Origin of the sequence: Dankookia sp. GCM10030260 (assembly GCF_042666655.1) — a bacterium.
Classification (GTDB): Bacteria; Pseudomonadota; Alphaproteobacteria; order Acetobacterales; family Acetobacteraceae; genus Paracraurococcus.
Map to the genome: position 1 here is coordinate 451,097 of NZ_JBHTDE010000003.1, position 53,402 is coordinate 504,498.

The 53,402-nt window shown below is 72.2% G+C and carries 58 protein-coding genes (2 of these 58 running past the window's edge); 45 read left to right on the forward strand and 13 right to left on the reverse strand.

Translation table 11 applies throughout. The features are described from left to right. The 3 genes in view from ACFQS7_RS13630 to ACFQS7_RS13640 are tightly spaced (at most 10 nt apart) and all read left to right on the forward strand, a layout consistent with a single transcriptional unit that may run on beyond the window. Positions 1 to 668, forward strand: partial view of an LON peptidase substrate-binding domain-containing protein gene (locus ACFQS7_RS13630; RefSeq protein ID WP_380067626.1) — the 3' portion only. Its footprint begins 10 nt before the window's first position; only the last 668 of its 678 coding nucleotides appear in the window; the start codon falls outside the window, past its left edge; it ends in the stop codon at positions 666 to 668. Between the two features lie 10 nt (positions 669 to 678). Continuing rightward, the gene (locus tag ACFQS7_RS13635; RefSeq protein WP_380067627.1) at positions 679 to 888 is read left to right on the forward strand and encodes a Trm112 family protein; all 210 of its coding nucleotides are present in this window, start codon (positions 679 to 681) and stop codon (positions 886 to 888) included. Beyond that, the gene (locus ACFQS7_RS13640) at positions 888 to 1,256 is read left to right on the forward strand and encodes a gamma-butyrobetaine hydroxylase-like domain-containing protein (RefSeq protein ID WP_380067628.1); all 369 of its coding nucleotides are present in this window, start codon (positions 888 to 890) and stop codon (positions 1,254 to 1,256) included. Before ACFQS7_RS13635 ends, ACFQS7_RS13640 begins: the two co-directional genes overlap by 1 nt. Before the next feature lie 506 nt (positions 1,257 to 1,762). On the opposite strand, the gene ACFQS7_RS13645 is transcribed toward ACFQS7_RS13640, so the two are convergent. Continuing rightward, entirely contained in the window at positions 1,763 to 3,034 is a 1,272-nt protein-coding gene (locus tag ACFQS7_RS13645) for an FAD-dependent monooxygenase (protein ID WP_380067629.1), read from the reverse strand. Between the two features lie 307 nt (positions 3,035 to 3,341). On the opposite strand from ACFQS7_RS13645, the gene ACFQS7_RS13650 reads away from it, so the two are divergent. The 5 genes from ACFQS7_RS13650 to ACFQS7_RS13670 all read left to right on the forward strand — a co-directional run bounded on the left by ACFQS7_RS13650 (position 3,342) and on the right by ACFQS7_RS13670 (position 9,193). Then, positions 3,342 to 3,680 (forward strand): P-II family nitrogen regulator, encoded by a 339-nt coding sequence (locus ACFQS7_RS13650; RefSeq protein WP_380067630.1) that lies wholly within the window; start codon positions 3,342 to 3,344, stop codon positions 3,678 to 3,680. Positions 3,681 to 3,719: 39 nt separating this feature from the next. Beyond that, positions 3,720 to 5,051, forward strand: coding sequence for an ammonium transporter (locus tag ACFQS7_RS13655; protein WP_380067631.1), 1,332 nt, complete (start codon positions 3,720 to 3,722; stop codon positions 5,049 to 5,051). Between the two features lie 110 nt (positions 5,052 to 5,161). Continuing rightward, complete coding sequence (locus ACFQS7_RS13660; protein WP_380067632.1) at positions 5,162 to 5,971, forward strand: TorF family putative porin; 810 nt, start codon at positions 5,162 to 5,164, stop codon at positions 5,969 to 5,971. A gap of 148 nt (positions 5,972 to 6,119) precedes the next feature. Beyond that, positions 6,120 to 8,588, forward strand: a complete 2,469-nt coding sequence (locus ACFQS7_RS13665; RefSeq protein ID WP_380067633.1) for a DNA translocase FtsK 4TM domain-containing protein — start codon at positions 6,120 to 6,122, stop codon at positions 8,586 to 8,588. Continuing rightward, a complete protein-coding gene (locus ACFQS7_RS13670; protein ID WP_380067634.1) occupies positions 8,588 to 9,193 on the forward strand; it encodes a hypothetical protein in 606 nt (201 codons plus the stop codon). The genes ACFQS7_RS13665 and ACFQS7_RS13670 overlap by 1 nt, the downstream gene beginning before the upstream one ends. 56 nt (positions 9,194 to 9,249) lie before the next feature. Here the strand turns inward: ACFQS7_RS13670 and ACFQS7_RS13675 are convergent, their stop codons facing one another. Together ACFQS7_RS13675 and ACFQS7_RS13680 are read right to left on the reverse strand one after the other, a co-directional pair. Continuing rightward, positions 9,250 to 12,180: a PAS domain-containing protein gene (locus ACFQS7_RS13675; protein ID WP_380067636.1), complete on the reverse strand. Its 2,931-nt coding sequence runs from the start codon at positions 12,178 to 12,180 to the stop codon at positions 9,250 to 9,252. A 171-nt stretch (positions 12,181 to 12,351) separates the two neighbouring features. After that, positions 12,352 to 13,443: a hypothetical protein gene (locus ACFQS7_RS13680; protein WP_380067637.1), complete on the reverse strand. Its 1,092-nt coding sequence runs from the start codon at positions 13,441 to 13,443 to the stop codon at positions 12,352 to 12,354. A 166-nt stretch (positions 13,444 to 13,609) separates the two neighbouring features. On the opposite strand from ACFQS7_RS13680, the gene ACFQS7_RS13685 reads away from it, so the two are divergent. From ACFQS7_RS13685 to ACFQS7_RS13710, 6 genes are all read left to right on the forward strand, one after another. After that, a complete protein-coding gene (locus tag ACFQS7_RS13685; protein ID WP_380067638.1) occupies positions 13,610 to 14,239 on the forward strand; it encodes an outer membrane lipoprotein carrier protein LolA in 630 nt (209 codons plus the stop codon). A gap of 109 nt (positions 14,240 to 14,348) precedes the next feature. Then, entirely contained in the window at positions 14,349 to 15,140 is a 792-nt protein-coding gene (locus ACFQS7_RS13690) for a gamma-glutamyl-gamma-aminobutyrate hydrolase family protein (protein WP_380067639.1), read from the forward strand. Positions 15,141 to 15,530: 390 nt separating this feature from the next. Further along, positions 15,531 to 16,217 (forward strand): fumarylacetoacetate hydrolase family protein, encoded by a 687-nt coding sequence (locus ACFQS7_RS13695; protein WP_380067640.1) that lies wholly within the window; start codon positions 15,531 to 15,533, stop codon positions 16,215 to 16,217. A gap of 157 nt (positions 16,218 to 16,374) precedes the next feature. Then, the gene (locus ACFQS7_RS13700) at positions 16,375 to 17,184 is read left to right on the forward strand and encodes an exodeoxyribonuclease III (protein WP_380067641.1); all 810 of its coding nucleotides are present in this window, start codon (positions 16,375 to 16,377) and stop codon (positions 17,182 to 17,184) included. 96 nt (positions 17,185 to 17,280) lie between these two features. Further along, positions 17,281 to 17,934, forward strand: coding sequence for a tRNA (adenosine(37)-N6)-threonylcarbamoyltransferase complex dimerization subunit type 1 TsaB (tsaB, locus tag ACFQS7_RS13705; RefSeq protein ID WP_380067642.1), 654 nt, complete (start codon positions 17,281 to 17,283; stop codon positions 17,932 to 17,934). Beyond that, positions 17,931 to 18,377 (forward strand): GNAT family N-acetyltransferase, encoded by a 447-nt coding sequence (locus tag ACFQS7_RS13710; protein ID WP_380067643.1) that lies wholly within the window; start codon positions 17,931 to 17,933, stop codon positions 18,375 to 18,377. The genes tsaB and ACFQS7_RS13710 overlap by 4 nt, the downstream gene beginning before the upstream one ends. A gap of 76 nt (positions 18,378 to 18,453) precedes the next feature. On the opposite strand, the gene ACFQS7_RS13715 is transcribed toward ACFQS7_RS13710, so the two are convergent. Further along, positions 18,454 to 18,693: a sulfurtransferase TusA family protein gene (locus tag ACFQS7_RS13715; RefSeq protein ID WP_380067644.1), complete on the reverse strand. Its 240-nt coding sequence runs from the start codon at positions 18,691 to 18,693 to the stop codon at positions 18,454 to 18,456. Between the two features lie 106 nt (positions 18,694 to 18,799). Between ACFQS7_RS13715 and ACFQS7_RS13720 the strand changes: the two genes are divergently transcribed. The 3 genes from ACFQS7_RS13720 (at position 18,800) to ACFQS7_RS13730 (ending at position 20,765) form a co-directional block, all read left to right on the forward strand. Beyond that, a complete protein-coding gene (locus ACFQS7_RS13720) occupies positions 18,800 to 19,276 on the forward strand; it encodes a MucR family transcriptional regulator (protein ID WP_380067645.1) in 477 nt (158 codons plus the stop codon). 167 nt (positions 19,277 to 19,443) lie between these two features. Continuing rightward, a complete protein-coding gene (locus ACFQS7_RS13725) occupies positions 19,444 to 19,950 on the forward strand; it encodes a Fur family transcriptional regulator (RefSeq protein ID WP_380067646.1) in 507 nt (168 codons plus the stop codon). After that, positions 19,947 to 20,765 carry a GNAT family N-acetyltransferase gene (locus tag ACFQS7_RS13730; RefSeq protein ID WP_380067647.1) on the forward strand — a complete coding sequence of 273 codons (819 nt, stop codon included), beginning with the start codon at positions 19,947 to 19,949 and terminating at the stop codon, positions 20,763 to 20,765. Before ACFQS7_RS13725 ends, ACFQS7_RS13730 begins: the two co-directional genes overlap by 4 nt. Positions 20,766 to 20,865: 100 nt before the next feature. Here ACFQS7_RS13730 and ACFQS7_RS13735 read toward each other — a convergent pair whose 3' ends face one another. After that, entirely contained in the window at positions 20,866 to 21,444 is a 579-nt protein-coding gene (locus ACFQS7_RS13735; RefSeq protein WP_380067648.1) for a carboxymuconolactone decarboxylase family protein, read from the reverse strand. Between the two features lie 158 nt (positions 21,445 to 21,602). Here ACFQS7_RS13735 and ACFQS7_RS13740 point away from each other — a divergent pair, with 158 nt between their 5' ends. From ACFQS7_RS13740 to ACFQS7_RS13775, 8 genes are all read left to right on the forward strand, one after another. Continuing rightward, positions 21,603 to 22,481, forward strand: coding sequence for a DoxX-like family protein (locus ACFQS7_RS13740; RefSeq protein WP_380067649.1), 879 nt, complete (start codon positions 21,603 to 21,605; stop codon positions 22,479 to 22,481). A 142-nt stretch (positions 22,482 to 22,623) separates the two neighbouring features. Further along, positions 22,624 to 22,929: a nitrile hydratase gene (locus ACFQS7_RS13745; RefSeq protein ID WP_380067650.1), complete on the forward strand. Its 306-nt coding sequence runs from the start codon at positions 22,624 to 22,626 to the stop codon at positions 22,927 to 22,929. Next, on the forward strand, positions 22,926 to 23,237 hold the full coding sequence (locus tag ACFQS7_RS13750; RefSeq protein WP_380067651.1) for an SH3-like domain-containing protein: 312 nt from the start codon (positions 22,926 to 22,928) through the stop codon (positions 23,235 to 23,237). Before ACFQS7_RS13745 ends, ACFQS7_RS13750 begins: the two co-directional genes overlap by 4 nt. Beyond that, positions 23,234 to 23,836, forward strand: coding sequence for a nitrile hydratase subunit alpha (locus tag ACFQS7_RS13755; RefSeq protein ID WP_380067652.1), 603 nt, complete (start codon positions 23,234 to 23,236; stop codon positions 23,834 to 23,836). Before ACFQS7_RS13750 ends, ACFQS7_RS13755 begins: the two co-directional genes overlap by 4 nt. 63 nt (positions 23,837 to 23,899) lie before the next feature. Then, positions 23,900 to 24,334 carry a nuclear transport factor 2 family protein gene (locus ACFQS7_RS13760; RefSeq protein WP_380067653.1) on the forward strand — a complete coding sequence of 145 codons (435 nt, stop codon included), beginning with the start codon at positions 23,900 to 23,902 and terminating at the stop codon, positions 24,332 to 24,334. A gap of 20 nt (positions 24,335 to 24,354) precedes the next feature. Then, positions 24,355 to 25,698 carry an MFS transporter gene (locus ACFQS7_RS13765; RefSeq protein WP_380067654.1) on the forward strand — a complete coding sequence of 448 codons (1,344 nt, stop codon included), beginning with the start codon at positions 24,355 to 24,357 and terminating at the stop codon, positions 25,696 to 25,698. Between the two features lie 440 nt (positions 25,699 to 26,138). Continuing rightward, complete coding sequence (locus ACFQS7_RS13770) at positions 26,139 to 26,936, forward strand: DUF2272 domain-containing protein (protein WP_380067655.1); 798 nt, start codon at positions 26,139 to 26,141, stop codon at positions 26,934 to 26,936. Beyond that, positions 26,915 to 28,051 (forward strand): NADH:flavin oxidoreductase/NADH oxidase, encoded by a 1,137-nt coding sequence (locus ACFQS7_RS13775; RefSeq protein WP_380067656.1) that lies wholly within the window; start codon positions 26,915 to 26,917, stop codon positions 28,049 to 28,051. The genes ACFQS7_RS13770 and ACFQS7_RS13775 overlap by 22 nt, the downstream gene beginning before the upstream one ends. Positions 28,052 to 28,074: 23 nt before the next feature. Here the strand turns inward: ACFQS7_RS13775 and ACFQS7_RS13780 are convergent, their stop codons facing one another. After that, positions 28,075 to 28,353: a hypothetical protein gene (locus ACFQS7_RS13780; RefSeq protein WP_380067657.1), complete on the reverse strand. Its 279-nt coding sequence runs from the start codon at positions 28,351 to 28,353 to the stop codon at positions 28,075 to 28,077. An 86-nt stretch (positions 28,354 to 28,439) separates the two neighbouring features. Here ACFQS7_RS13780 and ACFQS7_RS13785 point away from each other — a divergent pair, with 86 nt between their 5' ends. Together ACFQS7_RS13785 and ACFQS7_RS13790 are read left to right on the forward strand one after the other, a co-directional pair. Then, positions 28,440 to 28,736: a DUF1330 domain-containing protein gene (locus ACFQS7_RS13785; RefSeq protein WP_380067658.1), complete on the forward strand. Its 297-nt coding sequence runs from the start codon at positions 28,440 to 28,442 to the stop codon at positions 28,734 to 28,736. Positions 28,737 to 29,156: 420 nt separating this feature from the next. Further along, positions 29,157 to 30,113 carry a hypothetical protein gene (locus tag ACFQS7_RS13790; RefSeq protein ID WP_380067659.1) on the forward strand — a complete coding sequence of 319 codons (957 nt, stop codon included), beginning with the start codon at positions 29,157 to 29,159 and terminating at the stop codon, positions 30,111 to 30,113. A gap of 80 nt (positions 30,114 to 30,193) precedes the next feature. Here the strand turns inward: ACFQS7_RS13790 and ACFQS7_RS13795 are convergent, their stop codons facing one another. Together ACFQS7_RS13795 and ACFQS7_RS13800 are read right to left on the reverse strand one after the other, a co-directional pair. Continuing rightward, positions 30,194 to 30,937: an SDR family NAD(P)-dependent oxidoreductase gene (locus ACFQS7_RS13795; RefSeq protein ID WP_380067660.1), complete on the reverse strand. Its 744-nt coding sequence runs from the start codon at positions 30,935 to 30,937 to the stop codon at positions 30,194 to 30,196. A gap of 14 nt (positions 30,938 to 30,951) precedes the next feature. Further along, a complete protein-coding gene (locus ACFQS7_RS13800; protein WP_380067661.1) occupies positions 30,952 to 31,581 on the reverse strand; it encodes an isochorismatase family protein in 630 nt (209 codons plus the stop codon). Positions 31,582 to 31,685: 104 nt separating this feature from the next. On the opposite strand from ACFQS7_RS13800, the gene ACFQS7_RS13805 reads away from it, so the two are divergent. After that, positions 31,686 to 32,492, forward strand: a complete 807-nt coding sequence (locus ACFQS7_RS13805; protein ID WP_380067662.1) for a S49 family peptidase — start codon at positions 31,686 to 31,688, stop codon at positions 32,490 to 32,492. 155 nt (positions 32,493 to 32,647) lie between these two features. Here ACFQS7_RS13805 and ACFQS7_RS13810 read toward each other — a convergent pair whose 3' ends face one another. Then, a complete protein-coding gene (locus ACFQS7_RS13810; RefSeq protein WP_380067663.1) occupies positions 32,648 to 32,971 on the reverse strand; it encodes a hypothetical protein in 324 nt (107 codons plus the stop codon). Positions 32,972 to 33,139: 168 nt separating this feature from the next. On the opposite strand from ACFQS7_RS13810, the gene ACFQS7_RS13815 reads away from it, so the two are divergent. Further along, positions 33,140 to 33,595: a MarR family winged helix-turn-helix transcriptional regulator gene (locus tag ACFQS7_RS13815; RefSeq protein WP_380067664.1), complete on the forward strand. Its 456-nt coding sequence runs from the start codon at positions 33,140 to 33,142 to the stop codon at positions 33,593 to 33,595. On the opposite strand, the gene ACFQS7_RS13820 is transcribed toward ACFQS7_RS13815, so the two are convergent. After that, positions 33,592 to 33,996 (reverse strand): ketosteroid isomerase-related protein, encoded by a 405-nt coding sequence (locus ACFQS7_RS13820; protein WP_380067665.1) that lies wholly within the window; start codon positions 33,994 to 33,996, stop codon positions 33,592 to 33,594. The genes ACFQS7_RS13815 and ACFQS7_RS13820 overlap by 4 nt on opposite strands. A 68-nt stretch (positions 33,997 to 34,064) precedes the next feature. Between ACFQS7_RS13820 and ACFQS7_RS13825 the strand changes: the two genes are divergently transcribed. The 6 genes from ACFQS7_RS13825 (at position 34,065) to ACFQS7_RS13850 (ending at position 41,905) form a co-directional block, all read left to right on the forward strand. After that, complete coding sequence (locus tag ACFQS7_RS13825; protein WP_380067666.1) at positions 34,065 to 34,946, forward strand: glycine--tRNA ligase subunit alpha; 882 nt, start codon at positions 34,065 to 34,067, stop codon at positions 34,944 to 34,946. 38 nt (positions 34,947 to 34,984) lie between these two features. Then, positions 34,985 to 35,245: a type II toxin-antitoxin system VapB family antitoxin gene (locus tag ACFQS7_RS13830; RefSeq protein WP_380067667.1), complete on the forward strand. Its 261-nt coding sequence runs from the start codon at positions 34,985 to 34,987 to the stop codon at positions 35,243 to 35,245. Further along, on the forward strand, positions 35,242 to 35,643 hold the full coding sequence (locus tag ACFQS7_RS13835; RefSeq protein WP_380067668.1) for a type II toxin-antitoxin system VapC family toxin: 402 nt from the start codon (positions 35,242 to 35,244) through the stop codon (positions 35,641 to 35,643). The genes ACFQS7_RS13830 and ACFQS7_RS13835 overlap by 4 nt, the downstream gene beginning before the upstream one ends. Next, a complete protein-coding gene (gene glyS, locus ACFQS7_RS13840; RefSeq protein ID WP_380067669.1) occupies positions 35,636 to 37,789 on the forward strand; it encodes a glycine--tRNA ligase subunit beta in 2,154 nt (717 codons plus the stop codon). Before ACFQS7_RS13835 ends, glyS begins: the two co-directional genes overlap by 8 nt. Positions 37,790 to 37,885: 96 nt before the next feature. Then, a complete protein-coding gene (gene ppdK / locus ACFQS7_RS13845) occupies positions 37,886 to 40,558 on the forward strand; it encodes a pyruvate, phosphate dikinase (protein ID WP_380067670.1) in 2,673 nt (890 codons plus the stop codon). 474 nt (positions 40,559 to 41,032) lie between these two features. Next, entirely contained in the window at positions 41,033 to 41,905 is an 873-nt protein-coding gene (locus tag ACFQS7_RS13850) for an SDR family oxidoreductase (RefSeq protein WP_380067671.1), read from the forward strand. A 105-nt stretch (positions 41,906 to 42,010) separates the two neighbouring features. Here the strand turns inward: ACFQS7_RS13850 and ACFQS7_RS13855 are convergent, their stop codons facing one another. Together ACFQS7_RS13855 and ACFQS7_RS13860 are read right to left on the reverse strand one after the other, a co-directional pair. Then, the gene (locus ACFQS7_RS13855; protein ID WP_380067672.1) at positions 42,011 to 42,469 is read right to left on the reverse strand and encodes a methyltransferase family protein; all 459 of its coding nucleotides are present in this window, start codon (positions 42,467 to 42,469) and stop codon (positions 42,011 to 42,013) included. Then, positions 42,469 to 43,332, reverse strand: coding sequence for a YgfZ/GcvT domain-containing protein (locus ACFQS7_RS13860; protein ID WP_380067673.1), 864 nt, complete (start codon positions 43,330 to 43,332; stop codon positions 42,469 to 42,471). The genes ACFQS7_RS13855 and ACFQS7_RS13860 overlap by 1 nt, the downstream gene beginning before the upstream one ends. A 29-nt stretch (positions 43,333 to 43,361) precedes the next feature. Here ACFQS7_RS13860 and ACFQS7_RS13865 point away from each other — a divergent pair, with 29 nt between their 5' ends. From ACFQS7_RS13865 to ACFQS7_RS13910, 10 genes are all read left to right on the forward strand, one after another. Beyond that, positions 43,362 to 44,330: a glycosyltransferase family 9 protein gene (locus ACFQS7_RS13865; protein WP_380067674.1), complete on the forward strand. Its 969-nt coding sequence runs from the start codon at positions 43,362 to 43,364 to the stop codon at positions 44,328 to 44,330. Continuing rightward, positions 44,327 to 45,151: a glycosyltransferase family 2 protein gene (locus ACFQS7_RS13870; protein WP_380067675.1), complete on the forward strand. Its 825-nt coding sequence runs from the start codon at positions 44,327 to 44,329 to the stop codon at positions 45,149 to 45,151. The genes ACFQS7_RS13865 and ACFQS7_RS13870 overlap by 4 nt, the downstream gene beginning before the upstream one ends. Further along, positions 45,148 to 46,164, forward strand: coding sequence for a glycosyltransferase (locus ACFQS7_RS13875; RefSeq protein WP_380067676.1), 1,017 nt, complete (start codon positions 45,148 to 45,150; stop codon positions 46,162 to 46,164). The genes ACFQS7_RS13870 and ACFQS7_RS13875 overlap by 4 nt, the downstream gene beginning before the upstream one ends. A 20-nt stretch (positions 46,165 to 46,184) precedes the next feature. Further along, complete coding sequence (locus tag ACFQS7_RS13880) at positions 46,185 to 47,201, forward strand: glycosyltransferase (protein WP_380068019.1); 1,017 nt, start codon at positions 46,185 to 46,187, stop codon at positions 47,199 to 47,201. Next, on the forward strand, positions 47,201 to 48,961 hold the full coding sequence (asnB, locus tag ACFQS7_RS13885) for an asparagine synthase (glutamine-hydrolyzing) (RefSeq protein ID WP_380067677.1): 1,761 nt from the start codon (positions 47,201 to 47,203) through the stop codon (positions 48,959 to 48,961). The genes ACFQS7_RS13880 and asnB overlap by 1 nt, the downstream gene beginning before the upstream one ends. A 377-nt stretch (positions 48,962 to 49,338) precedes the next feature. Next, positions 49,339 to 49,776, forward strand: coding sequence for a Rap1a/Tai family immunity protein (locus ACFQS7_RS13890; RefSeq protein ID WP_380067678.1), 438 nt, complete (start codon positions 49,339 to 49,341; stop codon positions 49,774 to 49,776). A gap of 20 nt (positions 49,777 to 49,796) precedes the next feature. After that, positions 49,797 to 50,060, forward strand: a complete 264-nt coding sequence (locus ACFQS7_RS13895) for a glycine zipper domain-containing protein (protein ID WP_380067679.1) — start codon at positions 49,797 to 49,799, stop codon at positions 50,058 to 50,060. 121 nt (positions 50,061 to 50,181) lie between these two features. Beyond that, positions 50,182 to 50,325, forward strand: coding sequence for a hypothetical protein (locus tag ACFQS7_RS13900; RefSeq protein ID WP_380067680.1), 144 nt, complete (start codon positions 50,182 to 50,184; stop codon positions 50,323 to 50,325). Positions 50,326 to 50,435: 110 nt separating this feature from the next. Beyond that, a complete protein-coding gene (locus ACFQS7_RS13905) occupies positions 50,436 to 51,764 on the forward strand; it encodes a dihydroorotase (protein WP_380067681.1) in 1,329 nt (442 codons plus the stop codon). A 185-nt stretch (positions 51,765 to 51,949) separates the two neighbouring features. Beyond that, positions 51,950 to 52,378, forward strand: coding sequence for a GFA family protein (locus ACFQS7_RS13910; protein WP_380067682.1), 429 nt, complete (start codon positions 51,950 to 51,952; stop codon positions 52,376 to 52,378). Here ACFQS7_RS13910 and ACFQS7_RS13915 read toward each other — a convergent pair whose 3' ends face one another. Then, positions 52,379 to 53,402: the 3' portion of a 4Fe-4S dicluster domain-containing protein gene (locus ACFQS7_RS13915; RefSeq protein WP_380067683.1), read on the reverse strand. Its footprint extends 1,037 nt past the window's final position; 1,024 of the gene's 2,061 nt are visible here — the last part of the coding sequence; its start codon lies off the right edge, out of view — the gene reads right to left on this strand; it ends in the stop codon at positions 52,379 to 52,381. It lies immediately after the preceding gene.

The following is a 53,402-nucleotide window of genomic DNA, read 5'->3' on the forward strand; positions in this document are numbered from 1 at the left end:
TCCATCCCAGCCTCGACCAACTGCCGGCGGAGATCGCGGTATTCCCGCTGTCCGGTGCGTTGCTGCTGCCTGGCGGCCGCCTGCCGCTGAACATCTTCGAGCCGCGCTACCTGGCGATGACCCAGGACAGCCTGGGCGCGGGGCGCATGTTCGGCATGATCCAGCCGGAGCCGGGAGCGCCGCGGGGCGAGTACGGCCCGGGCCTCTACCGCATCGGCTGCCTCGGCCGGCTGACCTCCTTCGCCGAGACCGAGGATGGCCGGCTGCTGATCACCCTCACCGGGGTGATCCGCTTCCGGGTCGGGGAGGAGCTGGCGATGCGGCGCGGCTACCGCCGGGTGCGGGCCGAGTATGCCGGCTTCGAGGCCGACCTCGACCTGGCCGACAAGCCGGCCGGGGTCGATCGCCCGGCGCTGCTCGACGCGCTGCGGCCCTTCTTCAAGTCGCGCGGGATCGAGGCGAATTGGGAAGCGATCGAGCAGACCTCGGACGAGATGCTGGTGCTGACGCTCGCCATGGTCTGCCCCTTCGAGGTGCGCGAGAAGCAGGCCCTGCTGGTCGCGGCGACACCGGAGGAGCGGGCGGAGATGCTGGTCGCCCTGCTGCGGATCGGCGCGCATGGCGAGCCGGACGGCGGGGATATGTCGCCGGACCGCCGGCCGAGTTAAGGTGCGCCGCATGAGCGAATCCCAAGCCACCCCCCCGCCCGCCGGCGGCGAGGTCGACCCCGCCCTGCTGGAGATCCTGGTCTGCCCGGTGACCAAGGGCCCGCTGCGCTACGACCGCGCCCGCGGCGAGCTGGTCAGCGAGCAGGCCCGCCTGGCCTATCCGATCCGCGACGGCATCCCGATCATGCTGCCGGACGAGGCGAGGTCGCTCGACGGCTGATGCCGACACCGACCGAGATCCGGCTGAAGCGGGCGGAGCGGCTGCTGGAGGTCGCTTTTGACGACGGCGCGCGCTTCGCCCTGCCGGCCGAATACCTGCGGGTGGAAAGCCCCTCGGCCGAGGTGCAGGGGCATGGGCCGGGGCAGAAGGTGCTGGTCGCCGGACGGCGCGAGGTCGGCATCCTGCGGGTCGAGCCGGTCGGGCACTATGCCATCCGCATCGCCTTCGACGACCTGCATGACAGCGGGATCTATTCCTGGGCCTACCTGCACCAGCTTGGCCGCGAACAGGCCGGGCGCTGGGCGGAATACGAACAGGCGCTGGCGGCGAAGGGCCTGACGCGCGACCCGCCGAGGCGGAAGACGTAAGCGGGGAGGCAGGGGTGTGCGTCACCCCTAGCCCCCGCTGCCTCTGTGAGAACCGTCTCTCTCGCCTGCCTGCCAAGGGCTGCATCGCGCCGATGTTCTCCGGGGCTCGCGCCAGGACCTCGTCAGAGCGGGCGCGCGCGCGTTCCCGGCCGAGCGCGTCCGATCCGACCCCTGGCCGGTCGCCGCATCCAGGCCGCGTGGACAAGCGTGACCCAGCGGCGGATGCCGCCGGCCCGCGCGGTGGGGCGCCGGTGCCTTCCTCGATGCGTTGCGCTGCCCGAGGACGCTGCTGCGCTTCACCGCCGAGGAAGGCGCGGACGGCCCTTGCGAGATGAAGAACCGCTCGCTCCTCAACCGGCGCGCCTTGGACTGGCTCGACGCACAGTTTCAGGCAGGCCGCTGACCGGCGCGCCGCCGCGCGGCAAGGCGCCGCCGGAGCACCCCTGTTTTAAGGAAGGCGGCCTGGCCCGGCAGGATGCGGCGCGGCACCCATCCGTCCACGAGGGCTAGCCCGCCCGCAGCAATTTCTGTCCCGCCAGCAGCCCCGTGACCCCCGGCCCCAGCCCCATCGCCTGGCGGGCGAAGGCCCGCTTCAGCGCGGGGATGCGGTCCACCGCTGCGATGCCCAGCCGCCGCGCCCAGCGCACCGGGGGGACGTCGTTGCCGAACAGCCGTTCCAGCGCATGCATTCCCGACAGCATCAGCATGGTGTCCGGCCGCCGCCGCGCCTGGTAGCGCGCCAGCACCGTCGCACCCCCGGGATCGGCCCCGGCATGGACGGCCGCGATCACCTCCTCGGCCAGCGCCGCGACGTCGCGGAAGCCGAGGTTGAGCCCCTGCCCGGCGATCGGGTGCACGCCATGCGCGGCATCGCCCACCAGGGCCAGGCGGGTATCGGTCCAGCGCTCCACCTGCAGGGCGCTGAGCGGGTAGGACCAGCGCCGGCCGATCGGCCGGATGGCGCCGAGATGGTCGCCCAGCCGCCGTGCCAGTTCCCGGCCGAAGCCCGCGTCGTCCAGCGCCAGCATCCGCCGGGCGATCGCCGTGCGGTCGGCCCAGACGAAGGCCGAGGCGTGGGGATAGGCGGCGGTGCCGAAATTCCCCGGCCCGGCCAGCGGCAGCTGCGCGAAGGGCCCGTTCGGCAGGAACTGCTCGAGCGCGATGTTGCGGTGCGGCTTCTCATGCGCGAAGGCGCCGACCATGCCGATCTGGTGGTAGTCCAGCACCGCGGTGCGGATGCCGGCCTGGCGCCGCAACGGGCTGTTGCGGCCCTCGGCGGCGACCACCAGCTGCGCCTCCAGCACCTCCCCGGTCGAGAGCCGCACCGTGGCGCCGTCCGCCCGGCGTTCCACCGTGGCGGTGGCCGGGGCGAAGACCTGCAGGTTCGCCATCCCCGGCAGCCGGGCGTTCAGCGCGACGCGGAGGCTGCGCGCCTCCACCATGAAGCCGAAGGGCTCGTCCGACACCGCGGCCGCGTCGAATTGCAGCGCGAGCGGGGAGGCCGGCTCGCCCGGGCGGCCGTCGGCGACGCGGATGCCCTGGATCGGGCAGGGGGCGGCCGGCAGCCTTTCCCAGATGCCCGCCGCCTCCAGCAGCCGCTTCGAGGTGAGCGCGATGGCGTAGGCGCGGCCGTCGAAATCCTGCAGCTCCATCGGCGGGAGCGGCTGGGCATCGACCACCGCGGTGGCCAGGCCGGCGGCGGCGAGGGTGGCGGCGAGCGTCGCGCCGACCGGGCCGGCGCCAAGGATGCAGACGGAGACCGCGGCGGGATTGGTCATGTCGGTGTCCTCACATCCATGTCCCGGGTGGTCAAGGGAGCACCGCCCGACTCCTGTCCTCTCGCTGCCCAAAATCTGGGCATCTGGTTGCCCGCCGGAGACCCTTCGTCACAAAGGTGACGCTGGCGGTTGCCAGGCGGGACCCGCCGGGTGCCGCCGCAGGCATCCGCCGGGCGTCATCACGCGTCGGTGAAGCCCGATCCGTGTCCCGGGCGCCACGCCCTTACCCGTCGTTGCGGGCCGGTCCGGAGGTGGCACGGGAATTGGAAGGTCTGCCCCGCCGGATTTTCAGGAGGACTACGGGCAGATGAAGCTGATCATGGCGTTCATCAAGCCCTTCAAGCTGGACGAAGTGCGCGACGCGCTCACTCCGCTCGGCGTGCAGGGGCTGACGGTGACCGAGGTTAAGGGCTTCGGTCGCCAGAAGGGGCAGACGGAGATCTACCGGGGCGCGGAGTACCAGGTGAGCTTCCTGCCCAAGATCAAGATCGAGGTCGTGGTGCCCGACGAGCTGGCCGATGGGGTCTGCGAGGCGATCGCCAAGGCGGCCCGTACCGACAAGATCGGCGACGGCAAGATCTTCGTGCTGGACGTGGAGCGCGCGCTGCGCATCCGGACCGGCGAGACCGACGTGTCGGCGCTGTAAGTGCCCGTCGCAGTTGCAGAACGAACAGAGGATTACACGATGAGGATGCCCGCACGCGTGCTGGCCGGGGCCGCCGTGGCGTTGCTCGCCGCCGCGCCCGCCATGGCCCAGGACGGCCCGAAGATCGATACCGGCGATACCGCCTGGATGCTCACCGCCACCGCGCTGGTGCTGATGATGACCATCCCCGGCCTGGCGCTGTTCTATGCGGGCATGGTCCGCAAGAAGAACGTGCTCGCCACCATGATGCAGAGCTTCGCCATCACCGCGATCGTCACGGTGGTCTGGACCGTCATCGGCTACAGCCTGGCCTTCGGCGAGGGCAACGCCTATGTCGGCGACCTCTCGAAGCTCTTCCTGTCGAACCTGGCGGAAAGCTGGGACAAGCCCTTCACGCTCGGCAGCGGCGACGCGGCGGTGGCGACCACCATCCCCGAGACCGTCTTCCTGATGTTCCAGATGACCTTCGCGGTCATCACCCCGGCCCTCATCACCGGCGCCTTCGCCGACCGGATGAAGTTCAGCGCCCTGGTGATCTTCACCATTCTCTGGACCATCCTGATCTACAGCCCGGTGGCGCACTGGGTGTGGCATCCGAACGGCTGGATCTTCGCCCTCGGCGCGCTCGACTTCGCCGGCGGCACGGTGGTCCACGTCAATGCCGGCGTCGCCGGACTGGTCTGCGCCCTCGTGCTGGGCAAGCGGGTCGGCTACGGCAACGACAACATGTCGCCCTACAACCTGGCGCTGGCCGTGATCGGCGCGGGCCTGCTCTGGGTCGGCTGGTTCGGCTTCAATGCGGGGTCCGCGGTGGGTGCGGGCGCCCGCGCCGGCATGGCCATGCTGGTCACGCAGGTCGCCGCCGGCGCCGCGGCGCTGGCATGGATGTTCGCCGAGTGGGCGACCAAGGGTAAGCCGAGCGTGCTGGGGGCCATCTCCGGCGCGGTCGCCGGCCTCGTCGCCATCACGCCGGCCAGCGGCTTCGTCCTGCCGGTGCCGGGCCTGATCATCGGCGTCGTCGCCGGCCTCGCCGGCTTCTGGGGCGCCACCGCGCTCAAGCACCTCTGCGGCTACGACGACAGCCTGGACGCCTTCGGCGTGCACGGCGTCTGCGGCATCGTCGGCTCCCTGCTGACGGGTGTCTTCGCCTATGGCGCGCTGTCGGCCACCACGGCGACGCCGGACGGCTACGCCGGGTCCTTCGACCAGTTCATCATCCAGGTGGAAGCCACCGCCGCGGTGCTTGCCTACACCGCGATCGGCACCTTCATCCTCCTGAAGATCACCGACGTGATCGTCGGTCTCCGGGTGCCGGAGGACGAGGAGCGCGAGGGTCTCGACGTCACCCAGCACGGCGAGCGCCTGGCCTGAGCCACGTGAAGGGGGAGGGGGCCACCAGCCTCCTCCCTTTTTTTGCCCAGATACAATCCGACCGCGTAATAGCGGCCACCATCCACCCACTCACAGGGGACTATTCGCTGATGACCGATTTCTCCGGGCTGCTGGCGCGGCCCGCCGCCCTCCTCCGGGGCGCCGTCTTCGCCGCCGCGGCCTTCGTCCTGCCGGTGCTGCCGGCCGCCGCCCAGCAGACGATCGACTCGCTCGGGCTGACCGTCACCACGACGCCAGCGGTGTCGAACGACTACCTCTTCCGCGGCATCAGCCAGACCCGCAACAACTGGGCCTTCCAGGGCACGCTCGACGTCCAGCACGAGAGCGGCGTCTACATCGGCGGCTTCATCTCGAACGCCAAGTTCGTCGGCGGCCCCTGGAACGACACCCGGCAGGAGACCGACCTGCTGGCCGGCTACCGCTTCGCCCTGGGCGACCTGAATCTCGATGTCGGCTATATCGGCTACTTCTATCCGGGCCAGGACAAGGCCGTCGGCACCCAGCTGAACGAGTATCATGAGGTCGCCATCAAGGCGAACTACACCATCGACATCGTCAAGCTGCTGGCCGCCTACAACTACTCGCCGAACTTCTTCGGCCGCTCGGGCGCCGGCAACTACGTCGAAGGCGGCGTCGACATCACCCTGCCCTTCGAGGTCACCGGCTCCGGCCGCCTCGGCTACCAGTGGATCCAGAACAACCCGCGCTTCGGCACGCCCGACTACCTCTGGTACTCCGTCGGCGTCTCGCGCGAGATCTATGCCGGCTTCACCGGCACGCTGGCCTGGTACGGCACCAACATCGACAAGAAGGAATGCGTCCCCGTCGCCGGCCGCGCCGATGGCGGCCAGCGCATCTGCGAGGGCCGCGTGCTCTTCACCCTCAGCAAGGTCTTCTGATCCCGCCTGACCGGGGGAGGGGACGGGCGCCGGCCGCAGGGCCGGCGCCCTTTTTCATGGCTGCGGCACCGGTGCGAGACTCCTGGCTTTTCCAGCGGCTTGCGGGCTATTCTTGCTGCCTCATTCCAGCCGGATATCCGCCGCGCCCATGCCCGCGACCCGCGCCTCCGTCTCCACTGCCCCGCTCGCCGGGGTCCGCCGCTTCGCTTCCCCCGCGGTCAAGGCGGCGATGCGCCGCCGGCTGTTCGAGGTCCTCGGCCTGGCCTGCGGCCTGGCCGGCCTCGCGCTGCTGGTCGCGCTCGCCAGCTACGACCCGACCGACCCCTCGCTCAACACCGCGACGACGCGGCGCGCCGCCAACCTGGTCGGCCCGGCCGGCGCCGTACTGGCCGACCTGCTGCTGCAAGGCTTCGGCTGGGCCGCCGCGCTGCCGGGCGTCGCCCTGCTGGCATGGGCCTGGCGGCTGGCGACGCACCGCGGGCTGGGCCTGTTCCCGGCCAGGGTGGCAGCGCTGCTCGCCGCCCTGCCGGTCGCCGGCGCGGCGCTGACCGTGGCGCCGCTGCCCGCCGCCCTGCCGACCGCGGCCGGCGCCGGCGGGGCCGGCGGCAGCATCGCCGCCCGCGCCCTGCACGACAGCGCCGAAGCCATGCTCGGCCCCTTTGGCGGCCTCGTCGCCACCATCGCGCTGGTGACGGCCGCGGTGCTGCTCGGCATCGGCGCACTCGGCCTGTCGCCGAGCGAATGGCTGCGCCTCGGCCGCGGCGTGCGGGAGGGGACGGCCGGCGTCGCCCGCGCCGGCGGCGCCGGGGTGCGCGGCACGGCCGGCATCCTCGCCCGGCTCGTCGGCCCGGTCCGCAGCCTGTTCCGCTTCCGCCGCGCCCGCCCGGTGGCGCCGGGCGCCGACCTGTCCGCGGTGCTGCGCGCGGCCGATGCCGCGGCCGAGCAGCGCCGCCGCCCGCGCGCCGCGCCGAGCGCGGCGCCGCCGCCCGAAACTCCGGCCAGCGCGACGCCGGCGCCCAAGCCCCGCATCGGCCAGCCCGTCCCGGCGGCCAAGCCCGGCAAGCCGTCGCGGCAGGAATTGCTGCCGCTGGGCGAGGATCCGTGGCGGCTGCCGCCGCTGGCCCTGCTGCAGGAGCCGCCGGCCAAGCGCGGTACCGGCCCGACCGAGGAAGCGCTGCAGGCCAATGCCCGGCTGCTGGAGCAGGTGCTGGACGACTACGGCGTCAGAGGCCGGATCGCCGCCATCAACCCCGGCCCGGTGGTGACGCTGTACGAACTGGAACCGGCCGCCGGCACCAAGGCGTCCCGCGTCATCGGCCTGGCCGACGACATCGCCCGCAACATGCATGTCACCGCCGTGCGCATCGCCACCGTCCCTGGTCGCAACGTCATCGGCATCGAACTGCCGAACGCCCGGCGCGAGACGGTCTATTTCGGCGAGATGATGGGCTCCGAGGACTGGTCGCGGCATCCCGGGAAGCTGCCGCTCGCCCTCGGCAAGGATATCGGCGGCAACCCGGTGATCGCCGACCTCGCCCGCATGCCGCATTTGCTGATCGCCGGCACCACCGGCTCGGGCAAGTCGGTCGCCATCAACACCATGATCCTCTCGCTGCTCTACCGCTTCGGGCCGGAGGAATGCCGCTTCATCATGATCGACCCGAAGATGCTGGAGCTGTCGGTCTACGACCGCATCCCGCATCTGCTGGCGCCGGTGGTCACCGAGCCGCCGAAGGCGATCGGCGCGCTGAAATGGACGGTGCGCGAGATGGAGAAGCGCTACCGCGCCATGTCGCAGCTCGGCGTCCGCAATATCGGCGGCTACAACGAGAAGGTGCAGGAAGCCCGCCGCCGCGGCGAGGTGCTGACGCGCCGCGTGCAGGTCGGCTTCGACCCGGAGACCAACAAGCCGGTGCACGAGGACCAGCCGCTCGCCCTCGCGCCGCTGCCGATGATCGTCGTCGTGATCGACGAGATGGCCGACCTGATGATCGTCGCCGGCAAGGAGATCGAGGCCGCGGTGCAGCGGCTGGCGCAGATGGCCCGCGCCGCCGGCATCCACGTGATCATGGCGACCCAGCGGCCATCCGTGGATGTCATCACCGGCACCATCAAGGCCAACTTCCCGACCCGCATCTCCTTCCAGGTGACGTCGAAGATCGACAGCCGCACCATCCTCGGCGAGATGGGCGCCGAGCAACTGCTCGGCCAGGGCGACATGCTGCACATGGCCGGCGGCGGCCGCGTCGCCCGCGTGCACGGCCCCTTCGTCTCGGACGAGGAGGTCGAGAAGGTGGTCGCCTTCCTGCGCGAGCAGGGCGAGCCGGCCTATATCGAGGAGGTCACCGAGGTGGAGGAAGACGCGGGCGACGGCGACGGCCTGTCGATGTCCGGCATCGCCGGTGCCTCGGACGGCGAGAAGGGGCTGTTCGACCAGGCGGTGGACTTGGTCAGCCGCGAGGGCAAGGCCAGCACCTCCTTCATCCAGCGCCACCTCAACATCGGCTACAACCGCGCCGCCAAGCTGATCGAGCAGATGGAGAAGGAAGGCGTGGTGGGCGCCGCCAACCATGTCGGCAAGCGCGAGGTGCTGACCCGCCGCACCAACGAGGATTGATGCGCCGCGCGGCACCCGTCCTGCTGCTGCTGCTGGCGGCGCTGCCGGCCGCGGCGCAGGACCGGCCGGTCTTCACCCCGACCCGCGACGTCGCCGTCACCTACCGCGTCACCGCCGGCCAGGGCGCGGGCCATTCGCTGCGCATGGCCTGGCTGGTCGCCGAGCGGAAGCTGCGCGTCGATGCCGAGGGCGCGCCGGGCTGGTCGGTGATCGACCAGCGGGCGCAGCGCATGCTGGTGGTGATGGAACAGCAGCGCGCGGTGCTGGAGGTACCGGCCAATACCGGCCCCGGCGGCCTGTCCCTGCCCACCGAACCGCCGGCCGGCGCCCGCTTCACCAAGGGCGCCGCCGCGACCGTCGCCGGGCTGCGCTGCACCACCTGGCACTACGAGGACGGCGACAAGAAGGGCGAGACCTGCCTGACCGCGGATGGCGTCATGCTGCGCAGCAGCGGCGGGCAGGGGAGCCGGAGCGGCGCGGTGGAAGCCACGACGGTCGCCTACGGCCCGCAGGACCCGGCGCGATTCCGGCCGCCTGCCGGCTTCCGGTCGATGCAGGTGCCGCCGGGGCTGGGCTTCCCGGGAGCGCCACCGGCGCCGCGCTGACTTGGCCGGCAGCGGCGCTGCAACACCGGCGCCGCGGAGCAGACCCGCACGAAGGGTCAGGCCGCCTCGGCATCGATCGTGGCCGGCGTCACCCAGCGCGCGAGGGGGATGGCGATCCTGCACTCCAGTCCTTGGCAGGACCACTCGACCGCCAGCGTGCCGCCGAGCTGGCCGCGGACCGTCGCCTCGATCACCCGGACGCCGAAGCCGCGGCGTTCCGGTGGCGTGCCCTCCGCCGGCGCTGCCGCGGTTTCCTGCCAGTGCAGCCGGAGCATGCCGTCCTCGCCCTCGCGTCGCGTGGCATGCCAGGCGATCCGCAGCCGGCCACCGGGGCGCGACAACGCGCCGTGCTGCCGCGCATTCATCGCCAACTCGTGCAGCACCATGGTCATGGGCTGCACCGCGGTCGGCGCCAACCGCAGCGCCGGGCCCTCCAGCGTGATCGCCGCGGCGGCGGCGGAACCTTGGGCAGTGCCCGGCGCCACCTCGCGCTCGATCAGCACCTGCAGCGAGACGCCGGCCCAGCCTTCCTGCGCCAGCAGCGAATGCGCCCGCGAGAGCGCCGAGACCCGCGCCCCGACCGACGCGGCATAGGCCCGCGGCTCGTCCATCGTGCTCAGCCTCAGCACGGATTGCACCACCGCAAGCGCGTTCTTCGCCCGGTGGTCCACCTCGCGGACCAGCAGCGCCTCCCGCTCCTGCACCACGTGCCGTTCGGTCACGTCGATCGACACGCCGCTCACCCGCTGCGGCAGGCTGGCGGCATCGGTTGCGGTGCGGCCGATCGTATGCACCCACCGCAGGGTGCCATCCGGCCGCAGCACGCGATATTCGATGTCGAATTCGGGAGTCTCGTTGGCCATGACGCGCCGCATCGCTTCGCGGATGCGGGGGCGGTCCTCGGGATGGGCGATCGCGATGATATCGTCATGGCGGCGGATGAAGCCGGTGGGCCGGCCGAACAGGATGGACTCGCGGCCTGGCGAGCCGGTGACCCGGCCGGTCGACAGGTCCCACTCCCAGGCCCCGACGCGGCCGGCGGCCAGCGCCCGCAGCACGCGGCTCTCGCTTTCGCGCAACGCATCCTCGGCCAGCCGCAGCGCGGTGACATCCATCAGCGCCTCCAGCACCGTGCCCGGCGCGCCCTCGGTGCCGGGCCGCAGAACCATGCGGCAGAGGACCGTCACGGCCTTGCCGGTTCGGGTCTGCTGCTGCACCTCGCCGCTCCATTCGCCGTCCCGTGCAAGCGCCGCCTCGAGCTCGGCGCGGCCAAGCGGGAAGGCCGGGGCGAGCAGGTCGTTCAGATTCGCGCCGATCGCCTCCGCCGCGGTCCAGCCAAGAAGAAGCTCGCACCCCGCCGACCAGAAGCGGATGCGCCCATCGCGGTCGCGTTCCAGCACTGCGGCCAGGTCAAGCGTATGAAGCAGCGCCTGCATCGCCTCCTCGGCGCGGCGCCGGGCGTCGATATCCTCGACCACGCCGATCCATTCGACGAGCTGGTCGGCCTCGTCGAAGATCGGCACGCTACGACTGCGCACCCAGCGCATCGTGCCGAGCCGGGTACGCAGGCGGTATTCCACAGCGACAGCCTGGCGCGCCACACCGGCCGTCCGGAAGGCTTCCAGGGTCCGTGCCGCATCGTCCGGGTGCAACGCATCGACCCAGCCTTCGCCGCGTAGCGCCTCGGTGGGCTGGCCGGTCATCAGGCTCCAGCCCTGCGCCTCGGTCACCTGCCCGTCCCGGTCAGCCCTCCAGATCGTCATGTTCCCGGCTTCGGCCAGGCGGCGGTAGCGCCGCTCGCTGGCGGCCAGGGCGGCGCGCGACCGGCGCTCCGCCTCCGCCCGGGCGCTCAACGCCGCCGCCGCATGCAGCAGGCTGCGGCGCAGCCGTTCCAGCTCGGCCACCCGGACCGGGCCTGGGTCCGGCACGGCCGTCGCCGGCCGGGCGGTGCAGGCGCCAAGCGCCTCTGCCTGGCGGGTAAGTGCCTCGATCGGCCCGACCACCCGCCGGTGCAGCCCGGCGACGGCGGCAAGGCCCAGGCAGAAGATCGCCATACCGCCGAGGGCGATGCCGAAGGCCGGGCCGCTGAAAGTCGACCGCAGGGCGGCGACCGGCTCCACCACGGTCACCGCCCAGCCGGCCGCCGTCTCCAGGTGCCGGTGCGCCACCAGCAGCCGCGATCCATCCGCGGCATGGCCAGTCGTCACACCCTCGGTCCCGGTCTCGAGCGCCACGGCCAGCCAGCCCGGTACCGCGCGGCCGAGCCAGTGCGCCTGCTCCGCCGACCGGGCGACGACGACATCGCGGCTGTCGATCAGGGCGATGACGCCGCGGTCGGTCAGCGCCTGCGAGGCCAGGATCCGGGCCAGTCCGGCCGGCTCCAGCCGGGTCGCCAGCAGCATCGTCGGGCCGTCGGCGCGGAGCACCGGGACCAGCACCATGACGGTGGGAGCGCCGGTGACCGCTCCGGTCACCAGCGGGCTGACGATGGGCCGGTGCGAGGTGAAGGCGATCTTGGCCGCCTCGGTCGCGCCGGTGAATGCCGGCGCCGGCCTGCGGCCGAGATCGGTGTCGAGCACCAGCCGCAGGTCCCGGTCGACCACGCTGATCGGCGTGCCGAGCGCGGCGGCGGCGCGGCGGGCATGAACGGCGAAGGCGATGATGTCGCTCGGCCCGCCATCCAGCGACGGCGAGGCGGCGAGCGCTGTGAGCGTCGAGAGTTCGCCGCCGATCTCGCGGTCGATGGCGGTGGCAAGAGCCCGCGCGGTGTCCAGCAGGCCGGTCCTGACGGCATCGTGGTAGCTGCGCAGCACACGGCCAGCGGCGACAGCACCGACCACGAGGGCCGGCAGCAAGGCGAGCAGCAGGAGACCGAGCAGGTAGCTGCGGAGCCCGGGCAGAGCGCCCGAGCGGGCGGCCAGGGGTGGCGGGACCAGCTGCCAAAAATGCTTGAACGGCTCTGCCGCCGTCGCCCATCCCTTGGCCATGCACGTTCCCTCAGGTGCGCCAGGAACATGTTGGGGAGGGATGCCAATCGAACAACATTCTATAGAATGTAAAATGCGCGTATGACGAATGATGAATGGCTGACCACCCGCGTCGCGTGCAGATGCCGGCAGCTGCCTGGCCTGCGCCGGAAAGTCGCTTCCGATCGTGGTTCAGACGGTGCCGACCGCCGCGTGCCTGGGCGTCCACGGATGTGCCGGCAGCCGTGCCAGCGCCAGCAACATCCGCGCCCGCAGCAGTTCCTGTGGCAGCGCCGAATGGGGCAGCCGGCGCGGCGCCGCCAGCACCGGACTGGCCGCCGTCACCGCCGCCCAGGCCTCGCCGAACCGCGGCGCCGAGAGCGCCGCGCCCAGCGCCCCGGCCGGCAGCCCGAGCCGCGCCGCCCAGCGGCGGAACTCCGTCGTCTCCCGCTCGAACACCCCGATCCCGGCCGCCCAGAAGCCGCGCACTGCCCGACGTGCCCGCAGCCGGCACCAGGCCACCATGGCGGGCTCGATCGCCAGCGGCGGCAGCGCCGCCTCCACCCGCATCCCGTCGAGGTGCCGAATCCGGCCGTCCCGCCGGTGCAGCGCCGCCAGCAGCCCGGCCAGGCCGCCCTCCGGCCCGACCGGCAGGCCGCCGAGCGCGCGCAGTGCCGCGCCGCGGATGGCGAAGCTGGCCGCCGCCGCATGGCCATGCGGCGGCGCGGGATCGGCCGGGTCAGGGTCGAGCCGTGCCGCCATCGCCGCCAGCGCCGCGGCATAGCGCCCCGCCGGGTCTGGTCCGGCGGGCGGCACCACCCGACCCAACACGGCGTCCAGCGGGGCGTGTGTCAACGCCGCCACCGCATGCGCGACCCAGCCGGCTTCCGGTACCGCCCCGGCCTCGGTGGTCAGCACCACGCCGGCCGGGCCGGCCCAGTGCAGCGCCGCGTCCAGCCCGGCCCGCAGCGCCCAGTCCCCGGCCGGGACCGGCGCGGTGATCCGCACCGGGAAGGGCACCGATGGCCCGAGGCCGTCGAGCGCCCCCTCGACCGCCGCCGCAGGGCCGTTCGGCACCAGCACCACGCCGAAGGCGCCGGGCGCCAGGAACAGTCCCTCCCGGCTGCGCTGCAGCGCCAGTGCGCAGAGGCCGCGCAGCAGGGCCACCGGCTCCCGCCCCGCGGCGAGGGTGACGACGGCCAGCGGCGGCGCCGGCTGGACGGCGGGGGGCGCCAGGGAGGGCTGGGTGGGGTTGGACAGCCAGGGGGGCATCGGGTCGGCCATGGATATGTCCCTGGCGAAACGCTCGGGCGCCCCATCCGTCCCATGTCGGTGCCGCGACGGGGGGTCACCTCCGTGTCACGCCGGCACACGTTACGAATAACCACGACAGGCCCGATCGCGCGGCCGGGGCTTTCCCGCGGCGCCCGGCCGGTCCACATGGGGTGGGATGCGCCGTCGCCCCCTGCTTGCCCTTCCCGCCCTGCTGCTTGCCGCGCCCGCCGGGGCACAGCCGTCGCGTCCGCTGTCCGACCGCGACCGCGCCGATATCGCCCGCGCCGAGGCTTGGCTGAACCGGCTGGGCAGCCTGAAGGCGCGCTTCGTGCAGATCGCCCAGAACGGCGCCTCGGCCGAAGGCACCGGCTGGATCGTCCGGCCCGGCAAGATGCGCTTCGAATACGACCCGCCCGAGCCGCTGTTGCTGGTCGCCAGCCATGGCCAGTTCTTCTACTTCGACCGCCAGCTGAGGCAGGCGACGACGCTGCCCCTGGGCGCCACGCCGCTGGGCATGCTGCTGCGCGACGACCTCAAGCTGTCAGGCGACATCACCATCGGCCGGGTCGAGCGTGGCGGCGGCCTGCTGCGCCTCACGCTGTTCCGCACCGGCCGCCCCGCCGAGGGCAGCCTGACCCTGGTATTCAGCGACAATCCGATCGAGCTCAAGCAATGGGCGGTGGTGGATGCGCAGGGGCAAGAGACCCGGGTCAGCCTGTTCCAGACCGAATTCGGCGGCCGCTTTCCGGCGATGCTGTTCGACTTCAACGACCCGCGCTTTCGAGAGGAGCTTGGCATTCCCTGATCGAACTGTGCCGAATCAAGGAACCGGTCACGCGATGGCGTGAAAACTGCATCACCTTTCGCCGCGGCACCTTGATCATGCCGCATTCGGGGATGAAGCTGTACCCGTGATGAAACCGCTCATCGGCATATCCTGCTGCGTCAAGGCCTTCGGCATCTTCGCCACGCCGAACCACGCTGCCTCCGACAGCTACGTCCGCGTCGTGCTCGGCCCGGTCGGCGGCATCCCCGTGCTGCTGCCGGCGGCGGGGGAGGCGATGGCGCCGCAGATCCTGCCGCGGCTGGACGGGCTGATCCTCACCGGTAGCCGGTCCAACGTCTGCCCCGATTTCTACGAAGGCCCACCGCACGCGGAAGGCACGCCGGAGGACATCGCCCGCGATTCCACCACCCTGCCGCTGATCCGCGCCGCGATTGCCGCCGGCGTGCCGCTGCTGGCGATCTGCCGCGGCTTCCAGGAACTCAACGTCGCGCTGGGCGGCAGCCTCGACCAGCGGATCCAGGACCTGCCCGGCCGGATCGACCATTCGACTCCGTCCGACCAGAAGTTGCCGCGCATCCGCGTCGCCAAGGCGCATGGCGTGCGGCTGGCGCCCGGCAGCCTGATCGCCGAATTGGCGGGGGGCGCCGGCGACCTGCCGGTGAATTCGCTGCACAACCAGGGCATCGCCCGGCTGGCGCCGCGCCTGGTCGCCGAAGGCTGGGCGCCCGACGGCACGGTGGAAGCGGTGCGGGTCCGCGATGCGCCCGGCTTCGCCCATGGCATCCAGTGGCACCCGGAATACGACTGGGAACGCGACGCGGTCAGCCGTGCCCTGTTTGAGCGCTTCGGCGCCGCCTGCACTGCCTGGGCGGCCCGCCGCCACGCCGCGCCTGCGGCGATGGCGCAAGCGGCGGAATAGCCACACCGGTTTGCGGACCGGTCCGGTTTCGGTTGTGCCGGGTCACAGATGCGCGACCCTGGCGCGATATGGCCGACTCGCATGCCTGCACCGCGCAAAGGCTTTTGCTTCCCGCCGATGGTGCGGCTAATATCCACAGGCCAGCCCGCCTATAATGGGCTGGTGGATGCGCCGGTTTCCCCTGCCGGCTCGCCCGACCTATCCGATCGGAAGCATACAACGACGGCGCCCGGACACCCCCCTGTCCGGGCGCTTTTTTTGTGCTTCACCATCATTTTCCAGCACTTAGCGGCTTTACTTGAAGTCCCTCGAAAGCTTGGGCGGGCTTTCGGGGCAGCGGGGCCGCTGCTAGGACTGCGCGCAACCTCGATTCAAGGAGTTTTCCGCGGCATGTCCGTCTACGTCATCGCCCCGCCGGCCATCGCCGCGCTGCAGATCAAGGGCAGCACCCAGACCTTCCCGGTCCGCCGCATCTTCTGCGTCGGCCGCAACTACGCCGAGCACGCGATCGAGATGGGGTCCGACCCGACCCGCGAGCCGCCCTTCTACTTCGCCAAGCCGGCCGATGCGCTGGTGGTGAACGATGCCGACATGCCCTACCCGCCGGCCTCTAAGTCGCTGCACCACGAGATGGAGCTGGTCGTCGCCATCGGCACCGGCGGCGCCGACATCGCCGTCGCCGACGCGCTGAAGCATGTCTGGGGTTATTGCTGCGGCCTGGATATGACCCGCCGCGACCTGCAGAACGAGGCGAAGAAGACCGGCCGGCCCTGGGACATGGGCAAGGGCTTCGACCATTCGGCGCCGATGGGTGCGCTGGTCCCGGCGGCGGGCATCGATCCCTCGAAGGGGCTGATCGAGCTGCGGGTCAACGGGAAGGTCACCCAGACCTCCGACCTGTCGAAGCTGATCTGGTCGGTGCCGGAGGTGATCTCCAACCTGTCGCACCTGGTGCGGCTGGCGCCGGGGGATCTCATCATGACCGGCACGCCGGAAGGCGTGGCCGCGGTGCAGCGGGGCGATGTGCTGGAAGGTATCGTCGAAGGCGTCGGCAGCGTGCGCACGCGGATCGTCTGAAGGCAACGGGAAAGCCAGGGAGCACGTATCCCCCCCTGGACCCACCGCCGTTTCTGGGAATTCGGCAGTGGCCGCGCGGCGCTCGGGGAGGGAATACCTTTCCCTCCCCAACCGTGCCCGGCTTGATCAACCGGGCGGCAGCGGGTAGCGCGAGCGGATGCCCTCGCTTCGCATCGCCACCTGGAACATCAATTCCGTCCGCCTGCGCCGGCCGCTGCTGGCCGACCTGATCGCGGCGCTCGACCCCGACGTGCTCTGCCTGCAGGAGACCAAGTGCCCGGACGAGCATTTCCCGGCGGACGACATCCGCGCCATGGGCTTCGCGCACATCGCCCATAAGGGCATGAAGGGCTACAACGGCGTCGCCGTGCTGTCGCGCCTGCCCCTGCAGGTGCTGGACGGCGATCCCGACTGGTGCGGCAAGGGCGACTGCCGGCACCTGGCCGTGGCGGTCGATGCGCCGGGCGGGCCCATCGAGCTGCACGACTTCTACGTCCCCGCCGGCGGCGACACGCCCGACCGCGAGGCCAACGTCAAATTCGCCCACAAGCTCGACTTCGTCGCCGAGGCCACCGCCTGGTCCGCGGCACGCGGCGCCAAGTCCCGCAGCGTGCTGGTCGGTGACCTGAACATCGCCCCGCTGGAACACGACGTCTGGTCGCACAGGCAGATGCTCGGCGTCGTCTCCCACACCCCGGTCGAGATCGCGGCGCTCACCGCCTGGCAGCAGGCCGGCGGCTGGCACGACGCGCTGCGCCACTTCGTCCCGGCCGACCAGAAGCTCTACACGTGGTGGTCCTACCGGGCGAAGGACTGGGCGGCGACGGACCGCGGCCGCCGGCTGGACCATGCCTGGGTCAGCCCGGACCTGGCCGGGTCCCTCGCGCGCCATGCCATCCTCAAGCCGGCGCGCGGCTGGACCCAGGCCAGCGACCATGTGCCGGTGATGATCGAGCTCGCGCTGTAGCCGATGCGGATCGCATAATGTCTGCCATGGTATCACAGACCCGTGAGCGCTAGGATGGACCACCCGGCACCAGGTCCGGGACAGGAAGCCCGTCCGGTGTGGATCCTCGCCCTCGACGCCTCGCTTGCCCGCTGTTCGGCCGCCCTGCTGGCGGATGGCGTGGTGCGTGCCCATCGCCTGCAGGACGGCGAGCGCGGCCATGCCGCCGCCCTGCCACCCATGGTCCAGGCGGTGCTGCGGGAGGCCGGCGTCGCCGCCGCCGACCTCGATGCCGTCGCCGCGGTGGTCGGCCCCGGCGGCTTCACCGGCATCCGCGCGGCCCTTGCCCTGGCCCAGGGGATCGCGTTGGCGGCCGGCCTGCCGGCGCTGGGCGTCTCGACCGGGGAGGCGCTGGTCGCCGGCCTCGCCGCGCGGCAGGGCGCGGTCTGGTCGGTGGTCGATACCCGCCGCGGCCGGGTGGTGCTGGAACGTTTTGCGGCCGGTGCCGCGACCGCCTCGGCCCCGCCCGAGGCCTTCGACATCGACGCCCTGCCGCTGCCCGCCGGCCCCGTCACCCTGGTCGGCGACGCCGCCGAGGCGGTGGCTGCGGCGCTGCTGGCACGCGGCGCGGCGGTCGTGGCCGGCGCCAGCCGCCAGCCCGATGCCGCCGCCGCGGCGCGGGTCGCCGCCTTGCGCCTCGCCGGCCGCATCCCGGCGCTGGCGGCCCGGCCGCTCTATGTCGAGCCGCCGGCGGTGCGGCTGCCGGCGTGACCCTGGCTGCGGCGGCGCCGGCGGATGCGGCGGCACTCGCCGCGCTGCACGCCGCCGCCTTCCCGCCGGCCGAGGCCTGGGGGGTGGATGCCATCGCGCTGATGCTCGGCCTGCCCGGCGCCTATGGGATCTGGTCGGCGGGGCAGGGCTTCGTGCTGGCCCGCGCCGCGGGCGGCGAGGCGGAGATCCTGACGCTCGCGGTGTTGCCGGCGGCACGGCGGCAGGGGGTGGGCGCGGCGCTACTGGCGGCGGCGCTGGCCGCGGCGGTGGTGCGCGGCGCGGCGGCGATGTTCCTCGAGGTTGCCGCCGGCAATGCCGCGGCGCTGGGGCTCTATCGCGGGTTCGGCTTTGTCGAGGTGGGGCGGCGCCGGCGCTACTACGCGGATGGATCGGATGCGCTGGTGCTGCGGCACGACCTGGCGCCCGTCGCCGCCGCGGGCTGACCCGCCGGTCATACGGCCAGCGACAGTATTCGTGCGATCAACCTGGCGGCCATCCGCGTAACGGGCGTCACCTCGATTAGCCTTTGCGAAGCAACAGCTCGACGACGCCGTCCGCGCGTTCCTGTTGCGCCAGGACGACATGGCCCTGGTCTGTCGCGGTGCGCGGCAGGTTACGCCTGGGTTCCTCGCCGCATAGGCGAACCAGCAGTGTTTCCCCACTTTTCATGCGATCCAGCATGAGTCGGGTACGTACGAAGGTCATCGGGCAAGTTTCCGTGGTGATGTCGAGCGTCCGATCACCGGTCAGTTCTTGCATGGAAACAGATTTCAATGGATCATGCCCTGCGAATCGCCGAAACGCGTTGCGAAACGGCCACAGGCCGCAGTATAGCTCCGCTACCGACAACGGGAAGATGCGTCACATGGCCGAAGATACACCCTCTGCTGATCTGCTGGGACTGACCGCTGAAATCGTCGCGGCGCATGTTTCCAACAATCCGGTGGCGCTTGCCGACCTGCCGAACCTGATCACCGAGGTTTACCGTACGCTTACCTCCGTCGGCCTGCCCGCATCCAAGCCGCAGCCGGAGCGTCCGCAACCTGCGGTGCCGATCAAGAAGTCCATTACACCCGAATACCTGATCTGTCTCGAAGACGGCAAGAAGCTGAAGATGCTGAAGCGGCATCTGCAGACCTCCTACAACATGACGCCGGAGCAGTACCGGGAACGCTGGGGCCTCGGTTCGGACTATCCTATGGTCGCGCCGAACTACGCCAAGCATCGCTCCTCGCTGGCTAAGAAGATCGGGCTCGGCACCAAGCCGCGCGGTCGCCCGGCGCGTGGCGCGCGGCGCGATGCCGTGGCCGCCACGATCGACACCCCGACCAAGTTCGGCTGACCATGCCGGGCCGCCGCACCCGTTGCGGTGGCCCGCCAGGCGCCCATCCGGGGCTCCCCCGTCAGGCATGGTGGCCGGCGGCGCGGAAGGGTATGGTCCCGCCCTGATCGAACCACGGGGGTCCGGGCGTGCCGGCCGCCGACCATCAAGGGCCGCGACCGAGCCGCATGGACACCCCCGCTTCCTCCGACCGCGAGGGCATCTCCCGCATCGAGAGGCTGTGCATCGAGCGCGGCCTGAAGATGACCGGGCAGCGCCGGCTGATCGCGCGCGTCCTGTCCGAAAGCGCCGACCACCCGGACGTCGAGGAATTGTACCGCCGCGCGCATGAGCGCGACGCGCATATCTCCATCGCCACCGTCTACCGCACGGTCCGGCTGCTGGAGGAGAAGGGCATCCTCGAACGGCACGACTTCGGCGGCGGCCGGGCCCGCTACGAGCCCACCGAGCACGGCCCGCACCACCACCTGATCGACGTGGACACCGGCAAGGTCATCGAGTTTGCCGACGACCGGCACGAGGTCCTGGCGCGCGAGATCGCCGCCCGGCTCGGCTTCGAGCTGGTCGACCACCGGCTTGAGCTCTTCGGCCGGCGCTTCCCCGAACCGCGGCCCGAAGCCGCGCCGGCCGCGCGCCGCGCGCCGCGGCCGCGCCACGGGCGGGACGAGGCATGACCATCCTGGCGGCCGAGAGCGGCTTCGGTGAGCTGCGGGCCGGCAATCTCGGCGTCCGCATCGCCGAGACCGCGGCCGAGATCGACGCCTCGCTCGCCCTGCGCTTCCGCGTCTTCTACGAGGAGATGGGCGCCCACGCGGATGCGGCGACGCGCGCCAGCGGCCGGGACGAAGACGAATTCGACGCCGTCGCCGACCATTTGTTGGTTTTGGACCACGACCTGGGGGAGGGTCCGGATGCGGTGGTCGGCACCTACCGGCTGATCCGCCGCCAGGCCGCCGCCGGCATCGGCCGGTTCTACTCCGCCGCCGAATACGACCTGTCGCCGCTGGTCGCCCTGCCGGGGGAGATCCTCGAGCTCGGGCGGTCCTGCGTCGATGCCAACCACCGCACCCGCGGCAGCATGCAGCTGCTGTGGCGCGGCATCGCGGCCTATGTCTTCCACCACCGCATCGACCTGATGTTCGGCTGCGCCAGCCTGCACGGCACCGACCTGGATGCGCTGGGACCGGTGCTGACCTACCTGCACGCCCACCACCTGGCGCCGCCGGAGATCCGCCCGCGGGCGCTGCCGGAACGCTTTGTGCCGATGGACCGGCTGGACCCCGCCGGGCTCGACCTGCGGGCGGTGGTGAAGGAATTGCCGCCGCTGGTGAAGGGCTACCTGCGGCTCGGCGGCTTCGTCGGCGACGGCGCGGTGCTGGACCACCAGTTCAACACCACCGACGTCTGCATCGTGGTGAAGACCGAACTGGTCACCGACAAGTACGCCCGGCACTATGAACGGGCGAACGGCGTCGGCCTCACCGAATAGGCCCCCACCGAACGGGCCCTGGCCGGACAGCGACGGTCCCGGGCCGCCGCCCATGCCGTGCTGGCCTTTCCCGCCTCGTGCAGGGTGACCGGCGCGGTGCTCAGCCCGGCGGCCGGTCATCCTCGGGGATCGGCACGTCGAAGCCGTTGAGCGTGACGGACACCAGGCAATAGAGCCCGACCAGGTAGACCAGCTCGCCCGCCGCCTCGCGGCCGAAGACCTCGACCCCCTGCTTCCAGGTGATCTCCGGCAGCACGCCGCCGGCGACCAACGCGGCGGCGATGTCGTAGGCCACCGCTTCCTCCCGCGTCAGGTCGGCGGGGCGCTGGCCGGCGACGATGGTGGCGATCTTCGCATCCGGCAGGCCGCGCTGCTCGGCGGCGATGACATGGGCGTAGATCTCGTAGGCCGCGCGGAATTTGGCGCCGGTGACCAGGATCGCCACCTCGCGCACCGGGCGGGGCAGCTTGGTCTCGAAGGACAGCGCCTTGGTCAGCTCCCAGATCGGCTCGCCGATGCGCGGCCAGTGGAGCCAGGGATTCCAGGGGCCTTCCAGGGCGCCGTCTGGGGCGATGGTAGCGAAGCCTTTGAAGTTCTTCTCGATGCCGGCCTTCATGTCGGCATGGAGCGGCTGCTGGGCGGCATCGAGGTGTGCGGGGGGGATCAGGGGCAGGCGCATGCGGGCTCCGTCCTTGTGCTGTCCCTGGGTAACGCCCGCTGGCGCTGAATGCGGCATGCACGGATGCGGAACGCCCGTGCCCCAATCCATGATCGGCATGGCGCCGTGCCCGGGCGTTGCGGCAGGATGCGGCGGCCAAGGGACGCCGCGAGGCCCGCATGCCTGCAACCCTGCCGCCGCAGACCCGTATCGGCCGCATCCTGTCGCCGCGGCGGCCCGGCCCGGCGCCGCGCACCCCGGTGCTCGACCGGCTCTGCATCGCCGTGCTGGCGGTCGACTGGATCGTCTTCGGGTCCATGCATTTCCCGCTGCACGGGGAAACGCGGGCCATGCTGCCGCCCTGGGTGCCCTGGCCGGACGCGGTGGTGACCGCCACCGGCATGGCCGAGGTGACCATCGGCATCCTCATGCTGTACGGCCGGGCGCGGCGGCTCGCGGCGGTCGGGTCGCTGGTGCTGCTGGTGCTCTATATCCCGGCGGTCGCCCACATCCTGTCCCATGCGGCGGCGCTGCCCTTCCCGCCGGAGTCCTGGCCGGCCCGGGCGTGGCGGCTGCTCGGCGTGCCGCACAACGTGCTGCTGGCGATCTGCTCGGTGCACGTCATCGGCAAGCCCTACCCGGATCCCTGGGATCCTGGTGCCGCACCCCCCGCTGCGCGGCATGGCGTGCGTGGCGGCGCGGTGCTGCTGGTGGCCGGCGTGCTGCTGCTGTGCAACGCCGCCGGCTTCCTGGCGGTGCTGCTGGGGGTGCGGGCGAACCTGCCCACCGCGGCGATGTGGATGATGATGTGCCTGGCGGTCGGCGGGCTGCTCGGCTTCCTCTTCGCGGTGCCGCGGGTGAATGCCCGGGCGGAGAGCCGCGCCGCGCTGGTGCCGAACCGCAACATCGAGGCGATCTCCGACTGGCTGACCAAGATCCTGGTCGGGCTCGGCCTGGTGAACTTCAAGGACATCGCGGCCTTCGTGGCCGGCACCGCAGCGACGCTCGGGCCGCAACTCGGCGTGGAGCCGAGCTACGTCCAGGCCTTCCTGCTGTAGTTCACCATCGCCGGCTTCCTCGAGGGCTACCTGCTGACCCGCATGTTCCTGCAATGGCAGTTCGAGGCGACGACCGCGGCGGTGCCGGATGGCGTCACGCGCGCACTGGACGCCGGACGGCCGGCCGACTTAGCCTGATGGGATGAGCGACGCCGCCCCCGCCCCGGACAAGACCCCCGCCATCCACGACCTGGGTGGCCTCAGCCGCTTCCGCTGCAGCGCGGTCGAGCGCGACGAGGCGCCGCCCGACGCCTTCGGCAAGCGGGTGGACGCGCTGCGCCAGGTGCTGGCGGCGAAGAAGCTGATGACGGTGGACGAGATGCGCCGCTGCATCGAATCGATCCCCGAGGACGACTACTTCGCAATGACCTACTACGAGCGCTGGATGACCTCCTTCTGCACGCTGATGGTCGAGAAGGGCGTGATCGCGGCGGAGGAGGTGGCATGAGCGCGCCGGTCTTCGCCGTCGGCGACGCGGTGCGGGTGAAGGACGACTGGCCGGAACGCCGCGGCCCCTGCCATATCCGCACGCCGCACTACCTGCGCGGGCGGGAGGGGCGGATCACCGCCGTGCTCGGCGCCTTCGCCAACCCCGAGGACCTGGCCTTCGCCCGCCCGGCGCCGCTCCGCGTGCTGTACCACGTGGTGTTCGACCAGCCGCCGCTGTTCCAGGAAGGCGAGGCCGGCGACACCGCCCTGGTCGAGATCTTCGAACACTGGCTGGACCCCGCCACGCCCGAGAGGAGGGCCGCATGAGCCACCCCGCCCGCGCTTCCTCCATCGCCCGGCTCGAGAAGCTGGTGGCCGCGCTGAAGGCCAAGGGCATCGTCACCGAGGCGGAACTCGCAGAGATGCAGGCCCGCACCGACCGCGCCAGCCCGGAGACCGGCGCCCGCATGGTCGCCCGCGCCTGGCTCGACCCCGACTGGCGGGCCAGGCTGCTGGCCAACGGCGCCGAATGCGCCGAGGCGATGGGCGTCTCCATGGCCGGCGCCCCGCCGCTCGGCGTGCTCGAGGACAAGCCCGGCCTGCACCACCTGGTGGTCTGCACGCTCTGCAGCTGCTACCCGCGCGCCGTGCTCGGCTACCCGCCGAACTGGTACAAGAGCTTCGAGTACCGCTCGCGCGCCATCCGCGACCCGCGCGGCGTGCTGGCGGAATGGGGCACCACCCTGCCGCCGGGGACCAAGATCCGCGTGGTCGACAGTACCGCCGACTACCGCTGGATGGTGCTGCCGCTGCGCCCCGAGGGCACCGAGGGCTGGTCGGAGGACCGGTTGGCGGCGCTGGTCACGCGCGACGCGCTGGTCGGGGTCGCGTTGCCGGTGCTGCCGGTGGCGATCGCCGCCGAGTAGGCTGCCGCCATGAGGGGCCCCGACCGCGGCCAACGCGGCGGGGCGACGGAAGGGGCGAGGAGCATGGGCGATGATCCGGCGGCGGCACTGACCCGGCGCAGCCGCGCACGGCAGGCCGACCTCTACGCGCAATACGCCGGCGGCAACCGCGCCGCCGTGCTCGATGCGCTGGCCGACGACGTCCTCTGGACCTCGGTGGCCGCGCCGGGAATCCCTTGGGCCGGCACGCATCGCGGCCGGGCCGGGGTGGAGGCCTATTTCGCCGCCATCGACGGCGCCGCCCGCATCACCGGCTATGCCGTCGAACGGGTGATCGCCGACGGCGAATGGGTCACCGTCCTGGCCCGTGCCCGCGCCCTGATCCTGACGACCGGGGCGGAGATCGAGATCGCCAAGGCGGACGTCATCCGGCTTTGCGACGGCCGCATCCAGGAATTCCGCGAACACTACGATACCGCCGCCGTGCAGGACGCGCTGCGGGCCCCCGCCGCCCGCTGAGCAGGCCGCCCATTTCCGCCATGCTGCCCGCCGAGGCCGACGGCCTGCCGATGCCGCGCCGGGCCTGGGCGGTGGTCGCCGTCTCGGTCTCCATCGCCATCACCGTGCTCGACAGTTCGATGCTGAACGTGGCGCTGCCGGGCATCGCGCGGACCTTGGGCATCACCCCGGCGGCGGCCACCTGGCTGCTGAACGCCTACCAGCTGACCGTCGTGACCACCCTGCTGCCGCTCGCCTCGCTCGGCGAGAAGCTCGGCTTCCGCCCGGTCTTCCTCGGCGGCTTCGCGCTGTTCGGCCTGGCCTCGCTGGGCTCGGCCATGGCGCCGGGATTCGAGGCGCTGCTGGCCTGCCGCATCCTGCAGGGGCTGGGCTCGGCCGCGGTGATGAGCCTGACGGCGGGGCTGATCCGCCACATCTACCCGCTGAAGCAGCTCGGCCGCGCCATCGGCATCAACAGCATGGTGGTGGCGATCGCCGGCGCCTCCGCGCCGAGTCTCGCCGCCGCCATCCTGACGGTCGCGCCCTGGCAGGCGCTGTTCGCGGTGCATGTGCCGGTCAGCATCCTCGGCATCGTCATCGCCTGGCGGTCGCTGCCGGACCACCCGGGCACCGGCCGGCGCTTCGACTGGACGAGCGCCGGCCTGAACATCGCCACCTTCGGGCTGTTCTTCCTCGGCCTCGACCTGGTGCTGCATGCCACCATCCCGGCCTTGCTGCTGATCGCCGGCGGGGTGGGGGCCGGGGTGCTGCTGGTGCAGCGCCAGCTCAGCCAGCCGGCACCGCTGCTGCCGCTGGACCTGCTCGGCATCCGGGTGATCGCGTTTTCCGTCGCGGCCTCGGTCTGTGCCTTCTCGGCCTGGTATTCCAGCTACGTGTCGCTGCCCTTCCTGCTGCAGGAGGCCGGGATCAGCCAGGGCGGCACCGGGCTGATCATGACTCCTTGGCCGCTGGGCATGGCCTTCGGCGCGCCGGTTGCCGGGCGGCTCGCGGACCGCATCCCGACCGCGCTGCTCTGCGCCGCGGGGATGGCGGCGCTGGCCACCGGGCTGGCGGTGGTGGCCATGCTGCCGCTGCTGGGCAACGGGCTGCTCATCGGCGGGATGATGGCGCTGTGCGGGGCGGGGTTCGGCACCTTCTCCGCGCCGAACAACCGGACCATGCTGGGCTCGGCACCGAAGGCGCGGGCGGGCAGCGCGGGCGGCATGCAGGCGACGGCGCGGCTGCTGGGGACGACGCTCGGCACCACGGTGGTGGGGCTGTGCTTCCAGGTGGCCGGCGCCGGCGGGGCGCGCGTGGCGCTGCTGGCGGCGATCGGCTTCGCTTTGGCCGCGGGGGCGCTGAGCCTGGTGCGGCGGCGGATGTAGGCAAAAAAAGGGGCCGATGGTTGCCCACCGGCCCCGAGTGGTGAACCACACGCCTGGCCCCAGGCCACGGTGCAAGGTCACTGGGAGGAGACGTCCAAGGCATCGCCTGAACGTGTACAATGTGCCTCACGTACACGTGATATCCAAGCGAATTCGTCAGGCCTTTCGATGAATCCTCGGTTAACCGATTCTAATCCGATATCCAAACAAATGGATCCGGGCAAAAAAAGGGCCGGTGGTTACCCACCGGCCCGAGTGGTGATCGCAGTGCCCAGCCCCAGGCTGCGACAGAAGATCACTGGGAGGAGACGTCCAAGGCATCGCCTGAACGTGATTTGTATACGATTCTCACGATGTCGTGTGGATGGAGAAAACATTAACTCCAGTTCAGATTTGCCCAGGTAGTGCCACCCCGGGGCATCACCGGGCTATCCCGCCGCATGCGTGCTGCAGCCCTTGCCCTGTTCCTCCTCCTCGGTGCTTGCGCCGTGCCGCCGCCCTCGCCGGAGCCGCCGCTGCCCTACCCGCCGGCGGCGCGGGAGCGGATGCTGCGGATCGCCCTGGCCGAATGGACGGAATGGGGCGGCCTGGTGGTCTCGCCCGGGCAGCGCCCCGCCTCCGCCCGGGCGGAGAGCGACCCGGCGAATTTCCCCCGCGTCCTGGCCTATTGGCGTGCCGTGCCGCAGGACGAGGGTGCGGTCGCTGCCAACCGCCGGCTCTATGCCGCGGCCCTGGCCGGCGACCCGCGGGGCGCCGCGCTGTGGCAGGAGCCCTTCTGGTCCGCCGCCTTCGTCAGCTACGTCATGCAGGCGGCCGGGGTGGACCGCCGCGAATTCCCCGGCGATGCGGCGCATTCGGTCTATGTCGACGCGCTGATCGCCGACGCCGCCCGCTTCCCCGCCACCGCCCCCTTCCTGCCGCGCTCCCCGGCCGAGCTCCCGCCGCGCCCGGGCGACCTGCTCTGCGCCGACCGCAGCCGCACGCCGATCCGCGACTGGCGGCAGCGGGCGGCCGATGCCGGCCGGTTCCGGCCGATGCATTGCGACATCGTGGTCGAGGCCGGGCCGGGCTTCGTCGACGCGATCGGCGGCAACCTGCTAGACGCCGTCACCCGCACCCGTTTCCCCGCCGACGCTTCCGGGTATCTTCTCCCCGAGCCGCCGGGCGCCCCAACCTGGTTCGCCGTCTTCGAGAACCGCCTGGGGCGCCTGCCGCCATGGATAGAGACGATCCGATGACCGACCTGTTCGAGCCCTTCAGCCAGCGCGGCGTGACCTTCAGGAACCGCATCGGCGTCTCGCCGATGTGCATGTACTGCTGCGGCGGCGACGGGAAGCCCACCGAGTGGCACCTGCAGCACCTGATGTCGCGCGCCGTCGGCGGCGCCGGGATGGTGATGACCGAGGCCGCGGCGGTGACCGCGGAGGGACGCATCTCCCCCGACGACCTCGGGATCTGGGAGGATGCGCAACTCCCCGCCCATGCCCGCCTGGCCGCCGGGATCGCGGCGATGGGGGCGGTGCCGGCGATCCAGCTGGCGCATGCCGGCCGCAAGGCCAGCCGCCGCGCCCCCTGGGAGGGCGGCCCGGCCCCGGCCGAGCGCGGCTGGGTGCCGGTCGCGCCCTCGGCCGAGGCCTTCGACGACTACGCCACGCCGCGGGCGATGGAGGAGGCCGAGATCCTGGCGACCATCGCCGCCTTCGCCGCCGCGGCGCGGCGCAGCGTCAAGGCCGGCTACCGGGTGATCGAGCTGCATGCGGCGCACGGCTATCTCGGCCACCAATTCCTCTCGCCGCTGTCGAACCGCCGCAACGATGCCTGGGGCGGCGACCTCGACGGCCGCGCCCGCTTCGTCCTCGAGATGAGCCGCGCGACCCGCGCCGCCATCCCGGACGAGATCCCGCTCTGGGTCCGCGTCTCCCATACCGACTGGGTCGAGGGCGGCTGGACCACCGAGGAGACGGTGGAACTGTCCCGCCGGCTGAAGGCGCTGGGCGTCGACCTGATCGACGTGTCCTCGGGCGGGCTGCACCCGGCGCAGAAGATCGCGCTGGGCCCTGGCTACCAGGTGCCGGGGGCGGAAGCGGTGAAGGCGGGCGCCGGGATCGCGGTGGCCGCCGTCGGCATGATCACCGAGCCCGAGCAGGCCCAGGCGATCCTGACCGAGGGCAGGGCCGACCTGATCCTACTGGCCCGCGGCCTGCTGCGCGACCCCTATTGGCCGATCCATGCGGCCTCCGTGCTGGGCCGGACCGAGGTTCTGCGGGTGCCGCCGCAGTACGAGCGCGGCTGGGCGACCCTCGGCAAGATGGGGCGGGATGCGGCGCTCGGCGCGCCGCTCCCCGCGCTGTAGCCGCCTTCGGTCCGCCGCCGCCGTCAGGCGGCGCGGCCCCGTTCGACGAGCCGGCGATGCAGGTCGGTCGTCAGCCCGCCGGCGGTTTCGATGCCGTCGAGCCTGGTTCCGCAGGACTCGATGCCGAACAGGATGGGGGCCAGCTGGGCCGAGCTGGTGCCCATCCCGTCGAAGCGATGCCGATCCTCCAGCGGCTGCGCCGCCAGGCTCGGCCTGACGTGAAGGATGGCGGCGAGGACGCCGCTGCGCACGTCGTCCCGGCCGGGGAGAAGCGGGGCGGCCGCGGGCTGCGGTATGGGCATGGGCGCATGTCCAGGGCGTGTGGCGGGCCGGCCTTCCGACGCCGCGGGAACGGGGGCAAGCTTTCCGGCCCAGGGAGGACCGAAGCATGCCCGCCTACCTCATCGCCAACATCCGGGTGAAGGACCCGGCGAAATTCGCCGCCTACCGCGACCAGGTGGCGCCGATGATCGCCCGCTTCGGCGGCCGCTACCTGATCCGCGGCGGCGCGGTGACGCCGGTCGAGGGGGCGCCGGCCCTGGAACGTGTCGTGGTGCTCGAATTCCCCACGATGGCGGGGCTCAAGGCCTTCTACCACAGCCCCGACTACACCCCGCTGATCGCCCTGCGGCAGGAAGCCTCCGACGGCGACGTGGCGCTGGTCGAAGGCTACGAGCCCGGCTGAACACGGGGCCTCCGGCCGCGGTCGCCGCGGCACCGTGCCGGCGTTGGGGGCCAAGCCCGCATCGCCGGGCGGCGCGCCTGGCTGCACAGCCTCATGACCAACGGTAGAAACGAACGAAGTTCTCAAATCGAAAGATTGAATTTCCCGGATGGAGCGACAACTCGATTCGGAAATGCCTTGATTTCGTCCGCGCGTTGCATCGTTCCTCCTTGCCTGGATCCCGGTCTGCGAGGTTTCATCCCGATCGCCGGGCCGGTGGTAACGGCCCGCACGTGACGGAATGGCAAGGATATTTCAGCGATGCATGGAATGCATTCATTTCAATGGGCGGACAAATGGGCGGGATTTCATTCCGGCTTCCCCGACCTTTGGGCGGCGTCTGGCGGCGCGCCGCAGGTCGACCGGTACCCTGTCCCGACCATGCTGCCGGAGACCGGCCTGGACGCCACGCCAGCCGCGCTGACCTTCAGCTATACCGGCGCCCTGCAGACCTATACGGTCCCCGCGACCGGCACCTACAACATCGTCGCCACCGGCGCCTCGGGCGGAACGGCGAATGCCCGCGAAGGCGGCAGCGATGCGGCGGTCGGCGGCTTCGGCGCGCAGATCGAGGGCATCTTCACCCTCACCGCCGGTGACGTCCTCGCCATCGCCGTCGGCGGCCGCGGCGACGACACGCCCGACAGCATCGGGTCGGGCGGCGGCGGCGGCGGCAGCTTCGTCGTCGATGCGAACGGCTCGCCGCTGTTGATCGCAGGCGGCGGTGGCGGCGGTTCCGTCGGCGGCAACTCGTCCCAGCACCGGGGCATCAGCGCCACCGGCCTCGCTGCCGCCAACGGCCATGAAACCGGGTTCCCGACGGCCGATGGCGGCAAGGCCGGCAGCGACGGGCAAGGCGGCGAGGGCGGCAAGACCGATTCCGAGGATGGCGACGGCTATGCCGGCGGCGGCGGCGGCGGCCTGGCGACCTCGGGTGGCGACGGGGAGGTCGCGGTGAATGCCGGCGGCGGCGGCGGCGCCTATGCCGAGGGCCTGACGGGCGGTGCCGGTGGCGCCGGCAACGGCGGCGCCGGCGGCTATGGCGGCGGCGGCGGCGGCGGCTATCTCGGCGGCGGCGGCGGTGGCGGCGGCTACAGCGGGGGCGGCGGCGGCGGCGCCGCGCATGATGACGCCGGCGGCGGCGGCAACGGCGCGTCCTTCACCAGCCTGGCGGCGTCGAGCTTCGGAACCTCGACCGCCAGCGGCAACGGCCTGGTGGTGATCACCCCGCTGAGCGAGGATGGCCTGTCCGCCGGCCCCATCCCCGGCGAAGGCGAAGCGGCTGCGGGCCAGCATCACGCGGCGGGCCACTGCGGCATGGGCCACTGGTTCCTGTAGCCGGGCTGGCCGGACCGGGCTGCGGGGCGCCCCGCAGAGCCGTCACCGCGCCGCGAGTGGCGCCGGCGACCGGCCGCGGATCAGAGCATCTGCCCGCCATCGACGATGATGGTCTGCCCGGTCACCCAGCGCGCCGCCGGGGAAGCCAGGAACATCGCCACCTCGGCCACTTCCTCCGGCGTGCCGAGCCGGCCGAAGGGGATGCCGGCGAGGATGCCGTCGTAGAGCTTCGGGTCGGAGGTCTTCCGCGCCTCCCACGATCCGCCGGGGAATTCGATGCTGCCGGGGGCGACCGCGTTGGCGCGGATGCCCTTCGGCGCATACATCGCCGCCTGGGACTGGGTGTAGTTGATCAGCAGCGCCTTCACGGCAGCGTACGCAGGAGTGCGGATACTCGGCCGGTAGCCGGAGATCGAGGAGACGTTGACGATGCAGCCCTTCGCCTGCTCCAGGAAGGGCAGCGCCGCATGCGTCGCCCGCACGGTGGCCATGACATCCACCGAAAGCCCCTGCGCCCAATGCTCTTCGGTGTCCTGCGACCCGAAGCCGGAGGCGTTGTTGACGAGGATGTCGATGCCGCCCAGCGCCTCGGCCGCCGCGGCGACATAGGCCGCGACGGCGTCGCGGTCGCCGAGGTCGCAGGGGGCGGCATGCGCGGCGACGCCGAGTGCGGCGATCTCCGCCCGTGTCGCCTCCAGCGGGCCGGCGCCGCGGGCGCAGATGGACACCGATGCGCCCGCTCGCGCGAAGCCCAGCGCGGTCGACCGCCCGATGCCGCGGCTGCCGCCGCAGACCACCACGCGCTTGCCCTTGAAATCGAACATCCTCGTCGTCTCCTTCAATCCCGTTCGCGCCAGGCGGCCATCAGCGCCGCGCCGGTCAGCAGGTCGGCGTATTTCTGCCCCATGTCGAAGAGGTTCGCCTCGTGCGGGGCGATCGCCCGGTCGCCGACGCAATCCATGAGGCAGATGGTGCGGAAATTATGCTGCAGCGAATCCACCACGGTGGCCCGCACGCAGCCGGACGTGGTGCAGCCGGCGACCGCCACCGTATCCACCCGCCGCATCGCGAGCCACCCCGCCAGCTCCGTGCCGAAGAAGGCGGAGGCATTGCGCTTGCGCAGCACCAGCTCGCCCGGCACGGGCGCGAGTTCGGGGACGATCTGCGACAGCGGGCTTGCCTCGGTCAGCTTGCGCAAGGTCGGCACCTTGCGGGTGAAGCCGCCGGCATCCGCGCCGTCATCGGCATAGACCACCCGCGTATGCACCACCGGCCAGCCCCGTTCGCGGGCGAAGGCCAGCAGCGGCACGGTGCGTTCGATCGCCGCGGCGATGTTGCCGCCGCCGAAATGCGCCGGGTCGGTGAAGCCGACCACGAAGTCGACGATGACGAGGGCCGGCGCCACGCCCAGCCCGCTGGACTGCCCCATGCCCTGGGCCGCATAGATGCCGATCTCGGGATGCGTCATGCGGTGCCCTCGTGCTGCGGCGGGAAGGCTAGCCGCCGCGCGCGGCGCCGCCCAGGCCGCACGGCGCCTTGATGCCGGCGCGCGCGGGCGCATCTTGGCGGGGCATGAACATCCCCTTCCTCCCCCGCCACCCGCGCGTGGCCGTGGTCCGGCTCTCCGGCGCCATCGCCGCCCGCCCCGGCTTCGCCGGCGGCATCAGCCTGGCCACCACCGGCCCGGTGCTCGACCGCGCCTTCGCCCTCAAGCGCCTCGCGGCCGTCTTCCTGGTCATCAACTCGCCCGGCGGGTCGCCGGTGCAGTCCAGCCTGGTGGCGGGGCGCATCCGCCGCCTGGCGGAGGAGAAGAAGCTGCCGGTCATCGCCTGCGTCGAGGATGCCGCGGCCTCGGGCGGCTACTGGATCGCCTGCGCGGCGGACGAGATCATCGCCGACCCGTCCAGCATCCTCGGCTCGATCGGGGTCATCGCCGCGGGCTTCGGCTTCACCGGCGCGCTGGAACGGCTCGGGGTGGAGCGGCGGCTGCGCACCGCGGGGACGGAGAAGAGCTTCTGGGACCCCTTCCGGCCGGAGGCGCCGGCGGATGCGGCGCGGCTGGACACCCTGCTGGAGGACCTGCACGGCGAATTCCGCGCCTGGGTCACCGCCCGCCGCGGCGCGACGCTGAAGGCCCCGCCGGAAGAGATCTTCACCGGCCGCTTCTGGCCGGGCCGCCGCGCGGTGGAGCTGGGCCTCGCGGACCGGCTCGGCGATGCGGCGGGGGAGGCGAAGCGGCGCTTCGGCGACAAGGTCCGGCTGGTCCAGGTCGGCGGGCCGCGGCCGCCGCTGCTGCGGCGCCTGCTGCCGGGGCTTTCGGCCGAGGCGGTGCTGGCGGCGGTGGAGGAGCGGGCGGCCTGGGCGCGACTGGGGTTGTGAAGGAAGGCAGGGGAGAGGGTATTCTCCCCAGGCCTTCATTTATTTATTTATTCGGGTCCGTATTCGCCGCGCGGCGGGTGCCAACCCACAGAAAGGAAGGGTGGGGTTTGGGGAGGGAATACTTCCCCCTCCCCAAGCTTTTCGGCGAGGCGGTCTCAGCCACCCTGGCGGGCCAGCTGCCGGCGCGTAGCCGGCGCGGCGCGGTAGACCAGCTGGCGGTTCTCGCCGCCGCCCACCACCTCGGCCACCAGGCCGGACGGCGCCTGGGTGGTGGGATCGGCCGCATAGGCCAAGCGCTGGTTCTCGCCGCCGCCGATGATGCGGGCGAGGCCGCCGCCGACGACGTTCCGGCTGGGCTCGGCATAGGCGACGACGGCATCCGGGCCGCCGCCGATCAGGCGGGGGCCGTTGTCCTGGGCCTGGGCGGCGCCGAGGGTGGCAAGCGCGACGGCGGACGCGAACAGGGTGGTGCGGAACATGGGGGTCTCTCCGATTGGGGCCACCGGGATGCGGCGGCGTTGGAGGGGTAGATACCGGACGATTAGATCGTGCACGATAGACCAGATCGCATGCCTGCCCCGCGATTCAATCATGGTCGCTTTAATCGCGCACGATATATTAGCGTGGCCCGAAACCCAGGAGGCGACATGACCGAATCCCCAGGCGCGACGGCCACGCCGCTCGACCTCGACGAATTCCTCTGCTTCGCCGTGCATTCCACGGCGCAGGCGATCGGCCGCGCCAACAAGCCGATGCTGGATGCGATCGGCCTGACCTATCCGCAGTACCTGGTCATGGTCGTGCTGTGGGCGGAGGACGACCAGACGGTGGGCCGCATCGGCGACAAGCTCTATCTCGAATCCAACACCCTGACGCCGCTGCTGAAGCGGCTGGAGGCGGCCGGCCATGTCACCCGCCTCCGCTGCCCGGAGGACGAGCGCCAGGTCCGCATCCGCCTGACCGACCAGGGCAAGGCCCTGCGCGCCAAGGCCGCCGAGCATCGGCCGGAATGGATCGATCGCGCCTTCGCCGACCACGCCGCGATGTGCGAGCTGCGCACGCGGATCACCGAGCTGCGCGACCGGCTGCTGCCGGGCGGCTAGCCGCCCACCTGCCGGATCCACTCCGGCAGGTTGTAGTAGGTGCTCACCCGGCTGATCCGCCCGTCCGCCACTTCCAGGAAGGCCCCGGCCGGCAGGTCGTAGCGCTGGCCCTTTGCCTCCGGCAGGCCGGGATCGGTCGCCAAGTATTCCCCCGCCACCCGGAATTCCGCCGCCGCCCGCGTGCCGGTGGCATCCACCATCACCACGAGATCGCGGATCGCCTCCCGGTAGGACCGGTCCATATGGCCGAGGAAGGCGCGGAAGGCCGGCTTGCCCACCTCGCGTGGGCCCTGGTTCACGTCGTGGATCACCTCCTCCGCCAGCAGCGCCAGCATGGCCTCCCGGTCGCCGGCGTCGAAGGCGGCGTAGTAGGCGCGGATCAGGCGTTCGGTCTCGGTCATCGGTTTCCCCTTGGGGCTTGGCCGCCCCCCACTATGTTCCGCCGCGCCGGCATGGCAAAAGCCGCCGCATGCCGACCGACCCGCGCGCCGCACCCGCCAAGCCCCCCAGCTTCCAGGAGCTCATCCTCCGGCTGCATGCCTATTGGTCGGCCCAGGGCTGCGTCATCCTGCAGCCCTACGACATGGAGGTCGGCGCCGGCACCTTCCACCCGGCGACCACGCTGCGGGCGCTCGGCCCGAAGCCCTGGAAGGCGGCCTATGTCCAGCCTTCCCGCCGGCCGTCGGATGGCCGGTACGGGGAGAACCCCAACCGGCTGCAGCACTACTACCAGTACCAGGTCATCCTGAAGCCCTCGCCCGCCGACCCGCAATCGGCGCTGATCGGCAGCTACCGCGCCATCGGGCTCGACCCGCTGGTGCACGACATCCGCTTCGTCGAGGACGACTGGGAAAGCCCGACGCTGGGCGCCTGGGGCCTTGGCTGGGAGGTCTGGTGCGACGGGATGGAGGTGACCCAGTTCACCTATTTCCAGCAGGTCGGCGGCATTCCCTGCGAGGTCCCCTCCTGCGAGCTGACCTACGGCCTGGAACGCCTGGCGATGTACATCCAGGGGGTCGAGAACGTCTACGACCTGGACTTCAACGGCCAGGGCGTGAGCTACGGCGAGATCTTCAAACGGGCCGAGGTGGAATACAGCCACCACAACTTCACCCACGCGAATGTGGAGAAGCTGTTCCGCCACTTCCAGGACGCCGAGGAAGAGTGCGCCGACCTGCTGCGCCAGGGCCTGGCGCTGCCGGCCTACGACCAGTGCATCAAGGCCAGCCACCGCTTCAACCTGCTCGATGCCCGCGGCGCCATCAGCGTGACCGAGCGGGCCGCCTATATCGGCCGGGTCCGCACCCTGGCGAAGGGCTGCTGCGAGGCGTGGATCAAGGGCGGGGCCTAGGGTAGAATGACGTTTGGCGTTCTACCATGGGGGCCGGCATGGGCCAGCTGAACATCAAGGACGAGGCATTGATCGCCGAGGCCAAGGCACTGGCGGAATTGCTCGGGACCACGACGACCGATGCGATCCGTCGCGCCGTGAATGAGCGGCTGGCGCGCGAGCGGGTCGGCGATGACGAGGACAAGCGGCGCCGCTTCGATGCCATCATGGCCATCGCCCGGGAGGCCTCGACGCTGTTCCCGCCTGGGACCACCAGCGACCATTCGGAATTCTACGACGAGGACGGACTGCCCCGGTGATCGTCGATACCTCGGCTCTCATGGCGATCCTGCGCGACGAACCGGACGCCGAGGCTTTCGGCGCGGCGCTGACGCAGGCGGCGTCCGTGTCCATCTCGGCCGCGACGCTGGTGGAGGTCTGCGTGGTGGCGGAGGGACGTGCCGGTCCCCCGGTGCGTGACCGGCTGGAACGGCTGCTCGTCGCGGGCCGCGTCCAGGTCGCGCCATTCACCGCCGAGCATGCGGCCATGGCTACCGAGGGCTGGCGCCGCTTCGGCAAGGGGCGGCATCCGGCCGGCCTCAACCTCGGCGACTGCTTCGCCTATGCCCTGGCCAAGTCGCGCAACGAGCCGCTGCTGTTCAAGGGCGACGATTTCTCCAAGACCGACATAAAGGCCGCGTTGCAGCCCCATGCCTGAACTGCTGATCGAGCTCTTCTCCGAGGAAATCCCGGCCCGCATGCAGGCCCGGGCGGCGGAGGAGCTGTGCGCGGCCCTGCTGAAGGCGCTCTCGCCGCTGATGACCGCGGCGCCGCGCCCGCTGCATGGCCCGCGCCGGATCGCCGCGGTGGGCGAGATGGCGGCGCGCGCCGAGACGCCGGGCAAGGAGGAACGCGGGCCGCGCATCGGCGCCCCGGATGCGGCGCTGGACGGCTTCCTGCGCAAGCATGGCGCGACGCGGGAGCAACTGACCCAGGAAGGCCAGTTCTGGGTGCTGCAGAAGCCCGGCGCGGTGATGGAGGCCGCGGCGCTGGTCGCCGAGAAGCTGCCCGGCATCCTGCGCAGCTTCCCCTGGCCGAAATCCATGCGCTGGGGCACCAGCGACTTCGCCTGGGTGCGGCCCCTGCAGCGCATCCTCTGCGTGTTCGACGGCCGGCCGGTGCCCTTTGCGCTGGCGCAAGGCGGCGACGCGGTGCATGGCCTAAGCGCCGCCGGGCTGACGGAGGGGCATCGCGTGCTGGCCGGGACCGAGCCCTTCGCGGTGCGGCACTTCGCCGACTATGCCGAGGGCCTGCGCGCCCGCTTCGTCGTCGCCGACGCCGCCGAGCGCGAGCGGATCATCGAGACCGGCATCAATGAACTGGCCGCGGCCGAGGGGCTGGAGGTGGTGCCCGACCGCGGCCTGCTGGCCGAGGTCGCCGGGCTGGTGGAATGGCCGGTGCCGCTGCTGGGGCGGATCGACGAGGCCTACATGGACCTGCCGCCCGAGGTCATGCGGACCTCGATGCGGGTCAACCAGCGCTATTTCGCCCTGCGCCACCCGGATGGCCGGGCCGCGGCGCGTTTTGCCGTGGTGTCGAACGTGACGCCGCAGGATGGCGGGGCGGCGATCGTCGCGGGCAACGAGCGGGTGTTGCGGGCGCGGCTGTCGGATGCGCGGTTCTTCTGGGACCAGGACCTGAAGCAGCCGCTGGAGACCACCCTCGCCAGGCTGGACGGCGTGGTGTTCCACGCCAGGCTGGGGACGCAAGGCCAGCGGGTGGCGCGGTTGGAACGCCTGGCCGGGCTGATCGCGCCCATGGTCGGCGCCGATCCGGCCCTGGCCGCGCGGGCGGCGAGGCTGGCCAAGGCCGACCTCGCCACCGGCATGGTCGGCGAATTCCCCGAATTGCAGGGGGTGATGGGCCGCTACTATGCGCTGGCCGGCGGCGAGGACCCGCGTGTGGCGGAGGCGATCGGGATGCACTACCGCCCGCTCGGCCCGGGCGATGCGGTGCCGTCCGAACCCGTCGCGGTGGCGCTGGCGCTGGCCGACAAGCTGGACCAGCTGGCCGGATTCTTCGCGGTGGACGAAAGGCCGACCGGGTCGGGCGACCCCTATGCGCTGCGCCGCGCGGCGCTCGGCGTCATCCGGCTGATCCGCGAGAACCGGCTGCGGCTGCCGCTGGCCGAGGTGATTGGGGAGGCCTTCTTCGGCTACCCGCAATCCACCGGCAGCACCGCCAGCCCCGAATTCGGCCTGGGCGTCGCCGCCGAGACCATGAAGGCGGGCTGGCAGGCGCCCGCCGGGTCCCGCCACCCGCCGATGGTCGCCGCTTTTGCCGCCGGCTTGCTCGACTTCCTGGTCGAACGCCTCCGCGTCCAGCTCCGGGCCGAGGGCGCCCGGCATGACATCCTCACCGCCGTCTTCGGCGCCACGCCGGACGACGACCTGACCCGCCTGCTCGCCCGGTCCGATGCGCTCGCCACCATGCTGGCCACCCCGGACGGCGCCAACCTGTTGGCCGCCTACAAGCGCGCCGCCAACATCCTGCGGATCGAGAACCGCAAGGACGGCCCGCATGACGGCCCGGTGGATCCCGCCCTGCTCGCCACCGGCGCGGAACGGGCGCTCGGCCAGGCCGTTGCCAGCAGCACACAGGCGGTCACCGCCGCCCTGGCCGCCGAGGATTTCCTCGCCGCCATGGCCAGCCTCGCCAGCCTGCGCGGACCGGTCGACGCCTTCTTCGACCAGGTGGTGGTGAACGATGCGGACCTGCAACTTCGCCGCAACCGGTTGCGTTTGCTCCATACCCTCTGCGCCGCCATGGATGCGGTCGCGGATGTCTCGAAGATCGAAGGTTGAAACGCGTCCGGGTGCGTTAAGCCGCCATTCATGCAACTCTGCACTGAACGGCCCAGCGAACGGCCAGCCATCCGGTAGCCAAGGGGAACATCGCCGATGAGCAAGTGGGTCTACAGCTTCGGCGCCGGCCATAATGAAGGCAAGGCGGAGATGCGCAACCTGCTGGGGGGCAAGGGCGCCAACCTGGCCGAGATGGCCAGCATCGGCCTGCCCGTGCCCCCCGGCTTCACCATCACCACCGAGGTCTGCACCTACTACTACGACCACCAGAAGCAGTACCCGCCCGAGCTGCGCGATCAGGTCGGCGCCGCGCTGGGGCTGATCGAGGCCGCGGTCGGCAACAAATTCGGCGATACCCAGAAGCCCCTGCTGGTCTCCGTCCGCTCCGGCGCCCGGGTCTCGATGCCCGGGATGATGGATACCGTCCTCAACCTCGGCCTGAACGACCAGACGGTGGAAGGCCTCGCCACCGCCTCCGGCGACCCGCGCTTCGCCTGGGACAGCTACCGCCGCTTCATCCAGATGTATGGCAGCGTGGTCATGGGCGTCGACCACCACCGCTTCGAGGAGATCATCGAGCACGTGAAGCTCGGGCGCGGCATCGTCGAGGACACCGACCTGACCGCGCAGGACTGGCGGAGCGTGGTCGATGGCTACAAGGCGATGGTGGCCGAGGTGCAGGGCGAGCCCTTCCCGCAGGACCCCACTGCGCAGCTCTGGGGTGCGATCGGTGCCGTCTTCGGGTCCTGGATGAACGCCCGGGCCAATACCTACCGCCGGCTGCACGACATCCCGGCCAATTGGGGCACTGCGGTCAACGTCCAGGCCATGGTCTTCGGCAACATGGGCCAGGACTGCGCGACCGGCGTCTGCTTCACCCGCGACCCCAGCACGGGCGAGAACATCTTCTACGGCGAATACCTGATCAACGCGCAGGGCGAGGACGTCGTCGCCGGCATCCGCACGCCGCAGCCGATGGCCCAGCTCAAGGCCAAGCCGCACGAGACCAGCATGGAAGTCGCCATGCCGGCCGCCTACCAGGAGCTCGTCGCGGTCCGTGCGAAGCTCGAGCAACACTACACGGACATGCAGGACATCGAGTTCACCGTGCAGCAGAACAAGCTGTACATGCTGCAGACCCGCAACGGGAAGCGCACGGCGGCGGCCAGCCTCAAGATCGCGGTCGACATGGCGCGCGAGGGCCTGATCACCGAGACCGAGGCCATCAAGCGGGTGAACCCCTCGGCGCTCGACCAGCTGCTGCACCCGACGCTCGACCCCAAGGCACCGCGCAAGCTGCTGAGCAAGGGCCTGCCGGCCTCTCCCGGTGCGGCCTGCGGCATCGTCGTGTTCTCGGCGGATGAGGCCGAGGCGCGTGCCGCCAAGGGCGAATCGGTCATCCTGGTCCGCATCGAGACCAGCCCGGAGGACATCCACGGCATGCACGCCGCCAAGGGCGTGCTGACCACCCGCGGCGGCATGACCAGCCACGCGGCGGTGGTCGCCCGCGGCATGGGCCGGCCCTGCGTCGCCGGCGCCGGCGGCGTCACCATCGACTACGGCGCCCAGGCTCTGGCCGCTGGCGGCCAGATCGTCCGCGGCGGCGAGACCATCACGCTGGATGGCGCGACGGGCGAGATCTTCATCGGCACCGTGGCGATGGTCGAGCCGCAGCTCTCGGGCGACTTCGCCACGCTGATGGAATGGGCCGACAAGGTCCGCCGCCTGAAGGTGCGGGCCAATGCGGAAACCCCGCTGGATGCCGACACCGCCCGCAAGTTCGGCGCCGAGGGCATCGGGCTCTGCCGCACCGAGCACATGTTCTTCGACCCGGCGCGGATCGGCGCGGTGCGGCAGATGATCCTGTCGGAGACCGAGCGCGGCCGGCGCGAGGCCCTCGCCCGCCTGCTGCCCTTCCAGCGCCAGGACTTCTCGGAGCTGTTCCGGATCATGGTGGGCCTGCCGGTGACGATCCGCCTGCTGGATCCGCCGCTGCACGAATTCCTGCCGCATGGCGATGCCGAGATCGCCGAGCTGGCGGAACAGCTCGGCGCCGACGTCGCGGCCATGCAGCGCCGCGCCGCCGACCTGGCCGAGGCCAACCCGATGCTCGGCCATCGCGGCTGCCGGCTCGGCATCTCCTACCCCGAGATCTACGAGATGCAGGCCCGCGCCATCTTCGAGGCGGCGGTCGCCGTGGCGAAGGAGAGCGGCGCCGCCCCGGTGCCGGAGATCATGATCCCGCTGGTCGCCACCCGGCGCGAGCTGGAGATCACCCGCGCCCAGGTCGACAAGATCGCCAAGGAGGTCTTCGCCGAGACCGGCACGACGATCGAATACTATGTCGGCACGATGATCGAGCTGCCGCGCGCCTGCCTGACCGCGGACAAGATCGCCGAGGTCGGCGACTTCTTCAGCTTCGGCACCAACGACCTGACCCAGACCGTCTTCGGCCTGTCGCGCGACGATGCCGGCAAGTTCCTGCCGCTCTATGTCGACAAGGGCATCCTGCCGAAGGACCCCTTCGTCTCCATCGACCCCGAGGGCGTCGGCGCGCTGGTGAAGATCGCCAAGGAGAAGGGCCGCTCGGTGAAGCCCGACCTCAAGCTCGGCATCTGCGGCGAGCATGGCGGCGACCCGGCCTCGATCCAGTTCTGCGAGGAAGCCGGGCTCGACTACGTCTCCTGCTCGCCCTACCGCGTGCCGGTGGCGCGGCTGGCCGCGGCGCAGGCCGCGCTGACCGGCGGCGGCAGCGACCGCACGGCATAGTCGCCCCGAAGTGCCGATGACCCCGGCGCGGCAGTCGCACCGCGCCGGGGGCGGCCTTTCCGGGATTCGACATGCTGCGGCTGCGCCGCCTGGCGCGGCATCGGGGCCGCCGCGCGGCGCCTTCATCGGCGGCGTCCTGGTCTTCGGCGTCCAGCATGGCCTCGCCTTGATCAGCGCGCGCGCCTCGCCCTGCGGCTTGCCCGGGCCGACGGCGCGGCAGTGGAGGTGGCGCCCGGCGGTGCTGGACGGGGTGCTGACCGCGCCGCGGCTGGAGGGCAGGCGGCTGGTGCCGGAGGTGACGCGCCGAAGGCCGGGGAGGGAAAAATGTTTCCCTCCCCAGGCCCCACCGTTCCCCTTTCCGGGTCCGGCACCCGCCGCGCGGCAAGGCCTCCCTGGCCTTGCCCTCGTTCCGCGCCACACGGGCAACTCCCGCGGCCCGCCTCCCGTTGGCTCCGGCACACGGGAGACACCAGCATGCCGGACGACCAGCAGACCCCGCAGCCGCCGCAGCACCAGGACCACCAGCCGGGCTCCGAGGCCGCGATGGACCCGCAGCCGCAAGGCCGCATGGAGAATTGGAAGCCCAGCGGCAAGCTGGCCGGCAAGACCGCCCTCGTCACCGGCGGCGACAGCGGCATCGGCCGCGCGGTCGCCATCGGCTTCGCCAAGGAGGGCGCCGACGTCGCCGTGCTCTACTTCGACGAGCACGAGGACGCCGCCGAGACGAAGCGCCTGGTCGAGGCCGCCGGGCGCCGCTGCCTGACCATCGCCGGCGACATCGGCGATGCCGGCTTCGCGGCCCGGGCGGTGGACGAGGCGGCCTCGGGCCTCGGCGGCCGCATCGACATCCTGGTCAACAACGCCGCCGAGCAGCATGTCTGCGAGGATTTCGCGCAGATCGAGGAAGCCCAAGTGGAGCGCACCTTCCGCACCAACATCCTCGGCATGTTCTGGGTGACCAAGGCGGCGCTGAAGCACATGCCGGCGGGCAGCGCGATCATCAACACCACCTCGATCACCGCCTTCAAGGGCAGCCCGCAACTGATCGACTATGCCAGCACCAAGGGCGCCATCCTGGCCTTCACCCGCAGCCTGTCGCAGGCGCTGTGGGAGCAGAAGCGCATCCGGGTGAACGCGGTGGCGCCGGGGCCGATCTGGACGCCGCTGATCCCGGCCAGCTTCGATGCGGAAAAGACCGCCAGGCACGGCGAGAGCGCCGGGATGGGCCGCGCCGGCCAGCCGGACGAGGTGGCACCCTGCTACATCTTCCTCGCGGCGGAGAGCGACAGTTCCTACATCAACGGGCAGACGCTGCACCCGAATGGCGGGGCGGTGGTGAACGGGTAGCAAAGGCCAGGGAGGAAGCATCCTCCCGTGGGACGCATGCGTCCAACCCGCCTCCGTTCCTGGGAGTCCGGCACCTGCCGCGCGGCACGCGCCGGCCTCACTTCCTCAGATCCACCGCCGCACCCGACCCAGATACTCCAGATATGGCGCCCCGAACCGCGCCCGCAGGTAGGTCTCCTCCCGCGCCACCACATGCCGGTCCAGCACCGCGAAGCAGACCAGCAGCGCCAGCCAGGGCCACAGGTCGCCCCAGTGCAACGCGAAGCCGGCAGCGACCGCGAGGAAGCCCAGGTAGATCGGGTTGCGGCTGAACCGGAACGGCCCGCGTTCCAGCAGCGCCTTGTCGGGCTTGTCCGGCCGCGGGTCGGTGCCGGCGCGGACCATGGTCACCACCGTCCAGACCGACAGCGCCATGCCCAGCGCCATCAGCAGCGCCGCCAGGTTCGGCGCCGGCGTGCTGACCGGCACCGGCGCGGCGCGATGCAGCAGCCAGCCGATCCCGACCGGCAGCCCAACCAGGATCGGCGGCGGCACCCGGACGCCGGGGCCATGATCGGCGGCCATCAGGCGCGCTCGCGTGCCGGCAGCGCCATCCAGCCGGGGATGCGCGGCGTCAGCATCGCCTCGCCACAGGAAAGCCTCCGGCCATCCAGCGCTTCCAGCCGCAGCTGCGCGATGCCCATCCCGTCGCGGCCGGAGCGCATCTCGCCGACCTCCGTCCCATCGGCAAAGACCTTGGTGCCGGGCGCGGGCAGCGGCCCCTCCACCGCGACCGGCACCAGCCGGCGCTTCAGCAGGCCGCGATACTTGGTCCGCGCGGTCAGCTCCTGGCCCATGTAGCAGCCCTTGGTCCATGACACGCCGTGCAGGTCGTCGTAGCCGGCCTCGAGCAGCACGGTCTGCTCGGCCACCAGGTCGCGCGTGCCGTCCGGCAGGCCGAGCGCCAGGCGGTGGCGGTCCCAGTCCTCGGGCGTCGCGTCGGCGGCCACGGGCGCCGGTGCCAGGGCACGCCAGCCGGCCTCCGGCAGCCGCGGATCGGGCGCGGCGATGGTGCCGGCGGGGACCGCGGCGCCGCCCCAGCCGGCATGCACCGCGAATTCGGCCGAGGCGTCGCGCACCGAGACCTTCGAGCGCAGCCGGAAGCGCGCCAGCTTCTGCGCCAGCATCGCCGCCTGCGCCGCCTCGCAGTCCAGCAGCAGCCGGTCGCCATCGGCCAGGATGAAGAATTCCGCCAGCCACTTGCCCTGCGGCGAGAGCAATGCGGCGAAGACCGCCGTGCCAAGCCTCTGGGATCCCTGCGGCTCGGCCGCAGGGGATGGGGGCGTGGCCCCGGCGACGTCGTTGGTGACCAAGCCCTGGAGGAAGCCGGTGCGGTCCTCGCCCGTCACCTCCACCATGCCCCGTCCGGGCAGATACGCTATCGGCATGGCTTCCACTTGGGCGAGAGGGGGCCGCCGTGCAACGGGTCCCCGAACGCGACGCGGCATGCTACACGCGCGGCGCCGTGCGCATCCTCTTCATCACGTCCACCCGGATCGGCGACGCCGTGCTGTCGACCGGGCTGCTGGACCACCTGATCCGGACCCACCCCCACGCCAAGGTGGTGGTGGCCTGCGGCCCCGTGGCCGAGGGCGTCTTCGCCCGCATGCCCAGCCGGGCCTGGACCATCGTGCTGACCAAGCGCCGCTTCCGGGCGCATTGGTGGGAGCTGTGGCGCCAGGTGGCCGGGCAGCGCTGGGACATCGTCGTCGACCTGCGGGGCTCGGCGTTCTCCTGGCTGGTGCGGGCGAAGCGGCGCTACGTGATGCGCGGCGGGCGGCAGCCGGGGCACCGGCTGGCGCATCTGGGCGCGCTGCTGGGGCTCGACCCGCCGCCCTTGCCGGTCGCCTGGTTCGGCCCGGCGGAGCGCGCCCGGGCGGCGGCGCTGCTGCCCGGCGACGGAATCTGGATCGGCCTCGGCCCGACCGCCAATTGGGACCGCAAGGTCTGGCCGGCGGACCGCTTCGTGGCGCTGTACCGCGCGCTGACCGCGCCGGGCGCGCCGCTGGAAGGGGCGCGGGCCGCCATCCTCGGCGGCCCGGGGGCACAGGAACGCGCCATGGCGGCACCCGTGCTGGCCGCACTCGGCGAGGCGGCGGTGGACCTGGTCGGCGGGCTCTCCCTGCCCGAGGTCGCCGCGGTGCTGGCGCGCTGCGCGCTCTTCGTCGGCAACGACAGCGGCCTGATGCACCTCTCGGCGGCGACGGGGACGCCGACGCTCGGCCTCTTCGGTCCCTCGCCGGTCGAGGCCTATGCCCCGGCCGGGCGCCGCACCGCGACGGCGGTGGCCCCTGGCAGCCCCGGCCTCGACAGCATGCCCGGCCTGACGCTGGAGACGGCGCTGGCGGCGGCGGAGCGGCTGCTGGCGGCGAAGGTGCCGGCGTGAGCGCCACGGTCCCGGTGCCGGCCGCCGTGGCGCGGCCGGGCGCTCCCCGCATCTCCGCCCTGGTGGTCGCGCGCAACGAGGCAGCGCGGCTGCCGGCCTGCCTCGCCACCCTGGCCGCGGCGGACGAGGTCGTCGTCGTGCTCGACCGCAGCACCGATGCCAGCGCCGATATCGCCCGCGCCCATGGCGCCCTGCTGCTGGAAGGCGGCTGGGAGCTGGAGGGCGAACGCCGCAACGCCGGCATCGCCGCCTGCACCGGCGACTGGATCCTCGAGGTGGACGCCGACGAGCATGTGCCGTCCGGGCTCTGGGCCGAGATCCGCCGCGTGGTCGCCGCCTCGCCGCACGCCTTCCACCGCATCCGCATCGACAACCATGTCGGCGACCGGCTGATCCTGCACGGCTGGGGCGGCAGCTTCGGCACCACGCTGAAGCCCATCCTGTTCCGCCGCGGCGCCAAGCACTGGCGCGGCCAGCGGGTGCATCCCGGGCTCGACTGGACCGGCACCGAGGGCGAGCGGATCACCGCGCACGGCATCCGGCACGAGCTCGACCGCGACATCTCCGACATGCTGCGACGGCTCGACAAGTATTCCTCGGCCAAGGCGGCGGATATGCTGGCGGCGGGGCAGATCGGCTCGTTGCCCGACAACCTGCGGCGCTGCGTCTCCCGCATCGTCAAATGCTATGTCGGCCGCAAGGGCTACCGGGAAGGCGGCTGGGGCCTGCTGATCGCGCTCTGCGCCGGGCTCTTCCCGCTGCTGTCCCACCTCAAGGCCAGGCTGGAGCCGGAGCGGCACCAGCCGACGCCGCAGGGGTGAGGGTCGTCCTGGCGACGGAAGGTCCGCGCCTCGGCGCCGGCGTGCTGGGCGACCGGCCACTGGGCGGGGTCGAGACCGCCTTCGCCCTGCTCGCCGCGGCCTTCGTCCGGCGCGGGCATGCGGTGGAACTGCGCGCCGGGACCGACCCCGCCGAGGCGCGCGACGGGCTGCTCTGGGCACCGCTGGCGAAAGGCGGGCCGCCCGCCGACCTCGTCATCGCCAACCGCCTGCCGCGGCTGTTCCGCGCCCTGCCGGCCGGGCGGCGCGTGATGTGGCTGCACAACCCGGCCAACTACCTGCGCAAGCCGCGGCACCTGGTCCCGCTGCTGGCCGCCTGGCCGTGCATCGTCACCCTGGGCGCGTCGCATTCCGCCAGCCTGCCGCCCTGGCTGCCGTTCCGGCCCGTCGAGATCCCGCTGGCCCTGGCGCCGCCCTTCGACGGGCCCTTTCCCGTGCGTTCGCCGCCCCCCCCGATCGCCATCTTCGCCTCCAACCCGCTGCGCGGGCTGGATTGGCTGCTCGACCTCTGGGCCACGCGCATCCACCCGGGCCTGCCGCCGGCCGAGTTGCACCTCTACACCGGGGCCGCCACCTATGGCGGGGATGCGCGCCTGGCCGTGCGCGCGGCGCCGGTGCTGGCCCGGGCCGCCGGCATGGAAGACCAGGGCGTGCGCGTCTTCGACCCCCTGCCGCGGCCGCTCCTCGCGGCCCGGCTCAGCGAGGCCCGCCTGATGCTCTACCGCGGCGATCCCGGCGAGACCTTCTGCCTGGCCCTGGCCGAGGCCCAGGCGACCGGCCTGCCCGCGGTGGTGACGCCGCTCGGCGCGGTGGCGGAGCGGGTGGCGGATGGCGCGACAGGCGTGGTCGCCCGCAGCGACGCCGCCGCGGCCGCGGCCGCCATCCGCCTGCTGTCGGACGATGCCGCCTGGCAGGCCATGCACCAGGTCGCCCTGGCCCGCGGCCCCGGCCCGGATTGGGACGCCGTCGCCGCCCGCTTCGAGGCCCTCGCGTGAGGCTCCGCATCGCGCATGTGATGGCCGGCGCGGCGATGGGCGGCGCCGAGGCCTTCTACGAACGCCTCGTCCTGGCCCAGGCTGCGGCGGGCGAGGAGGTGCTTGCGGTGATCCGGCAGGATGCGGGACGGACGCAGCGGTTGCGGGATGGCGGGGTGGAGCCGGTCGAGCTCCCCATGGGCGGGTATTTCGACCTGGTGACGCGACCGCGGCTCGGCCGGGTGCTGGCCGGCTTCGCTCCGCGCGTGGTGGTGGCCTGGGCCAACCGGGCGGGGCGGTATGCCGGCGCGGTGAAGCGGCGCGGCGCGCCCTGGGCGCTGGTCGGACGGCTCGGCGGCTACTACGACCTGAAATACTACCGCCATTGCGACCATCTGGTCGGCAACACGCGCGACCTGCGCGACTGGATCGCCGGCCAGGGCTGGCCGGCGGCACGTGCCCACCACGTCCCGAATTTCGCCCATGACTTCGCCGGCATCCCGGCTGCCGCGCTGCCTGCGCCAGTAGGGGCGCCGAGGCTCCTGGCACTCGGCCGGCTGCATGCCAACAAGGCCTTCGACGTGCTGCTGCGGGCCTTGGCCCTCCTGCCCGGCGCGCATCTGTCGCTGGCCGGCGAGGGGCCGGAACGCGCCGCGCTGGAACGGCTGGCGGCGGAATTGGGCGTGGCGGGGCGCGTCGCCTTCCTCGGCTGGCGGCAGGATACCGGGGCGCTGCTGGCCGCCTGCGACATCTTCGTCTGCCCGTCGCGGCATGAACCCCTGGGCAACGTGGTGCTGGAAGCCTGGTCCGCCGCCCGCCCGGTGGTCGCCGCCGCGGCGCAGGGGCCGGTCGAGCTGATCAGGGAAGGGGAGACCGGATTGCTGGTGCCGAAGGAGAACCCCGCGGCGCTGGCCGCCGCCATCGCCGGGCTGCTGGACGAACCCGCCCGCGCCGCCGGCCTCGCCGCCGCCGGCCGCGCCGAATTCGAACGTGCCCATGCCGAGGCGCCGGTCCTCGCCCGCTGGCGCGAATTCCTGGCCAGCGTGGAGCCGCGCTGATGTGCGGCCTGGCCGGCCTCGCCTTGCGCCAGGGGCTGACCCCCGACAGCGCCACGCTGGAAGCCCTGACCCGGGCGCTGGCGCATCGCGGCCCGGACGGCGCCGGCCACCATGTCGCGGGCAACGTGGCGCTCGCCCATACCCGCCTGGCGATCATCGATCTCGTCACCGGGGACCAGCCGCTGTTCGCCGGCGCGGCGGCGCTGGTCGCCAACGGCGAGGTCTACAACTACCGAGAGCTGCGCGAGGCCAACCAGCTGCGCTGCGCCACCGGCAGCGACTGCGAGCCGCCGCTGCACCTGTGGCGGCGCGACGGCATCGGCTTCGCCGAGGGGCTGCGCGGCATGTACGCCATCGCGCTCACCGACCGCGCGGCGCGGCAGGTGGTCCTCGCCCGCGATCCCTTCGGCATCAAGCCGCTCTATACCGCGGAGGTGCCGGGCGGCATCGCCTTCGCCTCCGAACCCCAGGCATTGATCGCCGCCGGGCTGGTCAAGCCGCGCGTGCGCGCCGCGGCGCTGGCCGAGCTGCTGCAATTGCAGTTCACCACCGGCGCCGAGACCATCTTCGAGGGCATCACCCGCGTCCTGCCCGGCGAGACCATCGTCGTCGCCGACGGCGCCATCGCCGAGCGCCGCCGCCGCGCCGCGCTGCCGGAGGGCGGGCCGGAAAGCATCGGCGCCGAGGCGGCGCTGGCGCGGCTCGACGCGGCGCTGGAGGAGAGCGTCGCGCTGCACCAGCGCAGCGACGTGCCCTACGGCATGTTCCTCTCGGGCGGCATCGACAGCGCCACCGTGCTGGCGATGATGGCGCGGCTGAACGACCGCCCCGTGCTGGCCTTCACCGCCGGCTTCGACGTCCCCGGCGCGGCCGACGAACGCGCCCAGGCCGCGGCGCTCGCGGCATCGGTCGGCGCGAAGCACGTCACCGTCGCCGTCACCGAAGCCATGGTCTGGCGCGAGTTGCCGAGGATCGTGGCCGCCATGGACGACCCGGCGGCCGACTATGCCATCATCCCCACCTGGTTCCTGGCGCAGCGGGCGCGGCAGGAGGTCAAGGTGGTGCTGTCCGGCGAGGGCGGCGACGAGCTGTTCGGCGGCTACGGCCGCTACCGCGCGGCGATGCGGCCCTGGTGGCTGGGCGGCAAGGCGCCGCGCGCGCATGGCAGCTTCGACCGCGTGGATGTCCTGCGCGCGCCGCCGACCGGCTGGCGCGATGGCATCGGCGCGGCGGAAACGGCGGCGGCCTCGGCCGGGCGGACCCGGCTGCAGGCGGCGCAGGCGCTCGACATCGCCGACTGGCTGCCGAACGACCTGCTGATCAAGCTCGACCGCTGCCTGATGGCGCATGGCATCGAGGGCCGCACCCCGCTGCTGGATGCCGGCGTGGCGGCGGCCGCCTTCCGCCTGCCGGATGCGCTGAAGGTGCAGGGCCACACCGGCAAGTGGCTGCTGCGGCAGTGGCTGGCGCGGCACCTGCCGGCGGCCCAGCCTTTCGCCCCGAAGCAGGGCTTCACCGTGCCGGTCGGCGCCTGGATCGAACGGGTCGGCGACAGGCTCGGCCCGCTGGTCGCGGCGCAGGCCGGGGTGGCGGAGATCGCCCGGCCGGACCGGGTGGCGTCGCTGTTCCGCCATGCCGGCGGCGACAAGCATAGGGGCTTCGCCGCCTGGCACCTGCTGTTCTACGCGCTGTGGCACCGCCGGCATGTCGAGGGGCGGCCGGCCGAGGGCGACGTGTTCGCGGCGCTGGCGGCGCGGTAGGGCGGCGGCGCGGGCCGGCCGCCCGGCAACCGCCACGGCGAAGGCGGGCGAGGCACCCCGCGGCGACAGCCTGGCGGCCCTCGTCTCGAAGCGTCACCGGCGTGGGGACGCCATGCCTACCGCCGGCGCGACCCGGATCCGCCCGCCCACCCGATGCCATCCCATGGCGGCCGCGGCAGCGCGGCGCCGCCGCGGTCATCGCCAGCCAGCACAATCCCAACCCGCCCCGCGCAAGAAAATTTCGAACCTGCGCGGATTTATCTGACATAATTCAACTATAAGATGTATACAAAAGCAGGAGATGGCGGCGCAGCAGCAAGTATGCCCGGCGGCCCGACCCTGGGATCGCGGCGCACGTCACATCAAAGGATCACACCATGCGAAGCCTTCTTGCGGCGGCCTTCACCTGCCTGCTCGTGCCCTTGGCATCGGCACAGCCGCGGTCGCACCATGCCGGCCGGCCGGACGTCGTCACCCATGTGCGCACCGTGGCCGACCTGGCGGCGGTCTGCGACCCGGCCTGGTCCGGCATCGAGCGGCTGGAGGCCATCGCCTATTGCCAGGGCTTCCTGACCAGCGCCGGCCAGTACCACACGCTGACCCATCCGGCCGGCGGCCGGGCCGCGCCGCTCTACTGCGTCGCCTCGCCCGGGCCGAGCGTGGCCGAATCCGGCCTCGCCTTCGCCGCCTGGGCGCAGGACCACCCGGCCCACCGGCACGAACCGGCGCTGGACGGCTTCCTGCGCTGGGCCGCATCGACCTTTCCCTGCCCGCCCTACGCCGCGTCGCGCCGCGCCCACCGGGCGGGCCGCTGAGCATGCCAAGGACCATCGCCATGCGCCCGAAATCCGCCATCCTGCTGCTCGCCGGCCTCGGCCTCGCCGGCTGCGGTGACCTGAACCAGACGCAGCAGCGCACCGCGACCGGCGCGCTCGGCGGCGCCGCCGTGGGCGGCGTCCTGGGCTCCTTCACCGGCAATGCGGGGCTCGGCGCGCTGCTCGGCGCCGGCGTCGGCGGCGGCGGCGGCTACCTGTACGACCAGTCGCAGCAGTCGCAGCAGCCCGCCTACGCCAACCAGCGCCGCAGCCGCCGCGGCTGAGGCAGCCGCCGGCCCCCCTGGCCCTGGCGGCGACGCGACCGGCGTCGCCGCGCGCCATGGGGCGAGGGGGCCTGGCCGCCACGGGTCATCCGCCGCACGACCTGCATCAGGACCGAGAGCCATGAAGCAAAATACGATGTTCCTGCTGGTCGGCGCGGCCTGCGTCGTGCTCGGTGCCGCCGGCTACTGGGTCTACCAGGAGCAGAACCGCAGCGGCGTCGAGGTCAGCATCGGCGGGCGGCGCCTCACCATCGAGACCCGCTAGGCGCACCGGGGTCCGGCCGCGGATCGCGCGACCGGGAGGTGGTTCGCCGGCCGACCGGGCTGGGCTATAGGCAGGGCTCGCCGCACCCGGCCCGAGGAGGAACCCGCCCGATGACCCAGTACGACCTCATCCTGCGCGGCGGCGCCTGCGTGCTGCCCTGGGGCGTCGAGACCACCGATGTTGGCGTGCGGGATGGCCGCATCGCCGCACTCGGCGACCTGCGCACCGCGGCGGCGGCGGAGGAGGTCGATTGCCGCGGCCTGCACGTGCTGCCGGGGCTGATCGACGCGCATGTCCACCTGCGCGACCCGGGCGACCCGGCGGTGGAGGACCTGGAGCACGGCACCCGCGGCGCGCTGCTGGGCGGCCTGACCACGGTCTTCGACATGCCGAACACCGCGCCCAGCATCACCGACCGGGAGCGGCTGGATTGGAAGCGCGGCTACCTCGAGGGCCGCGCCTGGGTCGATGTCGGGATCTATGTCGGGGCGTCGATGAAGAACATCGACGAGCTGGCCGGGCTGGAACTGCAGCCCAATGTCTGCGCGGTGAAAGTCTTCGCCGGCAGTTCCACCGGCGACCTGCTGGTGGCGGACGATGCCTCGCTGGAAGCCGTGATGCGCAGCGGCCGGCGCCGCATCGCCTACCATTCCGAGGACGAATACCGCCTGCAGGCGCGCAAGCCCGAATTCACCTCCGGCATGCCGCACCGCAACCACATGGTCTGGCGCGACGTGGAATGCGCCTTCCTCGGCACGCGGCGGCTCATGGCGCTGGCGCGGAAGACGCAACGGCCGGCGCATATCCTGCACGTCTCGACCGCCGAGGAGCTCGGCTACCTGAAGGATTTCCGCGACGTCTGCTCGGTCGAGGTGCTGCTCAACCACCTGACCCAGACCGACGAGGCCTATGACCGGCTCGGCGGCTATGCGGTGATGAACCCGCCGATCCGCGACGCGCGGCACATGGCCGCCGCCTGGGCGGCGGTCGCCGACGGCACGGTGGACGTGGTGGGCTCCGACCACGCACCGCACAGCCGCGCGGCGAAGGAACGCCCCTGGCCGGATTGTGCCGCGGGGCTCACCGGCGTGCAGACCATCGTGCCGCTGATGCTCGACCATGTCAGCGCCGGGCGGCTGTCGCTGTCCCGGCTGGCGGACCTGATGTGCGCCGGCCCGGCGCGGGTCTATGGCGTCACCGGCAAGGGGCGGCTGGCGGCCGGCTACGATGCCGACTTCACCATCGTCGACATGAAGCAGCGGCGGACCATCGAGGAAAGCTGGATCGTCTCGCCCTGCGGCTGGACGCCCTTCGCCGGCCATGCCTGCACCGGCTGGCCGGTGATGGCGATCCTGCGCGGGACGGTTGCGATGCGCGAGGACGAGGTGATCGGCGCGCCGCGCGGGCAGGGCGTGCGCTTCGCCGAGGCGCGGGGCTGACAGGGGGGGCGGGGAGGAAAACAGCGCCTCCCCATCGCCACGCGGCAGGTGCCAACCGAGAAAAATGGAGGTGGGTCCGGGGAGCATACTGCCTCCCTGGCCTTGCCTTCTCGCGCCCCCGTGTTTTCGCCGCCGCCATGCCCTGGGGCAGGCTGCGCCCCAGCCAAGAAGGGGAGGATGATGCGATGAGCGGTTCCTACACGGGCGCCTGCTTCTGCGGTGCGATCGAGATCAGCGTCACCGGCGCGCCGAATGCCATGGGCTATTGCCATTGCCGGTCCTGCCGGTCCTGGTCGGGCGGGCCGGTGAACGCCTTCAGCCTCTGGTCGCCCGACGCGGTCAAGGTGACCAAGGGCGCCGAGCACCTGGCGACCTATGCCAAGACCGAGATGAGCCACCGGCAATTCTGCAGCAAGTGCGGCGGCCACCTGATGGCGCAGCATCCGCCGCTGCAGATGGTGGACGTCTTCGCCGCCACCATCCCCGACCTGGCCTTCGTCCCGGTGGTGCACGTGAACTATTCCGAAAGCGTGCTGCCGATCCGGGACGGGCTGCCCAAGCTGAAGGACTTCCCGGCCGAGTTCGGCGGCTCGGGCGAGACCGTTCCGGAATAGCTATTCCTTCGGGCGGCTGGCTGCCTCGCGCAGCCAGTCCTCGGTGGTCTTCACCGCCGGCCGGGGCGGGCCGGCATAGGGGTCCACCTGGGACCGGGTCGCCTCGATGGCGCGGCAGTCCTCGCACATCTCCAGCACCGCGAGCCGCGCCGGGTCGGCGAACATCCAGTGGCCGCTGGCCGACAGCCTGGCCTTCACCCGGTCGATGCTGCTGCGGGTGCCGAAAGCCTTGGCGCAGATGGTGCAGCGGGCCGGCGGCTCGGCCTTCACCACCACCGGCTGCGCCGCTTCCGCGGCGAAATTCAGTCGCGGCTCCAGGGTGATCACCTTCTCCGGGCAGGTCGCGGCGCAGAGCCCGCATTGCACACAGGCGTCCTCGACGAAGCGCAGCTCGGGCGTCTCCGGATTGGCGGAGAAGGCACCGGTCGGGCAAACCATGGTGCATGCGAGGCAGAGCGTGCAGCCCCCGGCCGCGACGCGGGCCAGGCCGAAGGGGGCCTGCGCCGGCATAGGCACCACCGCGGGGGCGGCCGGGTGGTGCAGCGCGCGCAGCGCCCGCACCGCGACCTCCCGCGGCGCCCCGAGCGGCAGGAATTGCGCCGCCGCCCAGCCGGTGCGCAGCGCCATTGCCGGCGCCAGCGCCTCCCCCAGCGTAAAGGGGTCGTCGGTCTCGACCGCCGCGGCGCGCGGCAGGGCGGCGGCCAGGCCGAGGCCCTCCAGCGCCGCGCCCAGGTAATCCAGGTTGCGGAACAGCCCCTCCGTCCCATGCCCGCGCCGGGCCGGCAGCAGCACCCGCACCCCGGCCGCGCCCCAGGCGAAGGCCGCGGCGAGGATCGCCAGGTCGGCCTGCGCCACCTCGTTCAGCCGCAGCGGCAGGACGCGGGCCGGCAGCCCCTCGCCATGCCGGGCCAGGGCGTCGATCAGGGGTTCCCCATGCGCCGCGTCGTGCAGCAGCACCACGGCGTCACGGCCGCCGGCCTCGGCGAAGCCCAGCAGCAGCGCGCGCAGCCGGGCGAGGGTGGTG

Excerpts from the sequence above, each read along its gene's own strand:
- ACFQS7_RS13635 (WP_380067627.1), top strand. The coding sequence starts at position 679 with ATGAGCGAATCCCAAGCCACCCCCCCGCCCGCCGGCGGCGAGGTCGAC.
- ACFQS7_RS13640 (WP_380067628.1), top strand. The coding sequence starts at position 888 with ATGCCGACACCGACCGAGATCCGGCTGAAGCGGGCGGAGCGGCTGCTG.
- ACFQS7_RS13645 (WP_380067629.1), bottom strand. The coding sequence starts at position 3,034 with ATGACCAATCCCGCCGCGGTCTCCGTCTGCATCCTTGGCGCCGGCCCG.
- ACFQS7_RS13650 (WP_380067630.1), top strand. The coding sequence starts at position 3,342 with ATGAAGCTGATCATGGCGTTCATCAAGCCCTTCAAGCTGGACGAAGTG.
- ACFQS7_RS13655 (WP_380067631.1), top strand. The coding sequence starts at position 3,720 with ATGAGGATGCCCGCACGCGTGCTGGCCGGGGCCGCCGTGGCGTTGCTC.
- ACFQS7_RS13660 (WP_380067632.1), top strand. The coding sequence starts at position 5,162 with ATGACCGATTTCTCCGGGCTGCTGGCGCGGCCCGCCGCCCTCCTCCGG.
- ACFQS7_RS13665 (WP_380067633.1), top strand. The coding sequence starts at position 6,120 with ATGCCCGCGACCCGCGCCTCCGTCTCCACTGCCCCGCTCGCCGGGGTC.
- ACFQS7_RS13670 (WP_380067634.1), top strand. The coding sequence starts at position 8,588 with ATGCGCCGCGCGGCACCCGTCCTGCTGCTGCTGCTGGCGGCGCTGCCG.
- ACFQS7_RS13675 (WP_380067636.1), bottom strand. The coding sequence starts at position 12,180 with ATGGCCAAGGGATGGGCGACGGCGGCAGAGCCGTTCAAGCATTTTTGG.
- ACFQS7_RS13680 (WP_380067637.1), bottom strand. The coding sequence starts at position 13,443 with ATGGCCGACCCGATGCCCCCCTGGCTGTCCAACCCCACCCAGCCCTCC.
- ACFQS7_RS13685 (WP_380067638.1), top strand. The coding sequence starts at position 13,610 with ATGCGCCGTCGCCCCCTGCTTGCCCTTCCCGCCCTGCTGCTTGCCGCG.
- ACFQS7_RS13690 (WP_380067639.1), top strand. The coding sequence starts at position 14,349 with ATGAAACCGCTCATCGGCATATCCTGCTGCGTCAAGGCCTTCGGCATC.
- ACFQS7_RS13695 (WP_380067640.1), top strand. The coding sequence starts at position 15,531 with ATGTCCGTCTACGTCATCGCCCCGCCGGCCATCGCCGCGCTGCAGATC.
- ACFQS7_RS13700 (WP_380067641.1), top strand. The coding sequence starts at position 16,375 with ATGCCCTCGCTTCGCATCGCCACCTGGAACATCAATTCCGTCCGCCTG.
- ACFQS7_RS13715 (WP_380067644.1), bottom strand. The coding sequence starts at position 18,693 with ATGCAAGAACTGACCGGTGATCGGACGCTCGACATCACCACGGAAACT.
- ACFQS7_RS13720 (WP_380067645.1), top strand. The coding sequence starts at position 18,800 with ATGGCCGAAGATACACCCTCTGCTGATCTGCTGGGACTGACCGCTGAA.
- ACFQS7_RS13725 (WP_380067646.1), top strand. The coding sequence starts at position 19,444 with ATGGACACCCCCGCTTCCTCCGACCGCGAGGGCATCTCCCGCATCGAG.
- ACFQS7_RS13730 (WP_380067647.1), top strand. The coding sequence starts at position 19,947 with ATGACCATCCTGGCGGCCGAGAGCGGCTTCGGTGAGCTGCGGGCCGGC.
- ACFQS7_RS13735 (WP_380067648.1), bottom strand. The coding sequence starts at position 21,444 with ATGCGCCTGCCCCTGATCCCCCCCGCACACCTCGATGCCGCCCAGCAG.
- ACFQS7_RS13740 (WP_380067649.1), top strand. The coding sequence starts at position 21,603 with ATGCCTGCAACCCTGCCGCCGCAGACCCGTATCGGCCGCATCCTGTCG.
- ACFQS7_RS13745 (WP_380067650.1), top strand. The coding sequence starts at position 22,624 with ATGAGCGACGCCGCCCCCGCCCCGGACAAGACCCCCGCCATCCACGAC.
- ACFQS7_RS13750 (WP_380067651.1), top strand. The coding sequence starts at position 22,926 with ATGAGCGCGCCGGTCTTCGCCGTCGGCGACGCGGTGCGGGTGAAGGAC.
- ACFQS7_RS13755 (WP_380067652.1), top strand. The coding sequence starts at position 23,234 with ATGAGCCACCCCGCCCGCGCTTCCTCCATCGCCCGGCTCGAGAAGCTG.
- ACFQS7_RS13760 (WP_380067653.1), top strand. The coding sequence starts at position 23,900 with ATGGGCGATGATCCGGCGGCGGCACTGACCCGGCGCAGCCGCGCACGG.
- ACFQS7_RS13765 (WP_380067654.1), top strand. The coding sequence starts at position 24,355 with ATGCTGCCCGCCGAGGCCGACGGCCTGCCGATGCCGCGCCGGGCCTGG.
- ACFQS7_RS13770 (WP_380067655.1), top strand. The coding sequence starts at position 26,139 with ATGCGTGCTGCAGCCCTTGCCCTGTTCCTCCTCCTCGGTGCTTGCGCC.
- ACFQS7_RS13775 (WP_380067656.1), top strand. The coding sequence starts at position 26,915 with ATGGATAGAGACGATCCGATGACCGACCTGTTCGAGCCCTTCAGCCAG.
- ACFQS7_RS13780 (WP_380067657.1), bottom strand. The coding sequence starts at position 28,353 with ATGCCCATACCGCAGCCCGCGGCCGCCCCGCTTCTCCCCGGCCGGGAC.
- ACFQS7_RS13785 (WP_380067658.1), top strand. The coding sequence starts at position 28,440 with ATGCCCGCCTACCTCATCGCCAACATCCGGGTGAAGGACCCGGCGAAA.
- ACFQS7_RS13790 (WP_380067659.1), top strand. The coding sequence starts at position 29,157 with ATGCTGCCGGAGACCGGCCTGGACGCCACGCCAGCCGCGCTGACCTTC.
- ACFQS7_RS13795 (WP_380067660.1), bottom strand. The coding sequence starts at position 30,937 with ATGTTCGATTTCAAGGGCAAGCGCGTGGTGGTCTGCGGCGGCAGCCGC.
- ACFQS7_RS13800 (WP_380067661.1), bottom strand. The coding sequence starts at position 31,581 with ATGACGCATCCCGAGATCGGCATCTATGCGGCCCAGGGCATGGGGCAG.
- ACFQS7_RS13805 (WP_380067662.1), top strand. The coding sequence starts at position 31,686 with ATGAACATCCCCTTCCTCCCCCGCCACCCGCGCGTGGCCGTGGTCCGG.
- ACFQS7_RS13810 (WP_380067663.1), bottom strand. The coding sequence starts at position 32,971 with ATGTTCCGCACCACCCTGTTCGCGTCCGCCGTCGCGCTTGCCACCCTC.
- ACFQS7_RS13815 (WP_380067664.1), top strand. The coding sequence starts at position 33,140 with ATGACCGAATCCCCAGGCGCGACGGCCACGCCGCTCGACCTCGACGAA.
- ACFQS7_RS13820 (WP_380067665.1), bottom strand. The coding sequence starts at position 33,996 with ATGACCGAGACCGAACGCCTGATCCGCGCCTACTACGCCGCCTTCGAC.
- ACFQS7_RS13825 (WP_380067666.1), top strand. The coding sequence starts at position 34,065 with ATGCCGACCGACCCGCGCGCCGCACCCGCCAAGCCCCCCAGCTTCCAG.
- ACFQS7_RS13830 (WP_380067667.1), top strand. The coding sequence starts at position 34,985 with ATGGGCCAGCTGAACATCAAGGACGAGGCATTGATCGCCGAGGCCAAG.
- glyS (WP_380067669.1), top strand. The coding sequence starts at position 35,636 with ATGCCTGAACTGCTGATCGAGCTCTTCTCCGAGGAAATCCCGGCCCGC.
- ppdK (WP_380067670.1), top strand. The coding sequence starts at position 37,886 with ATGAGCAAGTGGGTCTACAGCTTCGGCGCCGGCCATAATGAAGGCAAG.
- ACFQS7_RS13850 (WP_380067671.1), top strand. The coding sequence starts at position 41,033 with ATGCCGGACGACCAGCAGACCCCGCAGCCGCCGCAGCACCAGGACCAC.
- ACFQS7_RS13855 (WP_380067672.1), bottom strand. The coding sequence starts at position 42,469 with ATGGCCGCCGATCATGGCCCCGGCGTCCGGGTGCCGCCGCCGATCCTG.
- ACFQS7_RS13860 (WP_380067673.1), bottom strand. The coding sequence starts at position 43,332 with ATGCCGATAGCGTATCTGCCCGGACGGGGCATGGTGGAGGTGACGGGC.
- ACFQS7_RS13880 (WP_380068019.1), top strand. The coding sequence starts at position 46,185 with ATGGCCGGCGCGGCGATGGGCGGCGCCGAGGCCTTCTACGAACGCCTC.
- asnB (WP_380067677.1), top strand. The coding sequence starts at position 47,201 with ATGTGCGGCCTGGCCGGCCTCGCCTTGCGCCAGGGGCTGACCCCCGAC.
- ACFQS7_RS13890 (WP_380067678.1), top strand. The coding sequence starts at position 49,339 with ATGCGAAGCCTTCTTGCGGCGGCCTTCACCTGCCTGCTCGTGCCCTTG.
- ACFQS7_RS13895 (WP_380067679.1), top strand. The coding sequence starts at position 49,797 with ATGCGCCCGAAATCCGCCATCCTGCTGCTCGCCGGCCTCGGCCTCGCC.
- ACFQS7_RS13900 (WP_380067680.1), top strand. The coding sequence starts at position 50,182 with ATGAAGCAAAATACGATGTTCCTGCTGGTCGGCGCGGCCTGCGTCGTG.
- ACFQS7_RS13905 (WP_380067681.1), top strand. The coding sequence starts at position 50,436 with ATGACCCAGTACGACCTCATCCTGCGCGGCGGCGCCTGCGTGCTGCCC.
- ACFQS7_RS13910 (WP_380067682.1), top strand. The coding sequence starts at position 51,950 with ATGAGCGGTTCCTACACGGGCGCCTGCTTCTGCGGTGCGATCGAGATC.